52 protein-coding genes and 3 tRNA genes (1 of these 55 only partly in view) are annotated in these 57,018 nt (G+C 60.0%); 49 read left to right on the top strand and 6 right to left on the bottom strand.

What is annotated here, in order from left to right; translation table 11 throughout:
* On the top strand, window positions 1–2,846 hold the 3' portion of the coding sequence (locus tag H8S56_RS21040) for a VWA domain-containing protein (protein WP_187519658.1). It extends 367 nt beyond the left edge of the window; the window shows 2,846 of its 3,213 coding nt (coding positions 368–3,213); its start codon lies beyond the left edge, outside the window; the stop codon is at window positions 2,844–2,846.
* A 139-nt stretch (window positions 2,847–2,985) separates the two neighbouring features.
* On the opposite strand, the gene H8S56_RS21035 is transcribed toward H8S56_RS21040, so the two are convergent.
* Window positions 2,986–3,387, bottom strand: a complete 402-nt coding sequence (locus H8S56_RS21035; RefSeq protein WP_187519657.1) for a YbaN family protein — start codon at window positions 3,385–3,387, stop codon at window positions 2,986–2,988.
* Window positions 3,388–3,397: 10 nt separating this feature from the next.
* On the bottom strand, window positions 3,398–3,985 hold the full coding sequence (locus H8S56_RS21030) for a UPF0149 family protein (RefSeq protein ID WP_024685248.1): 588 nt from the start codon (window positions 3,983–3,985) through the stop codon (window positions 3,398–3,400).
* Window positions 3,986–4,161: 176 nt separating this feature from the next.
* Between H8S56_RS21030 and recQ the strand changes: the two genes are divergently transcribed.
* The 3 genes from recQ (at window position 4,162) to H8S56_RS21015 (ending at window position 9,127) form a co-directional block, all read left to right on the top strand.
* Window positions 4,162–6,291 (top strand): DNA helicase RecQ, encoded by a 2,130-nt coding sequence (recQ, locus tag H8S56_RS21025; RefSeq protein ID WP_024685247.1) that lies wholly within the window; start codon window positions 4,162–4,164, stop codon window positions 6,289–6,291.
* A gap of 92 nt (window positions 6,292–6,383) precedes the next feature.
* Window positions 6,384–6,818 (top strand): MarR family transcriptional regulator, encoded by a 435-nt coding sequence (locus H8S56_RS21020; RefSeq protein WP_187519656.1) that lies wholly within the window; start codon window positions 6,384–6,386, stop codon window positions 6,816–6,818.
* 95 nt (window positions 6,819–6,913) lie between these two features.
* Window positions 6,914–9,127 (top strand): FimV/HubP family polar landmark protein, encoded by a 2,214-nt coding sequence (locus H8S56_RS21015; protein ID WP_187519655.1) that lies wholly within the window; start codon window positions 6,914–6,916, stop codon window positions 9,125–9,127.
* Window positions 9,128–9,280: 153 nt separating this feature from the next.
* Here the strand turns inward: H8S56_RS21015 and H8S56_RS21010 are convergent, their stop codons facing one another.
* The gene (locus H8S56_RS21010) at window positions 9,281–9,691 is read right to left on the bottom strand and encodes a PA2817 family protein (RefSeq protein WP_024685244.1); all 411 of its coding nucleotides are present in this window, start codon (window positions 9,689–9,691) and stop codon (window positions 9,281–9,283) included.
* Window positions 9,692–9,787: 96 nt separating this feature from the next.
* On the bottom strand, window positions 9,788–12,235 hold the full coding sequence (locus tag H8S56_RS21005) for an acyl-CoA dehydrogenase (protein WP_187519654.1): 2,448 nt from the start codon (window positions 12,233–12,235) through the stop codon (window positions 9,788–9,790).
* Between the two features lie 163 nt (window positions 12,236–12,398).
* On the opposite strand from H8S56_RS21005, the gene H8S56_RS21000 reads away from it, so the two are divergent.
* The 10 genes from H8S56_RS21000 (at window position 12,399) to murB (ending at window position 21,479) form a co-directional block, all read left to right on the top strand.
* Window positions 12,399–13,022 (top strand): glutathione S-transferase family protein, encoded by a 624-nt coding sequence (locus H8S56_RS21000; protein ID WP_024694573.1) that lies wholly within the window; start codon window positions 12,399–12,401, stop codon window positions 13,020–13,022.
* 187 nt (window positions 13,023–13,209) lie between these two features.
* Complete coding sequence (locus tag H8S56_RS20995; RefSeq protein ID WP_024685241.1) at window positions 13,210–14,142, top strand: ABC transporter ATP-binding protein; 933 nt, start codon at window positions 13,210–13,212, stop codon at window positions 14,140–14,142.
* Window positions 14,139–14,927 (top strand): ABC transporter permease, encoded by a 789-nt coding sequence (locus H8S56_RS20990; protein ID WP_024685240.1) that lies wholly within the window; start codon window positions 14,139–14,141, stop codon window positions 14,925–14,927. Before H8S56_RS20995 ends, H8S56_RS20990 begins: the two co-directional genes overlap by 4 nt.
* A gap of 135 nt (window positions 14,928–15,062) precedes the next feature.
* Window positions 15,063–17,279 (top strand): DNA internalization-related competence protein ComEC/Rec2, encoded by a 2,217-nt coding sequence (locus tag H8S56_RS20985; RefSeq protein WP_187519653.1) that lies wholly within the window; start codon window positions 15,063–15,065, stop codon window positions 17,277–17,279.
* Window positions 17,280–17,321: 42 nt separating this feature from the next.
* Complete coding sequence (locus H8S56_RS20980) at window positions 17,322–18,038, top strand: MotA/TolQ/ExbB proton channel family protein (protein WP_080265964.1); 717 nt, start codon at window positions 17,322–17,324, stop codon at window positions 18,036–18,038.
* On the top strand, window positions 18,035–18,466 hold the full coding sequence (locus tag H8S56_RS20975) for an ExbD/TolR family protein (RefSeq protein ID WP_187519652.1): 432 nt from the start codon (window positions 18,035–18,037) through the stop codon (window positions 18,464–18,466). Before H8S56_RS20980 ends, H8S56_RS20975 begins: the two co-directional genes overlap by 4 nt.
* A complete protein-coding gene (gene lpxK, locus H8S56_RS20970) occupies window positions 18,466–19,461 on the top strand; it encodes a tetraacyldisaccharide 4'-kinase (RefSeq protein ID WP_187519651.1) in 996 nt (331 codons plus the stop codon). Before H8S56_RS20975 ends, lpxK begins: the two co-directional genes overlap by 1 nt.
* Before the next feature lie 17 nt (window positions 19,462–19,478).
* On the top strand, window positions 19,479–19,664 hold the full coding sequence (locus tag H8S56_RS20965) for a Trm112 family protein (RefSeq protein WP_024685235.1): 186 nt from the start codon (window positions 19,479–19,481) through the stop codon (window positions 19,662–19,664).
* Entirely contained in the window at window positions 19,661–20,425 is a 765-nt protein-coding gene (kdsB, locus tag H8S56_RS20960; RefSeq protein WP_024685234.1) for a 3-deoxy-manno-octulosonate cytidylyltransferase, read from the top strand. The genes H8S56_RS20965 and kdsB overlap by 4 nt, the downstream gene beginning before the upstream one ends.
* Window positions 20,426–20,459: 34 nt before the next feature.
* A complete protein-coding gene (gene murB / locus H8S56_RS20955) occupies window positions 20,460–21,479 on the top strand; it encodes a UDP-N-acetylmuramate dehydrogenase (protein WP_024685233.1) in 1,020 nt (339 codons plus the stop codon).
* A 215-nt stretch (window positions 21,480–21,694) separates the two neighbouring features.
* On the opposite strand, the gene rne is transcribed toward murB, so the two are convergent.
* Window positions 21,695–24,955, bottom strand: a complete 3,261-nt coding sequence (gene rne, locus H8S56_RS20950; RefSeq protein WP_456239165.1) for a ribonuclease E — start codon at window positions 24,953–24,955, stop codon at window positions 21,695–21,697.
* A 716-nt stretch (window positions 24,956–25,671) separates the two neighbouring features.
* Between rne and rluC the strand changes: the two genes are divergently transcribed.
* From rluC to H8S56_RS20935, 3 genes are read left to right on the top strand one after another with little or no spacing between them, the layout of a single operon-like run.
* Window positions 25,672–26,628, top strand: coding sequence for a 23S rRNA pseudouridine(955/2504/2580) synthase RluC (gene rluC / locus H8S56_RS20945; protein WP_024685231.1), 957 nt, complete (start codon window positions 25,672–25,674; stop codon window positions 26,626–26,628).
* Window positions 26,618–27,280 carry an HAD-IA family hydrolase gene (locus H8S56_RS20940; protein WP_024685230.1) on the top strand — a complete coding sequence of 221 codons (663 nt, stop codon included), beginning with the start codon at window positions 26,618–26,620 and terminating at the stop codon, window positions 27,278–27,280. The genes rluC and H8S56_RS20940 overlap by 11 nt, the downstream gene beginning before the upstream one ends.
* 24 nt (window positions 27,281–27,304) lie before the next feature.
* Complete coding sequence (locus H8S56_RS20935) at window positions 27,305–28,303, top strand: S49 family peptidase (RefSeq protein ID WP_024685229.1); 999 nt, start codon at window positions 27,305–27,307, stop codon at window positions 28,301–28,303.
* Between the two features lie 55 nt (window positions 28,304–28,358).
* Here H8S56_RS20935 and H8S56_RS20930 read toward each other — a convergent pair whose 3' ends face one another.
* The gene (locus H8S56_RS20930) at window positions 28,359–28,937 is read right to left on the bottom strand and encodes a Maf family protein (protein ID WP_187519649.1); all 579 of its coding nucleotides are present in this window, start codon (window positions 28,935–28,937) and stop codon (window positions 28,359–28,361) included.
* A gap of 106 nt (window positions 28,938–29,043) precedes the next feature.
* Between H8S56_RS20930 and H8S56_RS20925 the strand changes: the two genes are divergently transcribed.
* From H8S56_RS20925 to H8S56_RS20770, 32 genes are all read left to right on the top strand, one after another.
* Window positions 29,044–29,571, top strand: coding sequence for a YceD family protein (locus H8S56_RS20925; protein ID WP_024685227.1), 528 nt, complete (start codon window positions 29,044–29,046; stop codon window positions 29,569–29,571).
* 13 nt (window positions 29,572–29,584) lie between these two features.
* Complete coding sequence (rpmF, locus tag H8S56_RS20920; RefSeq protein ID WP_003179396.1) at window positions 29,585–29,767, top strand: 50S ribosomal protein L32; 183 nt, start codon at window positions 29,585–29,587, stop codon at window positions 29,765–29,767.
* A gap of 4 nt (window positions 29,768–29,771) precedes the next feature.
* Window positions 29,772–30,794: a phosphate acyltransferase PlsX gene (gene plsX, locus H8S56_RS20915; protein ID WP_187519648.1), complete on the top strand. Its 1,023-nt coding sequence runs from the start codon at window positions 29,772–29,774 to the stop codon at window positions 30,792–30,794.
* 114 nt (window positions 30,795–30,908) lie between these two features.
* Window positions 30,909–31,847: an ACP S-malonyltransferase gene (gene fabD, locus H8S56_RS20910; RefSeq protein ID WP_032610384.1), complete on the top strand. Its 939-nt coding sequence runs from the start codon at window positions 30,909–30,911 to the stop codon at window positions 31,845–31,847.
* Window positions 31,848–31,862: 15 nt separating this feature from the next.
* A complete protein-coding gene (gene fabG / locus H8S56_RS20905; RefSeq protein ID WP_024685224.1) occupies window positions 31,863–32,606 on the top strand; it encodes a 3-oxoacyl-ACP reductase FabG in 744 nt (247 codons plus the stop codon).
* A gap of 192 nt (window positions 32,607–32,798) precedes the next feature.
* Complete coding sequence (gene acpP / locus H8S56_RS20900) at window positions 32,799–33,035, top strand: acyl carrier protein (RefSeq protein ID WP_024685223.1); 237 nt, start codon at window positions 32,799–32,801, stop codon at window positions 33,033–33,035.
* A gap of 113 nt (window positions 33,036–33,148) precedes the next feature.
* Entirely contained in the window at window positions 33,149–34,393 is a 1,245-nt protein-coding gene (fabF, locus tag H8S56_RS20895) for a beta-ketoacyl-ACP synthase II (protein ID WP_024685222.1), read from the top strand.
* Complete coding sequence (gene pabC / locus H8S56_RS20890; RefSeq protein WP_187519647.1) at window positions 34,393–35,208, top strand: aminodeoxychorismate lyase; 816 nt, start codon at window positions 34,393–34,395, stop codon at window positions 35,206–35,208. Before fabF ends, pabC begins: the two co-directional genes overlap by 1 nt.
* A 3-nt stretch (window positions 35,209–35,211) precedes the next feature.
* Window positions 35,212–36,348 carry an endolytic transglycosylase MltG gene (gene mltG, locus H8S56_RS20885; protein WP_187519646.1) on the top strand — a complete coding sequence of 379 codons (1,137 nt, stop codon included), beginning with the start codon at window positions 35,212–35,214 and terminating at the stop codon, window positions 36,346–36,348.
* A gap of 19 nt (window positions 36,349–36,367) precedes the next feature.
* Window positions 36,368–37,000: a dTMP kinase gene (gene tmk, locus H8S56_RS20880; protein WP_024685219.1), complete on the top strand. Its 633-nt coding sequence runs from the start codon at window positions 36,368–36,370 to the stop codon at window positions 36,998–37,000.
* The gene (locus H8S56_RS20875) at window positions 36,993–37,979 is read left to right on the top strand and encodes a DNA polymerase III subunit delta' (RefSeq protein WP_024685218.1); all 987 of its coding nucleotides are present in this window, start codon (window positions 36,993–36,995) and stop codon (window positions 37,977–37,979) included. The genes tmk and H8S56_RS20875 overlap by 8 nt, the downstream gene beginning before the upstream one ends.
* Window positions 37,980–38,010: 31 nt before the next feature.
* Window positions 38,011–38,367, top strand: a complete 357-nt coding sequence (locus tag H8S56_RS20870) for a PilZ domain-containing protein (protein WP_187519645.1) — start codon at window positions 38,011–38,013, stop codon at window positions 38,365–38,367.
* A gap of 14 nt (window positions 38,368–38,381) precedes the next feature.
* Window positions 38,382–39,167: a TatD family hydrolase gene (locus tag H8S56_RS20865; RefSeq protein WP_024685216.1), complete on the top strand. Its 786-nt coding sequence runs from the start codon at window positions 38,382–38,384 to the stop codon at window positions 39,165–39,167.
* A 325-nt stretch (window positions 39,168–39,492) separates the two neighbouring features.
* The gene (locus tag H8S56_RS20860; protein ID WP_187519644.1) at window positions 39,493–40,143 is read left to right on the top strand and encodes a LysE family translocator; all 651 of its coding nucleotides are present in this window, start codon (window positions 39,493–39,495) and stop codon (window positions 40,141–40,143) included.
* Window positions 40,144–40,297: 154 nt separating this feature from the next.
* The gene (locus H8S56_RS20855) at window positions 40,298–40,960 is read left to right on the top strand and encodes a TetR/AcrR family transcriptional regulator (protein WP_024685214.1); all 663 of its coding nucleotides are present in this window, start codon (window positions 40,298–40,300) and stop codon (window positions 40,958–40,960) included.
* Between the two features lie 103 nt (window positions 40,961–41,063).
* Window positions 41,064–41,666, top strand: a complete 603-nt coding sequence (locus H8S56_RS20850) for a DUF4823 domain-containing protein (RefSeq protein ID WP_024694559.1) — start codon at window positions 41,064–41,066, stop codon at window positions 41,664–41,666.
* Between the two features lie 8 nt (window positions 41,667–41,674).
* Complete coding sequence (locus tag H8S56_RS20845; protein WP_187519643.1) at window positions 41,675–42,235, top strand: DUF1285 domain-containing protein; 561 nt, start codon at window positions 41,675–41,677, stop codon at window positions 42,233–42,235.
* An 85-nt stretch (window positions 42,236–42,320) separates the two neighbouring features.
* Window positions 42,321–43,331, top strand: coding sequence for an aspartate-semialdehyde dehydrogenase (locus H8S56_RS20840; protein ID WP_024685211.1), 1,011 nt, complete (start codon window positions 42,321–42,323; stop codon window positions 43,329–43,331).
* Between the two features lie 108 nt (window positions 43,332–43,439).
* Entirely contained in the window at window positions 43,440–46,271 is a 2,832-nt protein-coding gene (locus tag H8S56_RS20835; RefSeq protein WP_187519642.1) for a FimV family protein, read from the top strand.
* A gap of 154 nt (window positions 46,272–46,425) precedes the next feature.
* Window positions 46,426–47,250 carry a tRNA pseudouridine(38-40) synthase TruA gene (truA, locus tag H8S56_RS20830; RefSeq protein ID WP_187519666.1) on the top strand — a complete coding sequence of 275 codons (825 nt, stop codon included), beginning with the start codon at window positions 46,426–46,428 and terminating at the stop codon, window positions 47,248–47,250.
* A gap of 60 nt (window positions 47,251–47,310) precedes the next feature.
* Window positions 47,311–47,931: a phosphoribosylanthranilate isomerase gene (locus H8S56_RS20825; RefSeq protein ID WP_024694555.1), complete on the top strand. Its 621-nt coding sequence runs from the start codon at window positions 47,311–47,313 to the stop codon at window positions 47,929–47,931.
* Window positions 47,932–48,183: 252 nt separating this feature from the next.
* Entirely contained in the window at window positions 48,184–49,104 is a 921-nt protein-coding gene (accD, locus tag H8S56_RS20820; protein ID WP_024685207.1) for an acetyl-CoA carboxylase, carboxyltransferase subunit beta, read from the top strand.
* Entirely contained in the window at window positions 49,101–50,405 is a 1,305-nt protein-coding gene (gene folC, locus H8S56_RS20815; protein ID WP_187519641.1) for a bifunctional tetrahydrofolate synthase/dihydrofolate synthase, read from the top strand. The genes accD and folC overlap by 4 nt, the downstream gene beginning before the upstream one ends.
* Entirely contained in the window at window positions 50,389–51,060 is a 672-nt protein-coding gene (locus H8S56_RS20810; RefSeq protein ID WP_187519640.1) for an SPOR domain-containing protein, read from the top strand. Before folC ends, H8S56_RS20810 begins: the two co-directional genes overlap by 17 nt.
* Before the next feature lie 129 nt (window positions 51,061–51,189).
* Window positions 51,190–51,777 (top strand): CvpA family protein, encoded by a 588-nt coding sequence (locus H8S56_RS20805; protein WP_024685204.1) that lies wholly within the window; start codon window positions 51,190–51,192, stop codon window positions 51,775–51,777.
* Window positions 51,778–51,789: 12 nt separating this feature from the next.
* A complete protein-coding gene (purF, locus tag H8S56_RS20800; protein ID WP_004884541.1) occupies window positions 51,790–53,298 on the top strand; it encodes an amidophosphoribosyltransferase in 1,509 nt (502 codons plus the stop codon).
* A gap of 20 nt (window positions 53,299–53,318) precedes the next feature.
* Entirely contained in the window at window positions 53,319–54,530 is a 1,212-nt protein-coding gene (locus tag H8S56_RS20795; RefSeq protein ID WP_024685203.1) for an O-succinylhomoserine sulfhydrylase, read from the top strand.
* Between the two features lie 50 nt (window positions 54,531–54,580).
* The gene (locus H8S56_RS20790; RefSeq protein WP_050586056.1) at window positions 54,581–55,345 is read left to right on the top strand and encodes an SDR family oxidoreductase; all 765 of its coding nucleotides are present in this window, start codon (window positions 54,581–54,583) and stop codon (window positions 55,343–55,345) included.
* Window positions 55,346–55,484: 139 nt separating this feature from the next.
* Window positions 55,485–55,560: transfer RNA gene (locus H8S56_RS20785), tRNA-Val, on the top strand.
* 65 nt (window positions 55,561–55,625) lie between these two features.
* Window positions 55,626–55,702, top strand: a tRNA-Asp gene (locus H8S56_RS20780).
* A gap of 115 nt (window positions 55,703–55,817) precedes the next feature.
* Window positions 55,818–55,894, top strand: a tRNA-Asp gene (locus H8S56_RS20775).
* Window positions 55,895–56,114: 220 nt separating this feature from the next.
* Entirely contained in the window at window positions 56,115–56,942 is an 828-nt protein-coding gene (locus tag H8S56_RS20770; protein ID WP_187519639.1) for a DUF2242 domain-containing protein, read from the top strand.
* Window positions 56,943–57,018: the final 76 nt, after the last annotated feature.

The following is a 57,018-nucleotide window of genomic DNA, read 5'->3' as shown; positions in this document are numbered from 1 at the left end:
AGGTCCTGCCGGTGATCGGCTTTGCGACTGAAGGGTTGGTCATGACGCCGATCTTTCCTGAAGGCCCCGACGACTTCGCGCGCGGTAGAGACTTTGGGGGCACACCGCCTGAGCAGGTGACCCCGCCGATACCTGAGCGGCCCATCGTTGAGCCGCCTGCCACTGAGCCTGTGGTGATCGAACCGCCGATCACGGAGCCGCCTGTCACCGAGCCGCCTGTGCAGCCGCCGATTGAGCCGCCTGTCGAACCGCCTGTTGAGCCTCCCGTGGATTACTGCGTCGGCGTGTCAGATAGCCAACTGACGCTCAATGAGGCCAACCTGTGTGGCGGTTCCGACCCCGATCCGGCTGCCTTGACCCAGAATGGGAGCTTCATCGTCACGGCCGCTGATGGTCTGCAGAGCCTGGTGGTGGGCGGTATCGAAATCGTCAGGGGCGGCGTGGTGATGGATTTTTCGCAGCCAGTGTCGACGGCGTTGGGTAACAGCCTGAGCATCACCGGCTACGACCCGGTCAGTGGTCAGGTCACTTACAGCTACACCCTGCTCAATCCACTGGCTCACCCGGACGGCGAGGGCGCCAACGCACTGGACGAGCCGATCGAGGTGGTGGCGGTCGATAGCGATGGCGATATCGGAACCGGGCAACTGGCGATCAGCATTGTGGACGACCAGCCGCAGGCGTCGGATATTGAACTGACGATCACGCCTGCGCCGCTCGACTCCAACCTGCTGCTGGTCATCGACAACTCAGAAAGCATGAACGGTGCGTCAGGGGTCGATGGTCTGTCGCGTCTGGACCTGGCCAAACAGGCGATCAATCAACTGCTCGATCAGTACGCAGCCATGGGCGATGTGCGGGTGCAGGTCGTGACCTTCAACAGTCAGGCCGACGTTCTCAGCCCTGTGTGGGTCGATGTGGCGACCGCCCGAGCGATGGTCGATTCGCTGGAGGCGGGTAATGGCACTGACTACGATGCGGCGCTGGCGGGTGCGCAGAGTGCGTTTGTGGGCACGGGCAGCCTGAGCGGTGCGCAGAATCTGGTGTACTTTCTGTCCGACGGTAATCCCACGCTGTCGCCCGAACATTCCGACCCCAACGCACAGCCTGATCCAAGTCAGGGCGACGGTATCGATGTGGCCGAACAAGCGGCGTGGACGGCCTTTCTCGACAGCCATGGCATCAAGTCCTTCGCCATCGGCCTGGGACGCGAGGTCGACCAGACCTACCTGGACCCCATCGCTCATGATGGGCAAACCGGCACCGACACTCGCGCGGTGATCGTTCTGGAACCGCGTGAATTGAGCGCAGTGCTCAGCGGTACGGTTCAAGGCAGCACCGAAGGCAGTCTGCTGAGGGGCGGCACGTTCGGTGCCGACGGTGGCTTCGTCAGGGGATTGATGGTCGACGGGCAGGCCTACACCTATGATCGCAGTGGGCAGGGAAGTGTCAGTGGCGGCCCGGGACAGGCACACTTTGACAGCGCCGCTCGTACCCTGACGGTGACGACCCAGGCGGGTGGCACCCTCGTGGTGAACATGGAGAGTGGCGCGTTCAGTTACACGCCAGGCAGTGCCCAAACGCCAGCGACAGAATCCATTGGCTACCTGCTCAGTGATCATGATGGTGACCTGTCGGCGGCAACGCTCTCTATCAATGTGCAGCCAACGGTGCCCATGCCTGCCCCCGAAGCGTTCGCCGATCACATCATCACCAGCATTCTGGCGCCGAGCATCGAGGTGCCTGCCGCAGCGTTGCTGGCTAATGACCGATCCCCAGGCGGGGAGCCCTTGAGTGCGAGTCCGACGGTTTTTCACACGGGCTGGCGTGACGCAGGCGCGGACTTTTCCGCTTCGCAACTGAACACGATTCAGTTCGGCGGGCAGACAGATGTGCCGGAAAATCGGGTCAAGGACCTGCAGCGTTCCGACTTTCATATCACCCAAGCGGCGACCGCAACCGTACTGCTCGGTGGTTATCTCGGTGCCTGGCAAGGTGACACCTTCAATCATCAGGACCTGTACAGCGTTGAGCTGAAGGCGGGCGAGGTATTGACGGTCGATACCCGGCAGCTCTCCGATCAGGTCGGGCTGGCGTGGCAGATGGACGATGGCGAATTCCACAGTCTGGCGGCGGATGGATCGTTCACTGCCAGCGAAGACAGCGTCTATCGCCTGATTCTGATTCATCAGCCTGATCCGGGCGTCGCCAACGAAGGGCTGGATTATCAGTTGGGTCTGAGCATCGATTATCGTCAGACCAATACCACCCCAGGTTACCAGGGCAGTTACACCGTTGAAGACGCGCATGGGGGGCACGACTCGGCGGCGGTCAGCATCGATTATCAGCACGGCCCCTCATTGATCGGGACGCAGGGCGACGATGTGTTGCTGGCGGCGAATGGCAATGATCGTCTGGTCGGCGGCAACGGCAACGATGTGTTGATCGGTGGGCCGGGTGATGACGTGCTGACGGGCGGCGAAGGGCAGGACAGGTTCATGTGGCTGGCGGGCGACACGGGGCATGACCGTGTGACGGACTTCAGCGTCGGCGTCGATACCCTGGACCTGTCGCAACTCTTGCAGGGCATGGGGGCTCGTGCCGAGGCACTGGAAGATTTTCTGCACGTGCGTGTTAACGGCGTCGGCACGCAGCCGGTCTCGACCATTGAAGTCGGCCTGGATGCCGGGCATCCGAGCCAGAGCATAGCGCTGGCCGGGGTCGATCTGGCCGCGCAGTTCGGCGTCGTGCCTGGTGCCGGTGGCTGGATAGCTGGCGGCCCAGACACCGCAACCATCATCAACGGCATGTTGGGGGATCATTCATTGAAGGCGGATGTGGTGTAGCGGCCCGGTCCAGGCACAGCGCTGTATCGCGGCAAACCCGCGAGTGCGAACGGCGGTATTCAGTCAGTTACGCTGTGTTTCTGCTCACGAAAGTGCGCTCAGTCGGTGGAGGTGTCGAGGTTTACCACGCCCCCACCTCTCAACCCCGACGCAACGTCTTCTGCCTGAGAATGTAAACCGTCACCAGCACCGCACTGAGCAGCATGAAGCCACGTGCCCAGGGCAGGGGAACCAGATAGCAGGACAGGCCGATGCTGGCCCACATGGTGCCAATCGCGTAGACCTTGCCCTTCAAGGGAATGCCGCGACCTTCCAGGTAATCCCGGATCCACGGACCGAGCCGTTTGTGGTTGACCAGCCAGTTGTAGAAACGAGGGGAGCTGCGAGCGAAACACGCGGCAGCCAACAGCAGAAAGGGCGTGGTGGGCAATACCGGCAGCACAATTCCGATGACGCCCAGTGCCACGCTCAGCCAGCCAACGGCCAGCAAAAGATAGCGCACCGACCGATGACGGCTGGTGCGCGATGACGCCTGCGCCATAGGCGCGGACTCAGTGATGGCGGGGCTTGAGGATCGCCGGCTTTTCGTCCGGGGCCTGGCACAGCAGGTACAGGGCGGTCAGGGCTTCCGGGATCTGCACGATCATGTCGTCCATCAGGTTGGCGTCCTGAGCGATGTCGGAGAACTCCGGTTGCTCGTCGAACAGGCCTGAACCGACCATGATCGGCAGCAGCATTTCGCTGACTTCTTCCTCGGCGCTTTCGAACCAGGCGTTTTCACGCAGGAACACGCCTTCCATGAAACCGATGCACCAGCCACGCAGGTCCGAATCGTCCGGGTCATCGCCCAGATCCAGATCGCAAGGCAGTTCGAACTCTTCGTCCGACGCCAGTTGGCGGGAGATATGCGCCTGCAGCGCAACCAGCGTGGCTTCGATTTCAACACGCTGTGCGTCGCTCGCGTAGTGCGGCGGCTCGGAGAACAGGGCGTCGATCCACTCACGCTCCGGCACTTGTTCGGAACAGATCGACAGGGCGGTCAGGTAGCCATGAGCGGCCACGTAGTCCAGTGCTTCTTCGTGCAGTTCATCTGCATCGAGGAAGACTTGCAGGCGGGTTAGTTGCTCAGCGAAGGACATGGACGCACTACCTTGAAAATAAACGATGCTGAATTCTAGGCCCTGAGCGCCTGTGGCGCCAGCGCGAAGGCCCAATGCAGTTAATTTCGACCACTCATGTCCCAGTCATCCTTTGCCTGTGAGTGCTCGGGTATACTCCCCCGTTTTGCAGTGCAGCAGGACAATCTGGGGTTTTTATGCTCGAACAGGCACAACGCGTACTTAAAGACATCTTCGGCTACGACAGCTTCCGTGGTCGCCAGGGTGCCATTATCGAACGTGTAGCCAACGGCGGCGATGCACTGGTGCTGATGCCCACTGGCGGCGGCAAGTCCCTGTGTTTTCAAGTACCCGGCCTGTTGCGCGACGGTCTGTGCGTCGTGGTTTCGCCGCTGATCGCCTTGATGGACGACCAGGTGGCGACCCTTGATGAACTGGGCGTTTCTGCGGCCGCGCTCAACTCCACGCTCAGCGCCGAGCAGCAGCGCGACCTGGCCAACCGGATTCGTCAGGGCGAAGTCAAAATGCTGTATCTGGCCCCGGAGCGTCTCGTCCAGCCACGCATGCTGTCCTTTTTACAGAACCTCGATATCGCGCTGTTCGCCATCGACGAAGCGCACTGCGTTTCCCAGTGGGGCCATGATTTCCGGCCTGAATACCTGCAACTGGGGCAATTGGCCGAGTTGTTCCCGAGCGTGCCGCGCATCGCGCTGACCGCCACCGCCGACAAGCGGACCCGGGAAGAAATCGTCACGCGCCTGCACCTGCAGAATGCCGAGCGGTTCCTGTCCAGCTTCGACCGGCCCAACATCTTTTATCGCATCGTGCCCAAGGAATCGCCACGCAAGCAGTTGCTGGCGTTCCTGTCCGAGCGTCGCAGCGATGCCGGCATTGTCTACTGCCTGTCGCGCAAAAAGGTCGACGAAGTGGCGGTTTTCCTTAGTGAAAACGGCTACCCGGCGTTGCCGTACCACGCAGGCCTGCCTTCGGAAACGCGTGCGGCCAACCAGAAACGCTTCCTTAATGAGGAAGGCTTGATCATGGTCGCGACCATTGCGTTCGGCATGGGTATCGACAAACCCAACGTGCGTTTCGTCGCGCACATGGACCTGCCCAAGTCGCTGGAAGCCTACTATCAGGAAACCGGCCGGGCAGGGCGCGATGGTCTGCCTGCCGATGCCTGGATGGCCTACGGCCTGCAGGACGTGCTGATGCTCAAGCAGATGCTGCAGAACTCCGAAGGCGATGAGCGGCACAAGCGACTGGAACATCACAAGCTCGACGCCATGCTGGCGTTGTGCGAAGAAACCCGCTGCCGTCGCCAGACGCTGCTGGCCTATTTCGACGAAGACATGCCCAATCCGTGCGGCCATTGCGACAACTGCGTCGATGGCGTGCAGACCTGGGACGCCACCGAGCCTGCCCGCCAGGCATTGTCAGCCATTTATCGCACGGGTCAGCGTTACGGCGTCGGGCATCTGGTTGACGTCCTGCTTGGCAAATCCAACGACAAGGTCGAAAGCTTCGGTCATCAACATCTGTCGGTGTTCGGGGTTGGCAAGGCGCGCTCTGAAAGTGAATGGCGCTCATTGTTCCGGCAACTGGTCGCGCGCGGTCTGGCGGATATCGACCTTGAAGGCTACGGCGGTCTGCGTTTGAGCGATACCTGCCGGCCACTGTTGCGCGGTGAGGTGACGCTTGAGTTGCGCCGCGATCTCAAGCCGCAGACCACCGCCAAGAGTCATTCCGGCAGCCCTGCCAGCCAACTGGTGCGTGGCGAGGAGCGCGAGCAGTGGGAAGCCCTGCGCGCACTGCGCCGCAAGCTGGCGGAAGAGCACGCCGTACCGCCGTACGTTATTTTCCCGGATTCGACCTTGCTGGAAATGCTGCGCAGCAAACCGGGGTCGATGGCGGAAATGGCCAGGGTTGGCGGTGTGGGCGCGCGCAAGCTGGAGCGTTATGGCGAGGCCTTTCTGGAGGTGCTCAGCGGCAAGGCCGAAGCGCCCCGCGTGGTGGCCGACATCCGTCACGAACTGATCAGCCTGGCGCACGCTGGCATGACGCCGACGCAGATCGCCGGTCAGTTGCAGTGTTCGGAGAAGAATGTTTACACCTTGCTTGCCGAAGCCATCGGCAAACAGCAGCTGTCCATCGAGCAGGCGCTCGATCTTCCGGAAGACCTGCTGGGCGAGATTCAGGATGCGTTTCTGGACGGAGAGGGTGAATTGCCACCCGTCTCGGCGGTCGCCGAGCAGTTCGTCGGCCGCGTGCCTGAAGGTGTGTTGTACTGCGTACGGGCAGCCCTGCAGTCCGAATTTGAGGTATAAGGGCCTGCGACGAGACGCCACGGTCGGGCGCTTGCCTGTTTGCAAGGAGCATGCTTAGCTCGCTAATAGTTAGTTTTGATCACGAGTTCTTTATGCCAATGACTGATGAACATCGCTTCGGGATGCAACTTGCGCATATTTCCCGAGGCTGGCGAGCCGAGCTGGACCGTCGTCTTGCCGACCTGGGATTGTCCCAGGCCCGATGGTTGGTGTTATTGCACCTTGCCCGTTTCGAAGAACCGCCCACCCAACGCGAGCTGGCGCAAAGCGTCGGTGTGGAAGGGCCGACCCTTGCCAGGCTGCTCGACAGCCTTGAAGGTCAGGGGCTGGTTCAGCGTCAGGCTGTCGTCGAAGACCGTCGAGCGAAGAAAATCCTGCTCTGTGACACCGCCTTGCCGCTGATCGAGCAAATCGAAACCATTGCCAACGTTTTGCGCATCGAACTCTTCGAGGGCGTGAACGAAGAGGACCTGCGCGTGAGCATGCGTGTGCACTCGCTAATTCTGGCCAATCTCGAAAGATCCTGAGACGAGCCTGCGGGTTCTACTCCATACTCTTGCAAGGAATAATCAAGTTCATCGGGATAGGTGAGAAGCCTGCTGTGGTTTCCATAAGGGTTAGCATGCTGAAGAGTTCTCTGGCAGGTATCGGGTGTACCGGCGACACACGCCGCAACGTCGTAGGGCCTCGTTTATGCGCACGCTTCATGGCAGCGTCTGTCGTGGCTTCGACACTGCTTTATTCATCGTTGGCGTCGGCGTTGGGGCTGGGAGAAATCACCCTGCATTCAGCGCTCAACCAGCCATTGAATGCCGAGATCCAGCTGCTTGAAACCGATGGCCTGAGCCCTGAGGACATCGTGGCCAGGCTGGCTTCTCCCGAGGCGTTCGCCAAGGCGGGCGTCGAGAGGGGCTTCTTCCTCAACGACCTGCGTTTTACCCCGGTCCTGCGTGGTGGACGTGGCGTGATCCGGGTGGTTTCAAACAAGCCGGTGACTGAACCCTACCTGAGTTTCCTGGTGCAACTGGCCCGGCCGAACGGCGATCTGCTGCACGAATACACCGTGCTGCTCGACCCTGCCACTTCACCTGAAGGACTGGCCGCGACCCGCAGCCGCAACCCTCAGCGCTCGGCCTCTGCCGCTACGCCTGAATCACGCATGCCCGTCGCGCCACCTCCTGCTGTGCAGGGCAAGCGTTACACCGTGGCCAGCGGCGACACCCTCAACGGCATTGCCAGTCGGTTGCAAGGGCCTGGCAGCAAGGTATCGGCCAGTCAGTTGGCTGACGGTATCCGCCTGCTCAACCCTCAAGTTTTCAGCAAGGGCGCCAGTTCCGGGCTCAGCATTGGTCAGGATTTGCTGCTACCTGATTCGGCCGTATTGCCCGGTTCCGCTGCGCCTGCTGCCAGTTCTGCTGCGCCAGTTCCCGGGTCTGCCGAGCTTGCAAAGTCCGCCGAGCAAGTGAGTGCTGCGACACTTCAGACCCAGCAATTGGCGCAATCTGTCGAGGACCTCAAGAACCAGGCTCAGGCGCTTCAAGAGCAGATCATTGGCAAAGACAAGCAGATTGCAGCCCTGCGCGCGGACCTGCTCCAGTCGCAGTCGAAACCGCAGCCTGTTGCGACCGCACCTGCGCCCGCATCCACGCCTGTAGCGACGCCGGTGCCGGTCGCTTCGCAACCGGCTGCCGCAACGGCTGACGAGCCTTTTGTCAGCGTGCCGGTCCTGCTGGCTGCACTGCTTGTCGTCTTGTTGCTCCTTGCGTTTGCCTACACCAGACGACGTCAGCAACGTGACCAGTCTGTAGCACCTGCTGCTGCGCCGGACGACCCCCTGATCAAGCCAGCGCAGAGCACCATTCTTCCCGTGTACGAAGTGCCGACGGTTGCGCCGCAGCCAGCGGCCACGCCTGCTCCGATCAAAGCAGCGTCGGCGCAGCGAATGGCCGGTACGACCCCTGATGCGCTGGACGGTGTCAGCATCTATATCGCTTACGGGCGATTCAGTGAGGCCATTGGTATCTTGCGCAGCGCATCGCAAAAGCAGCCCGAGCGAGAGGACATTCGCGTCAGGCTCCTTGAGTTGCTGGCTGAACAGAACGATAGCGAAGGTTTCGCACGTGAAGAAGCGTCGGCACTGGAGCACGGCGTATCGCCGCAGACCATTGAGGTGATTCGCGACCGATATCCTCATTTAAAGAGTCATGAAACGGTAGCCGGGTCTGCCGCTGTATCAGCTGTGGTCGCAGCTTCCGCGCTTTCGCTGGGCAAGAGCGACGCCGTGTCAGGCCAGCCTGCCATGCCTGCGCCTGCTGAACAGCAGATCGAGCAACTGGACGAGACCACTGCAGCAGCGCTCAACCCAGAGCCTTCGGACGAGTTCCAGCTGAACCTGGACGAGCTTTCGATGGACGCCGAGTGGGATCTGGTCGACCCGTTCGACGCACCGCCTGTCCGGACCAAGCCTGTGGTGCAGCCTGAAGTTGATCCGGGGTTTTCTTCTGACCTGAATCAACTGCCGGAGGTATTCGAACTGTCCGATGAGCAGTTCCTCAGTGACTTCTCCGAGACCGATGAGATTGATCCGGTCGAGGTGGTCCCGCCATCGGGTGGCGAGGACCTGAGCGACGATTTCCTCGACAGCTTCATGAGCGACGATTCGGACTTTGATTTGCTGGATCTTGAAGAGCCATCGTTGAGTCCGATCAATCAGGCTCAGGTGTTGATTGACGAAGGCGAGATCGAATCTGCCAGGGCAATGTTGCTGCAGGTCATTGCCGAGTCGGACGAAGAGCACAAAGACCTGGCGCGGGAGCTGCTGGCAAGGATTGACTGACACGAGCGCTGTGAGAGACGTCTCAATGCCAGGCAGCAGCGCCAGCCCCTTCGCGAGCAAGCTCGCTCCCACGAAGGCTCTTCTCTTCAGCGTGTCATGTTTGTCTGGCGGGAGCGAACGCTCTCCCGCCAGGCTGTGAGGCGTGCGTGTCGGTCAGTGCTTGCTGCCCTGCGCCGACATGGTCAGGAATTGCTTTTCCTGGTTCCAGTCAAACGGCTCGTCGTTCTCTTGCGCCTCGTAGCGGCGCTCTTCGAGTGCCTGATAGAGAGCGATTTCGTCGTCCGGCATGAAGTGCAGGCAGTCGCCTGCGAAGAACCACAGCAGGTCGCGCGGCACCAGGTGGGCAATCTGCGGGTAGCGCTGGATCACCTGACACAGGATGTCCTGGCCCAAGTACTGGCTTTCGATAGGGTCCTGCGGCAATAGCTCGACCAGCTCGTCGAAGCGCTCCATGAACAGTGCATGGCTTTCCTCGGGAACCTGCTCGGCCTCGCCCAGCGCGACCAGAATACTGCGCAGGTGCGCAAGCAGACCGAGAGTGTGGTCGAGTGTGGCGTCGGCCATGATGTAATCCTCAAATGCAAAAACAGGCGCGAGAGTATAAAGCTCTGCGCGCCTGTTTTGTGGATCAACTGACCTGCTGGGGCCAGCTGCGGCAAATTATCTAATCTTGCCCGGGGTCGCTGTCAGTTCATCCTTGTCGAAGTCATCCACGTCGATCACCTTGCGGCGCGCCGCTTCGGCGGTTTTCAGTGTCTGCGCTTCTTCGGCCTGCAACACACCGACACGTAACGCTGCGTCGATGAGCGGCTCGCCAGCTTCAGGCAGAACCTGCCCGCCTTTGACGGCGGTCTGCAGCTTTTTGTGCAACGGATACGCGGCGCTCAGCAGGTCGCTGGCGTGCTGCAGCGCACCTACTGGATCGTCTGCCGACTGCGGGCGATAGCAACCCGCCAGCAGCTCTTCCAGCGTCGGATCACCCTTGGCACGGCCCAGCACTTGGGCCACTTCGGCATCCAGCCTGTCCGACGGGCCTTTGTGGCGACGGCCGAACGGGAACACGATTACCCGCAATAGACCACCCAGGACACGATTCGGGAAATTGCTGAGGATCTCATCCATCGCACGTTCCGAATGGCCCAGGCTTTCCTCCATCGCCCAGCGGAACAGTGGGCTCATGTGGTCGGGTGAACCAAGGTCGTGGTAGCGCTTGAGCGATGCAGAAGCCAGATACAGATGGCTGAGCACATCACCCAGACGGGCCGACAGACGCTCGCGACGTTTCAGCTCGCCACCCAGCAGCATCATGCTCAGGTCCGCCAACATGGCGAATGCCGCGGCCTGACGGTTCAGCGCTCTGAAATAGCCCTGGCTCAGACGGTCGCCCGGCGCTCGTTCGAAATGCCCGAAGCCCAGGTTCAGGATCAAGGTGCTGGCAGCGTTGCTGACCGCAAAACCGATGTGCTTGAGCAGCAGGGTATCGAACTCGGCCAGCGCGTTGTCGTGATCCGTACGTCCGGCCAGCGCCATTTCCTTGAGTACGAACGGATGGCAACGAATCGCGCCCTGACCGAAGATCATCAGGTTGCGCGAGAGGATGTTGGCACCCTCGACCGTGATAAAGATCGGCGCGCCTTGCCAGTTGCGGCCCAGATAGTTATTCGGGCCCATAATGATGCCCTTGCCGCCGTGAACGTCCATGGCATGGCCGATGCACTCGCGGCCACGCTCGGTCAGGTGGTATTTGAGGATCGCCGACAATACAGAAGGTTTCTCACCCAGATCGACCGCGTTGGCCGTCAACATCCGCGCGCTGTCCATCAGCCAGGCATTGCCGCCGATGCGCGCCAGTGCTTCCTGGATGCCTTCGAACGCCGACAGCGGCACGTTGAACTGCTCGCGTACCTTGGCGTACTGGCCGGTCACCAGGCTGGTGTACTTGGCAGCACCGGTGCCTACCGCTGGCAGCGAGATCGAACGACCCACCGACAGGCAGTTCATCAGCATCATCCAGCCCTTGCCAAGCATGGGTTGGCCGCCGATCAGGTAGCTCAACGGAATGAACACGTCCTTGCCGGAGTTGGGGCCGTTCATGAATGCAGCACCCAGCGGCACATGACGGCGGCCGATCTCCACGCCCGGTGTGTCAGTGGGGATCAGCGCCAGGCTGATGCCCAGGTCTTCTTCCTCGCCCAGCAGATGCTCGGGGTCGTAAGCCTTGAACGCCAGACCCAGCAGGGTCGCAATCGGGCCCAGCGTGATGTAGCGCTTTTCCCAGGTCAGGCGCAGGCCGATGACTTCTTCGCCTTGCCACTGACCCTTGCAGATGATGCCGGTGTCCGGCATCGCGCCTGCGTCGGAGCCCGCCAGCGGACCGGTCAGGGCGAAGCAGGGGATGTCGTCGCCACGGGCCAGACGCGGCAAGTAGTGATTGCGCTGTTCGTCCGTGCCGTAATGCAACAGCAACTCGGCAGGGCCTAGGGAGTTGGGCACCATCACGGTCGAGGCCAGGTCGCCACTGCGCGTTGCCAGCTTCATGGCGACTTGTGAGTGGGCGTAGGCCGAAAAGCCCTTGCCGCCAAATTCTTTCGGGATGATCAGCGCGAAGAAACCGTGCTGCTTGATGTGCGCCCAGGCTTCGGGCGACAGGTCCATGGCCTGACCAATCTCCCAGTCGCTGACCATGGCGCACAACGCTTCTGTCGGGCCGTCAATGAACGCTTGCTCTTCTTCAGTCAGCTGGACTTTTGGATAGGCCAGCAGTTTGTCCCAGTCGGGACGTCCGCTGAACAGTTCGCCATCCCACCAGACCGTACCGGCGTCGATGGCATCGCGCTCGGTTTCGGACATGGGCGGCAAGACTTTCTTGAACCAGCTGAACATCGGCGCTGTGAAGTGTTTGCGGCGCAGGTCAGGCAGTACCATCGGTACGAACACGGCCAGCCACAACACCCAGAAAATCGTCAGCAGCCAGCCCGGTGCGTGACTGAAAATGCCCATCGCCAGCAGGTAGACAGCAACTATACCGAGCGCGGGGAGCGGGTCGGTACGACGGTGAGCCAGCCAGGCAATGCCCACGACCAGCACGACAATCCACAACAGCAGCATACGTATTCCTCCGTGATGAAAGCCGCTCTCGCAGCGATCAAGAACTGGTCGCCAGGCAGTGGTGGGGCGACATCGATAGTGACCCTGCCCTGACGAGGAAGTTGCCACCATATCAGGTAGACTGAGTAGTCAGTTTTTTCACTGCCAATGCGAGGGGAACGCAATGCTCAAGATCTGGGGACGCAAGAATTCCAGCAATGTGCGCAAGGCACTCTGGATTGCCGAAGAAGTCGGCGTGCCGTATGAAACGCAAGACGCGGGTGGCGCCTTCGGGCTGGTCAACGAGGCTGAGTATCGCGCCAAGAACCCCAACGGTCGTATCCCCATGATCGAAGACGGCGATTTCGTACTTTGGGAGTCCAACGCCATCGTGCGTTATCTGGCCGCTCGCCACGCACCGGATTCGGACCTTTATCCCGCCGATCTTCAAGCGCGTGCGCTGGCGGACAAGTGGATGGACTGGACCAGTTCGACCATCGCCGCGCCCTTCAGCCCTGTGTTCTGGGGCGTGGTGCGAACGCCGGCTGACAAGCAAGACTGGAACGCCATCAACGAAGGCATCAAAAACCTGCACAGTCTGCTGCTGGTCGCGGATGAGGCGTTGTCCCGACAGCCCTATCTGTCAGGTCAGACGTTTGGCATGGGCGACATCCCGTTGGGCTGCTTTGCCTACGGCTGGTTCGAAATGCCGATTGAACGTCCGCCGCTGCCTCACCTCCAAGCCTGGTATGAACGCCTCAAGACGCGTCCGGCTTACCGCAAGGCCGTCATGAGTCCGTTGACGTAATCCGTCTGGAAATACCCGGCGGGCGGGGCTCGCCAGGTTTTCATCGAGCTTCGATATTTACTATTAACAAATGTGTCTGTACTTGAGTGGTCCGGCCAAGCACCATTGCCTGATCGGGCTCTGGCCACGCATGCCGCGGCGTACAGCCCACCCATTCTCCCTATTCTGATTTGGTGTTTTTTCCTATATGTCTTCCGCTCTGTCCATACGGCAGCTCACCAAAACCTACGGCAACGGTTTCCAGGCCCTGAGTGGTATCGACCTGGACGTTGCCGAAGGTGATTTCTTCGCCTTGCTGGGCCCTAACGGCGCTGGCAAATCCACGACGATCGGCATCATCTCGACCCTGGTCAACAAGACCAGCGGTACGGTGAACATCTTCGGCCATGACCTGGACCGCGAGCCCGCTGCGCTCAAGCGTTCCATCGGTGTCGTGCCCCAGGAATTCAATTTCAACCAGTTCGAAAAAACGTTCGACATCGTTGTGACCCAGGCCGGTTACTACGGCATTCCTGCGAAAGTGGCCAAGGAACGTGCCGAGCAGTACCTGACCCAACTGGGTTTGTGGGACAAGCGCGACGTGCCTTCACGCTCGCTGTCCGGCGGTATGAAGCGCCGTCTGATGATCGCCCGTGCGCTGATCCACGAGCCGCGTCTGTTGATCCTCGATGAGCCGACTGCCGGTGTGGACATCGAACTGCGCCGCTCGATGTGGACGTTTCTCACCGAGCTGAATCGCCAGGGCATCACGATCATTCTGACCACGCACTATCTGGAAGAGGCCGAGCAACTGTGCCGCAACATCGGCATCATCGACCACGGCACGATTGTTCAGAACACCAGCATGAAGCAGTTGCTCAGCACCCTGACCGTCGAGACGTTCCTGCTCGACCTCAAGGCGACCTGGCAAACCGCGCCTCAACTGCCGGGCTTTTCAAGCCGTCTGCTCGACAGTCACACGCTGGAAGTGCAGGTCGACAAAAACGTGGGCATCACGGCGCTGTTCAGCCAACTGGCCGCACAGAACATCGAAGTGCTGAGCCTGCGCAATAAATCCAATCGCCTTGAGGAGTTGTTTGTGTCCCTGGTGGAAAAAAACCTGGCGAAGGTGGCGCTATGACTGCCGAGACTGGCGAGCTGCGTCCCAATCTGGTCGCCCTTAAAACCATCGTTTTTCGTGAAGTCCATCGTTTCATGCGCATCTGGCCGCAGACCCTGCTGCCGCCTGCGATCACCATGGTTCTGTACTTCGTCATCTTCGGTAACCTGATCGGTCGCCAGATCGGTGACATGGGTGGCTTCACCTACATGCAGTACATCGTGCCGGGACTTATCATGATGTCGGTGATCACCAACTCCTACGGCAACGTGGTCTCGAGCTTTTTCGGTGCCAAGTTCCAGCACTCGATCGAAGAGCTGATGGTGTCGCCTGTATCACCGCACACTATTTTGGTTGGCTACACACTGGGCGGCGTGCTGCGCGGCCTGATGGTCGGCTTCATCGTGACGATGCTGTCGATGTTCTTCACCGACCTGCAAGTGCATCACTTGGGCGTTACCATTGTCGTCGTCGTGCTGACGGCTACTATCTTCTCGCTGCTGGGCTTCATCAACGCCGTTTTCGCGCGCAATTTCGACGATATCTCGATCATCCCGACCTTCGTGTTGACCCCGTTGACCTACCTGGGCGGCGTGTTCTATTCGATCAATCTGCTGCCGCCATTCTGGCAGACCGTGTCGCTGGCCAACCCGGTCCTGCACATGGTCAACGCCTTTCGCTACGGCATTCTCGGTGTTTCCGACATCAAGATCAGCATCGCCCTGGCGTTCATGATCGTGGCCACCTTCGTGCTTTACGTGGGTTGCGCACGCTTGCTGGTGAGTGGGCGGGGCATGCGTCAGTAATCTGTTTAACATCGACCCACCGCAAGGCGGGTCGATGTGTTCACACGCCTGTCTGTTCAGATTCTGAAACACACCTTCCGCACAGGATTCTTCCGTTGCGCCCATCCTTGAAGCTCCCCACTTCGAGGAAGACCCATGCGCACAGGGATGATCGCGCTGGCTTTGGGCCTGTTGGCCTTGCGTTTTCTGCCTGCCTTGCCTGCCACCTGGCTGTTACTGCTGATGCCCGTCGTGGCGTTGATGCTGCTGCCGTTTCGCACCTACCCGTTGGCTTTCTTTCTGTTTGGATTCACCTGGGCTTGTGTCTCGGCGCAGTCGGCGCTGAATGATCGCTTGTTGCCCCGTCTCGACGGACAAACGCTGTGGCTGCAGGGCAAAGTGGTCGGGCTGCCGAGCGCGTCTGAAGGTGTGGTGCGTTTCGAACTGGCAGAAGGCCTGTCACGTCGTGCGAAGCTGCCCAAACTGATGCGCATTGCCTGGTATGGCGGCCCCGAGGTGCGCAGTGGCGAGCGTTGGCGGCTGGCAATAAAACTCAAGCGGCCGGGCGGGCTGGTCAATCCTGATGCGTTCGATTACGAAGCCTGGCTGCTGGCTCAGCGTATCGGGGCGACCGGCACGGTCGTGGACGGTCAGTTGCTGGCGCCGGCTCGTGCCGCCTGGCGTGATGCCATACGCCAGCGCTTGCTGGCCGTTGATGCACAGGGGCGAGAAGGGGGGCTGGCGGCGCTGGTTCTGGGTGACGGCTCCGGGCTGTCAAGCATCGACTGGCAGGTGCTGCAGGATACCGGCACCGTGCACCTGTTGGTGATCTCCGGTCAGCACGTCAGCTTACTGGCCGGGGTGATGTATGCGCTGGTGAGTCTGCTGGTACGTTGGGGGCTGTGGCCGCGCGCGCTGCCCTGGTTGCCGTGGGCCTGTGGTCTGGCATTCGCTTCGGCGCTTGGTTATGGACTGCTGGCCGGCTTCGATGTGCCGGTACGGCGTGCCTGCGTGATGGTGGGTCTGGTGTTGTTGTGGCGCTTGCGCTTTCGGCATTTGGGCCTGCTTTGGCCGCTGTTGCTGTCGCTCAACGCGGTGCTGGTTTTTGAGCCCTTGGTGAGTCTGCGTCCCGGTTTCTGGCTATCGTTTGCGGCAGTGGGGATTCTGATTCTTATCTTCAGTGGTCGCCTTGGCGCCTGGGGCTGGATTCAGAGCTGGACGCGAGCCCAGTGGCTGATTGCCGTGGGCCTGCTTCCAATCCTGATGATGTTGAACCTGCCGATCAGTATCAGCGGTCCGCTCGCCAACCTGGTCGCGGTGCCATGGGTCAGTGTGATCGTTCTGCCTCTGGCACTGATCGGCACCCTGTTGCTGCCTGTTCCATTGCTGGGCGAAAGCCTTTTGTGGGTGGCCGGTGGAGCGCTGGAGTGGCTGTTCGTGTTTTTGGGCTGGATGGCTGATCAGGTGCCTGCGTGGCTGCCCAGCGCAACGCCCGCCTGGGTGCTGGCACTGAGTCTGCTCGGTGCTTTGCTGGTCTTGTTGCCCAAGGGCGTGCCAATCAGGCCGCTGGGCTGGCCGCTTCTCTTGTTATGTGTATTTGCACCGCTCAAGCCGGTGCCCGCCGGGCAGGTCGATGTCCTGCAACTGGATGTCGGTCAGGGTCTGGCAATACTGCTTCGCACGCGTCATCACACCTTGCTTTACGACGCCGGGCCGCGTTTTGGCGAGTTCGATATCGGCCAGCGGGTGGTTTTGCCTGCCATCCGCAAGAGCGGGGTACGGCATCTGGACATGATGCTGCTCAGTCATGCCGACGCGGACCATGCCGGTGGCGCGTTGGCTGTCCACAGGGCATTGTCGGTCGGGCGTGTGCTCGGGGGTGACATTGCCCGGCTTGCGCCTGCACTCGGTGCCAGTCGATGCGAAAACGGTGAACGTTGGGAATGGGATGGTGTGGTCTTTTCAACCTGGATCTGGGAGCAGGCACCCGAAGGCAACGCGGGGTCCTGCATGCTGAGTGTCGACGCCAATGGTGAGCGATTGTTGTTGACCGGCGACGTTGATGCCGAAGCCGAACAGGCGGCTATCAACAGCGGGTTCGATCTGCGCGCGCACTGGTTGCAGGCGCCGCATCATGGCAGCCGAAGCTCGTCTTCCAAGCCGTTTTTGAGAGCTGTCATGCCAACCGGCGTCCTGATCTCGCGCGGCCGCAACAACGCGTTCGGCCACCCGCACCCGCTCGTCATGGCGCGTTATAAATGGTTTGGCAGTGCCAGCTACGACAGCGCCGAGCTGGGCGCAATCCGGCTGCAACTGGGAACATTCGGCTCGCCTGAGGCACAACGTGCGCAGCGGCGCTTCTGGCGTGACTGAATCCACGGATATCGATCTGATCGTTCGGCACCCGGCGACCCTATGGTAGAGTGGCGCCAATTTTTCAAGGGAGTGGTCACTGTGTGGGAACTGGTCAAATCTGGCGGCTGGATGATGTTGCCGATCATTTTGAGTTCCATCGCCGCTGCCGGCATCATCATCGAGCGTCTCTGGACGCTGCGCGCCAGCCGTATCACGCCGCCGCACCTGCTGGGGCAGGTCTGGCAGTGGATTCAGGAACATAAGCTCGATAACGACAAGCTCAAGCAACTGCGCGCCGATTCGCCTTTGGGTGAAATCCTCGCGGCGGGCCTTGCCAACTCCAAGCATGGTCGCGAGATCATGAAAGAGTGCATCGAAGAAGCCGCTGCCCGGGTCATTCATGACCTGGAACGTTACCTGAGCGCGCTGGGTTCGATTGCCGCCATGGCACCGTTGTTGGGGCTGCTGGGCACCGTGCTGGGGATGATCGACATCTTCGGGTCGTTCAACAGTTCGGGTGCGACCGCCAACGCCGGTGTGCTGGCCGGCGGTATTTCCAAGGCGCTGATCTGTACCGCCTCTGGCCTTATCGTTGCGATTCCGGCCATCTTCTTTCACCGTTTTCTGCAAAGCCGTGTCGATGAGCTGGTGGTCGGCATGGAGCAGCAGGCGATTCGTCTGGTCGAGGTGGTGCAGGGTGACCGGGATGTCGATCTGATCGACGCCCGGGTTGACCTCAAATCCCTGGCCAAGGCGGGCGGGAGCAAGAAGAAGTGAAGTTTCGTCGCCGCAGGCCGCGGGAGAACATCGACATCAACCTTGTTTCGTTGATCGACGTGGTGTTCATTCTGCTGCTGTTCTTTATCGTGACCACCACCTTCACCCGGGAAACCCAGCTGCGGGTCGACCTGCCGCAGGCCGTCACCGGCATGCCGGAAGTCGACGCCAGCGCCAAACACCTGGACATTGCCATTAACGCTGACGGGATCTTTTCCCTGAACAATAAGTTATTGCCGAAAAACGATCTGCCCACATTGATCGAGGCGCTGCAGCGTGAGTCAGCGGGCGATACCAGCCTGCCACTGTCCATCAGCGCTGATGGCAAGACGCCGCATCAGTCCGTCATTACGGCGATGGATGCAGCAGGCAAGCTGGGGTTCAGTCATTTGCGCATGACCACGGTCGAGGCCACACAGGCTAACTGATGGCATTCACTGACCGTTTGCTTGACGCCTGGTACAACGGCCATCCTGCGCTGGCGCTGCTGCGTCCGCTCGAAAGCCTTTACCGCCGCGTGGTCGAAGGCAAGCGTGCGCGGTTTGTGGCAGGCGAGGGCGATATCTACCGCGCGCCCGTACCGGTCATCGTGGTCGGAAACATCACTGTGGGCGGCACAGGCAAGACGCCGTTGATTGTGTGGATGATCGAACATTGTCAGCGTCGCGGTCTGCGGGTTGGCGTGGTCAGTCGCGGGTATGGTGCCAAACCGCCAAGCCTGCCCTGGCGGGTCCTGCCCGAACACAGTGCTGGCGAAGCCGGTGATGAGCCGTTGCTGATCGTGCAGCGTTGCGCAGTGCCACTGATGATCGACCCGGATCGCGGTCAGGCCGTGCGCGCACTGTTGGCTGCCGAACCCCTTGACCTGATCCTTTGCGACGACGGATTGCAGCATTACCGGCTGGCCCGTGATCTGGAGCTGGTGCTGATCGATGCGGCGCGTGGCCTGGGCAATCGTCGTTGCCTGCCTGCCGGACCGTTGCGTGAGCCAGCCGAGCGGCTGAACAGCGTCGATGCCGTGCTTTACAACGGTGCCACGGCGGATCGCGACGATGGCTATGCGTTCAGCCTCAAACCAGCGGCGTTGGTCAACCTGCGCAGCGGCGCGCGCCTGCCGGTGGATCATTTTCCTGCCGGGCAGGCGGTGCACGCTGTGGCCGGGATCGGCAACCCGCAGCGTTTCTTCAATACCCTCGAAGGATTACACTGGCGGCCTGTGCAGCACGCATTCGCCGATCATGCGGTCTATAGCGCTCAGGCACTGACCTTCACGCCATCTCTGCCTCTGGTCATGACCGAGAAGGATGCCGTGAAATGCCGGGCCTTTGCGGCTGAGGACTGGTGGTATCTGGCAGTGGATGCGGTGCCTTCCGACGCTTTTGTCAGCTGGTTCGATGAGCAGCTGTCACGTCTTTCTCCTTGATTGCTTCAGGATCTCCCATGGACACCAAACTACTCGATATCCTTGCTTGCCCGATCTGCAAAGGTCCCTTGAAGCTCAGTGCGGACAAGACCGAGCTGATCAGCAAGGGCGCTGGCCTTGCGTACCCGATTCGTGACGGCATCCCGGTGATGCTCGAAACCGAAGCGCGCACGCTGACTGCCGATGAGCGTCTGGATAAATGACCGCCGACTTCACCGTTGTGATTCCGGCGCGTTACGGCTCCAGCCGTTTTCCGGGCAAACCGCTGAAAGTCATCGCGGGCAAACCCATGGTCCAGCACGTCTGGGAGCAGGCCCGCAAGAGCAGCGCTCAGCGTGTCGTGGTTGCCACTGATGACGTACGCATCGTTGAAGCCTGCCAGGCGTTCGGCGCTGAAGTCCTGTTGACCCGCGAGGATCATAATTCCGGTACCGACCGTCTGGCCGAAGTGGCCGCGCAACTGGGGCTGGCGGCCGATGCAATCGTCGTCAACGTGCAGGGCGACGAGCCGATGATCCCGCCTGCGGTGATTGATCAGGTGGCGAGTAATCTCGCGGCTCATCCTGAGGCCGGCATTTCGACGTTGGCCGAGCCCATCGATGATGTGACGGCGCTGTTCAACCCGAACGTAGTGAAGGTATCGTCCGACATCAATGGTCTTGCGCTGACGTTCAGTCGTGCGCCGTTGCCCTGGGCGCGTGATGCCCTGGCGGTGAACCGTGACGTGTTGCCTGCGGGCGTACCCTATCGCCGCCATATCGGCATTTATGCCTACCGGGCCGGTTTTCTGCATGACTTCGTCAGTTGGGGCCCTTGTTGGCTCGAAAACACCGAAAACCTGGAGCAACTGCGTGCGCTCTGGAATGGCGTGCGCATTCATGTTGCCGATGCAGTCGAGGCGCCACCTGCGGGTGTCGATACCCCTGAAGACCTTGAGCGCGTAAAACGCCTGCTGGAGGGTTGATGTCAGTTCTCCAGTCGTTCGGGAAGGCCGTTCAATGAGCTTGCAGGTGCAGTCTGCGGTTTCCCTCAAGCCTTTCAACACCTTCGGTGTGGATGTGCGGGCACAACTGTTTGCCGAGGCGCACAGCGACGATGATGTCCGCGAGGCCCTTGCGTATTCTACCGAGCACGATGTGCCGCTGCTGGTCATCGGCGGTGGCAGCAACCTGTTGCTCAGTGGTGACGTCAACGCATTGGTATTGCGCATGGCCAGCCGTGGCGTTCGTATTGTGCGCGAGGACTGTTCTGAGGCGATTGTCGAGGCCGAAGCGGGTGAGCCCTGGCATCCCTTTGTTCAGGAGTCTCTGCGCATGGGGCTCGCCGGGCTGGAGAATCTCAGCCTTATCCCCGGTACGGTCGGCGCTGCGCCCATGCAGAACATCGGTGCCTATGGGGTCGAGATCAAGGACGTTTTTCACAGCCTGACCGCGCTGGATCGTGAGACAGGCGAACTGCGCGAGTTCTCGCTGGAGGAGTGCGCGTTCGGCTACCGCGACAGCGTGTTCAAGCACGAGGTGGGTCGCTGGCTGATCTTGCGTGTGCGCTTCAGGCTCTGTTGGGAGGCGAAGCTGCATCTGGAATACGGACCTGTCCGTCAGCGGCTGGACGAGCTGGGTATCCAGCATCCGACCCCATTTGATGTCAGTCGGGCGATCTGTGCGATCCGCAGCGAAAAACTGCCGGATCCTGCGGTGTTGGGCAATGCGGGCAGTTTCTTCAAGAACCCCGTGGTTTCTGCCGACGCCTTCGCTGCAATCAAGCATGAACATCCGAATGTGGTTGGTTATCCACAGGCTGATGCCGGAGTAAAGCTGGCGGCCGGCTGGTTGATCGAGCAGGCTGGCTGGAAGGGCTTTCGAGAGGGGGACGCGGGCGTGCACGCGCTTCAATCGCTGGTACTGGTCAACTATGGACAGGCCACTGGCTTGCAACTGTTGAACCTGGCGCATCGCATACAGGCGGACATCGCAAAGCGCTTCAATGTCGAGCTTGAGATGGAGCCGAATCTGTACTGAGTCGTGCTTTTTAAAGCCACTGGCTGATCATGCCCATCGCACTTCGCCACGCATAACCCGGTGGATGAATACAAGGCTTCGTGGAAGCAAGTCTTCCTGCTCTCTTCGGGGCGTGCGTTGTAACACCGGGTACGATCAATCACTGGATCGCTCAAATCGCAGGCACAAAAAAGCCCTGCCTGTTTGCACAGGCAGGGCTTTTTCATGAGCCGGGTTTAGACGAGGGGTTTAGGCTCGGTTTCTTTCTCGGCATGTTGCTGCTCAGCGTTTTCCTCGGTGGTCAGCGAAGGCTGGACCGATTCTGCTTCGGGCGCAGCAGGTGCAGGTTCAGCAACGACCGGCGTAGCGGAGGTGGCCTGTTCGGCTTCCTTCTGACGGCGAGCTTCTTCTTCACGCTTGCGGCGACGAACTTCACGAGGATCGTTCGGCGCACGACCGGTGCTGCTGACTGGCAAGGCAGGGGCTTCAACAGCCACAGGCTCTTGAGCTTCTTGCGCAGCCGGTGCCTCTTCGGCCGCAGGGGCTTGTGGTGCGAAGTAGGGAGCAGGCTCCTCCTTCACGAACACTGGCTCTGCAGCAGGGGCTGGTGTCGGCAGTTCGGCGGATTCAGTGGCTGGCACCTCTTCCTGGGCCTTGGCTTCGACCGGAGCCTGCGGCTCTGGAGTGGGTTCCGGCGTTGGCGTGAACGGTACGACGCGCTCTGCGTGAGGCGCTTCAAACAGTTCGGTCTGCGCAGCGATGGCCGGTGCTTCGGTCACTGTCGGTTGAACTTCAACCTCAGGTGCCGCGTGCACGCTTGGTGCTTCGTCAGCAACAGGCGCTTCGACGGCAGGCAGTTCGACAGTCGGTTCTGCTGCTACTGGCGCTGGTTCGGCCGGTGCTTCAACGACAGGCGACTCAACCGCTGGCGTCTCGACAGCCGGCGTTGGCTCTGCAATATCAGCCACAGGCGCTTCAACGGAGCTGTTGGCGCGTTCAGCCTGCTCGTTGGCCTGAGCCTCGGCAGGAGCGCTGATCACGGTGCTGGCGACAGCTGCGGTAGCGACCAGGCCGGCAGCCACGTCAGTGCCTTGCTCTTCTTCGCTACCGTTCTCTTCGGAGCCTTCGATCACGTTGCCGTTGGCGTCACGCTGACGTTCACGACGGTTGCTGCGACGACGCTGACCACGGGAGCGGCGACGAGGGCGATCGCCGTCGTTGCTGTCCTGGTTGTCTTCGTGCGCCTGCTCTTCGTTGAGCAACACTTCTTCTTCGCTCGCCTCAACAACGGCCTGCTCGGCACGTGGCTGACGCTCTTCACGCGGGGCGCGAGGCTGGCGTTCTTCACGCGGTGCGCGCTCAGGACGCTCTTCGCGAGCCAGGCTCACTGCAGGTGCAGCATCCAGAGGTTCGCGCAGTTCACGGACCGGACGCTCTTCACGACCTTCGCGAGGCTTGCGCTCACGGGAGGTACGAGCCGGACGCTCTTCACGTGGCGTGGTGGTCGTTGCTGCGTCGTCACGTACTTCGCGAGGTGCGCGTTCTTCACGAGGTGCGCGTTCTTCGCGTGGGGCACGTTCTTCACGAGGTGCACGTTCTTCGCGCGGGGCGCGTTCTGCACGCTCTTCACGTGGAGCACGTTCTTCACGAGGCTTGCGCTCTTCGTCGCGACGATTGTTGCGACCGCGGCTCTGCTGGCGACCGTTACGACGCTCCTCGTTGCGGGCCGGGCGCTCGGTGGCAGCTGGTTTTTCGACCACTACCGGTGCAACGGGCTCTTCCTTGGTGGCGAACAGGCTGACCAGCGATTTCACCAGACCCTTAAACAGGCTTGGCTCGGGCATGACCGGCGCTGGCGCTGCTGGGGCGGCTTCCACAGGAACCGGTGCATTGGCGCGGGCCGGGGCTGTCTTGACTGCCGCTTCCTGACGAACCAGGGTGCGGGTCGCAGCAGCCGGCTGTGCGATTTCTTCCACTTCGGCAGCGGCAGCGGCGATTTCGTAGCTGGACTGGTTGTTGTGGGCTTCCGGGCTGTCATCACGCAGACGCTGCACTTCGAAGTGCGGGGTTTCCAGATGATCGTTCGGCAGGATGATGATGCGTGCACGGGTACGCAGTTCGATCTTGGTGATCGAGTTGCGCTTCTCGTTGAGCAGGAACGCAGCGACCGGTATCGGCACCTGAGCGCGTACTTCGGCAGTACGGTCTTTCAGGGCTTCTTCTTCGATCAGGCGCAGGATGGCCAGCGACAGCGACTCAACATCACGGATGATGCCGGTGCCGTTGCAGCGCGGGCAAACGATGCCGCTGCTTTCGCCGAGCGATGGACGCAGACGCTGGCGGGACATTTCCAGCAGGCCGAAGCGCGAGATGCGACCGACCTGAACGCGGGCGCGGTCGGCTTCCAGGCTTTCACGGACTTTTTCTTCCACGGCGCGCTGGTTCTTGGCCGGCGTCATGTCGATGAAGTCGATGACGATCAGGCCGCCGATGTCACGCAGGCGCAATTGGCGGGCGATTTCTTCAGCCGCTTCAAGGTTGGTCTGCAGAGCTGTTTCTTCGATGTCGCTGCCTTTGGTAGCGCGCGCCGAGTTGATGTCGATGGACACCAGGGCTTCGGTTGGATCGATGACGATGGAGCCGCCGGAAGGCAGTTCGACGACGCGCTGGAAGGCGGTCTCGATCTGGCTTTCGATCTGGAAACGGTTGAACAGCGGAACGCTGTCTTCGTAGAGCTTGATCTTGCTGGCGTACTGCGGCATCACCTGGCGGATGAAGGTCAGCGCCTCTTCCTGGGCTTCGACGCTGTCGATCAGGACTTCACCGATGTCCTGGCGCAGGTAATCGCGGATGGCGCGGATGATGACGTTGCTTTCCTGGTAGATCAGGAAAGGTGCGGAGCGATCCAGGGACGCTTCCTTGATGGCGGTCCACAGCTGCAGCAGGTAATCGAGGTCCCATTGCATCTCTTCGCTGCTGCGACCCAGGCCAGCGGTGCGCACGATCAGACCCATATCGGCCGGTGCGATCAGGCCGTTCAGCGCTTCACGCAGTTCGTTGCGCTCTTCACCTTCGATACGGCGCGAAATGCCGCCGGCACGCGGGTTGTTCGGCATCAGGACCAGATAGCGGCCTGCCAGGCTGATGAAGGTGGTCAGGGCTGCGCCCTTGTTGCCACGCTCTTCTTTCTCGACCTGAACGATGACTTCCTGGCCTTCGCTCAGGACGTCCTTGATGTTGACGCGGCCTTCTGGGGCTTTCTTGAAGTACTCGCGGGAGATTTCCTTGAGGGGCAGAAACCCGTGGCGCTCAGAGCCGAAATCGACAAAGGCAGCCTCAAGGCTTGGTTCGATGCGAGTGATGCGGCCTTTATAGATGTTGGCCTTTTTCTGCTCGCGTGCACCTGATTCGATGTCCAGGTCGTAGAGGCGCTGGCCGTCTACCAGTGCAACACGCAACTCTTCGGGTTGAGTTGCGTTAATCAGCATTCTTTTCATGTAGTACCGTCGGTTTCCGGGCTGCCGGAAACGGCGTTCGGCACACACGACTTCTCACGGTCGGTGTCAGGGCACGTCAAGAGTGGTTGGACACTCCAGTGTCTAGCGATTTTCCTGCCCAGAAGGGACAGGGCGTCGCGACGACGTTTCCTGCTTGCTGTGGTGACCTAGGACACCCTTTCAGCAAAAGCTTTGTCAGGAGGAGGAATCGACCATCGGTAGCGGACGAGATGAAGCGTCTAGAACAAGCCTTTTGCTACACAGTCCGATGGTTGTGCGTCTCCACCCTACACGTATCCCTGATAATTCGGGTGCTGCCGCGCGCAGAATCCGCAGCGGGTTGGCATTTACCGCGATCTTCGATAGGGAAGGTCGCGCATCATGGCTTTAGGCGTTGTTCCCGAAACATTCGCTCGTAGCGTCTGGAAGCGACTGCACCTTGTGAACTGGCCGTGAATTATTCGCACTGAAGGCGAGCTGTCTGCTCAGCGATCTGGCGTGTTTCCGGCCTCATGTCACCCGCGCTTGTTACGTTTCCAGCATGCTGCGTTGTCACCGAAAGCCTCGTAGGACGGCCTCACGTCCTCTTGAATTGCGTTGGTCAGGGTCGGTTGTCAACCGTTGGTCCGCTGTCCGGCCGCTTTTGGCGGCGTTCGCGACTATAGCAGCAATCATTAAGTGCTTCAAATCCATAAAAAATTGTTATGATTTGCCGCATGACGAATATTGCCCCTCCAACCCCCGGCGTCCAGCTGGTAGAGGTTGCGCCGGAACTTGCCGGTCAACGCATCGATAATTTTCTGATCACTTATCTCAAGGGTGTGCCCAAGACCTTGATTTACCGTATTTTGCGCAAAGGCGAAGTGCGTGTGAACAAGGGGCGGATTAAGCCTGAGTACAAGTTGCAGGCAGGAGATATCGTACGCATTCCCCCTGTGCGCGTGCCTGAGCGCGACGAGCCTGTGCCGGTTGCGCAGGGTCTTTTGCAGCGCCTGGAAGCGGCCATTGTCTATGAGGACAAGGCGCTGATTGTGCTCAATAAGCCCGCTGGCATTGCTGTGCATGGCGGCAGCGGCCTGAGCTTTGGTGTCATCGAAGCCTTTCGCCAGTTGCGCCCTGATGCCAAGGAGTTGGAGCTTGTGCACCGTCTGGACCGCGACACCTCCGGTCTGCTGATGATTGCCAAGAAGCGCAGCATGTTGCGCCACCTGCATGAAGCCCTGCGCGGCGATGGCGTGGATAAGCGTTATATGGCGCTGGTGCGTGGCAACTGGCCGACTGCTGTCAAGCAGGTCCGCGCGCCGTTGCTCAAGAGTAATCTGCGTTCCGGCGAGCGGATGGTTGAAGTCAACGAAGAAGGCAAGGAGGCGCTGACGATGTTCAAGGTGCTGCGCCGCTTCGGCGATTTCGCCACGATGGTTGAGGCCAAGCCGGTGACCGGTCGTACTCACCAGATTCGCGTGCATACGCTGCATGCCGGGCATGCGATTGCCGGTGACACCAAGTACGGCGATGAGGATTTCAGTCGCGAAATTCGTGACCTTGGCGGCAAGCGCCTGTTTTTGCACGCCTACATGCTTACCGTACCGCTGCAGGATGGCGGCAAGCTGACCTTGCAGGCGCCGGTTGATGAAATGTGGGCCAAGACTGTGGAGCGTTTGAGTGCGCCGTGATTACGATCTGCTGATTTTTGACTGGGATGGCACGCTGGCAGACTCTATCGGACGCATCGTTCAAGCCATGCGGACTGCGGCTATCGGTGGCGATATGCAGGTGCGGGACGACGATGCGATCAAGGGCATTATCGGTCTGGGCCTGCCGGAGGCGATTCGCACGCTTTATCCGCTGATTACCGCTAACGAGCTGATCGACTTTCGGCAACGCTACGCTGACAGCTACATGTCCATGGATGAAGTGCCGTCGCCCTTGTTCGAAGGGGTGCTGGAGTCCATGCAGGCGTTTCGTGATGAGGGGTATCGACTGGCAGTTGCGACCGGCAAGGCGCGTCGCGGGCTGGATCGAGTGCTCAAGGCCAACGCCTGGCATGATTATTTCGACATCACCCGGGCTGCCGATGAAACGGCGAGCAAGCCTGATCCGCTGATGTTGCACGAAATCATGGCGCATTGTGATGTTGCCCCCGAGCGTTCGCTGATGATCGGTGATTCTTCGTTCGATCTGCAGATGGCGCGCAATGCGGGTATGGATTCGATTGCAGTGGGATACGGCGCGCAATCGCTGGATTCGCTGCGTGAATACCAGCCTCGTCTGGCCATCGAACACTTTTCGGAGCTGCGTACCTGGTTGAACCGGTGCGGCGTTTAATTATCGGGTTGGAGCGAGTTGAGCATGTCTGACGAATGGAAAGCGCCTGCCTCCCAGAGGGTGGATGAGGCCGTTGACAGCAAGGAAGAGGCGAAAAGCTGGAAGTTGCTGGAGAAGACGCTGCTGGCCAGTGTTCAGGAGCAGCGTCGCGCTCGTCGTTGGGGGATCTTCTTCAAGCTCCTGACGTTTGCAGTGCTGTTCACGGTGCTCATCGTCCCGATGCTGGATCTAAGTGGTGGTGCCTCGCGCCGGGCCAGCCACACCGCCGTGGTCGATGTGCAGGGCATGATCGCCGACAAGGAGCCTGCCAGCGCCGACAACATCATCACCGGGCTACGCGCTGCGTTCGAAGACGCCAAGACCAAGGGCGTGATCCTGAATATCAACAGCCCGGGCGGCAGTCCTGTGCAGTCGGGTTACGTTTACGACGAGATTCGTCGTCTGCGTGCGCAGAAGCCTGACATCAAGGTCTACGCGGTGATCAGTGATCTGGGTGCGTCCGGTGCTTATTACATAGCCAGTGCGGCGGATCAGATCTATGCCGACAAGGCGAGTCTGGTGGGCTCCATCGGTGTTACAGCGGCCGGTTTTGGTTTTGTCGGTGCGATGGAGAAGCTGGGCGTCGATCGCCGAACCTACACCTCCGGTGAGCACAAGGCTTTTCTTGATCCGTTCCAGCCACAGAAAGCCGATGAGACGCAGTTCTGGCAAGGCGTGCTGGACACCACGCATCGTCAGTTCATTGCCAGCGTCAAGCAGGGTCGTGGCGAGCGTCTGAAAGACAAGGATCACCCGGAGCTGTTTTCCGGTCTGGTCTGGACTGGCGAGCAGGCGGTCGGGTTGGGTCTGGTGGATGGTCTGGGCAGCGCTGCCTACGTGGCGCGTGAGGTGATTGGCGAGAAGGACATGGTCGACTATACGGTTGAAGAGTCGCCTTTTGATCGCTTCTCCAAGAAGCTCGGGACCAGCATTGCCGAGCGGTTGGCCATTCTGGCAGGCTTCAATGGTCCGACACTGCGCTGATCGCAGGCGCGGCCTTTAAAAAAACCCGACGCGTGTCGGGTTTTTTCTTGCTGGGTCAGGGAAGGGTGATTCCTTCCTTTATTAGCATGTCCACCAGCCGGATCAGTGGCAGGCCTATCAGGCTGGTGGCGTCACTGCCTTCGGTGGCGCGAAACAGGCTCACACCCAGGCCCTCTGCCTTGAAGCTGCCTGCGCAGTCAAAAGGCTGCTCTGCGTGCAGGTAGCGCTCGATGCTGGCGCTGTCGAGTTTGCGCATGTGGACGGTGAAAGGAACGCAGTCCACCTGGCAGACGCCGGTTTTGCTGTTAAGCAGGGCCAGGCCGGTCAGAAACGTCACACTGTTGCCGCTGGCGGCGGACAGTTGCTCCAGCGCACGCTCGAAGGTATGGGGTTTGCCGAGTATCTGGTTGCCAAGCACCGCCACCTGATCCGAGCCAATGATCAAATGGTCGTCATGCTCGCCCGCAAGGGCCTGTGCCTTCTTCTGTGCAAGGCGCTTCACCAGTTCCAGGGCGGGCTCACCAGGTCGTCTGCTTTCATCGACATCAGGCGATTTGCAGGTGAACGGCAGGCGCAGGCGGGTGAGCAGATCGCGGCGATAAATCGAGCTGGAAGCTAGAAGCAGGGAAGGCATGCGATTCTCCATGGGCTGAGCGCAGATTCTAATGATCCATCGGAGTTGCGAACAGGCCTGAATTTCCTTTGACATGCCAAGGGGGCATCCCTAGAATGCTGCGCCTATGTTGAATGACCCGATTCCACCTCACGTTGACCCGCGCAAATTGGCTGATCGCGGCACTACCCTTCAGGGTGAAGTGCTGCTGGCCGATTTGGAGAGACTCTGCGACCCGCTTTCCGACAATGTCGGTACGGTGCAGGCCAAATTCATTTTCGAGCGTGACGAACGCCGTTCGGTGGTTATCCACAGTGCGATAGACGTCTCGGTCAAGATGGTTTGCCAGCGTTGTCTTGAGCTGGTCACCCTGCCGATCCACAGCGAATGCAGTTACGCTGTGGTGAAGGAGGGTGCGAATACCCAGTCGTTACCGAAAGGTTATGACGTGCTGGAACTGGGCGAAGATCCATTGGATCTGCTGGCACTGATCGAGGAGGAGCTTTTGCTCGCCTTGCCCATCGTGCCTGCTCATCATCCGGAAGAATGCCAGCAACCGGCGGGTCTCGATGAGCCCGAACCGAGCGTGGACGAGGTGACACGGTCCAACCCGTTCAGTGTATTGGCGCAGTTAAAGCGTGACCCAAACGTTTAGGAGTTAATCAATTATGGCTGTTCAGCAGAACAAAAAATCCCGCTCTGCCCGTGACATGCGTCGTTCGCACGACGCTCTTGAGGCAAGCACTCTGTCGGTAGAAAAGACCACTGGTGAAGTTCACCTGCGTCACCACGTATCGCCAGAAGGCGTATACCGTGGTCGTAAAGTGATCGACAAGGGCGCTGACGAGTAATTTCTTGTCCGCTCCGATCATTGCGATCGACGCAATGGGCGGGGACTTCGGTCCCCGCAACATTGTTCAGGCAAGCCTCGCGTGCCTGACTGCTACACCCTCGCTTCATCTGGCCCTTGTCGGCCAAGCCTCCCTGATTGAAGAACTGATCGCCCGCCAGCCTGGTGTGGATCGCTCGCGCCTGCAGATTATCAATGCTGGCGAAGTCATCACCATGGATGACCCTCCTGCCCAGGCGTTGCGTGGCAAGCCCGACTCTTCGATGCGTGTTGCGCTGCAGCTGGTTGCCAGTGGTCAGGCGCAAGCCTGCGTCAGTGCGGGCAATACAGGTGCCTTGATGGCGCTGTCGCGGTTTGTGCTCAAGACGTTGCCGGGCATCGATCGTCCGGCTATGGTTGCCGCCATTCCAACACGTGCGGGCTATTGTCAGTTGCTGGATCTGGGGGCCAATGTCGATTGCAGCGCCGAAACCCTGTATCAGTTTGCGGTCATGGGCTCGGTGATGGCTGAAACCTTGGGTATTACCCGGCCCAAAGTGGCCTTGCTCAACGTCGGTACCGAAGACATCAAGGGCAATCAGCAGGTCAAGCGTGCGGCCAGTCTGTTGCAGGCAGCGTCTGGGCTCAATTACATCGGCTATGTCGAGGGTGATGGCGTTTACCGTGGCGAGGCTGACGTGGTGGTATGCGACGGCTTTGTTGGCAATGTGCTGCTCAAGTCCAGCGAAGGTCTCGCTTCCATGATCGCTGCCCGGATCGAGATGCTGTTCAGTCGCAATCTGTTGACCAAGGCTGTAGGTGTATTGGCGCTGCCGTTGTTGAAGCGTCTGCAGGCCGATCTGGCACCTGCCCGTCATAATGGCGCGAGCTTGTTGGGCTTGCAGGGTATTGTCGTGAAGAGCCATGGCTCCGCGAGCGTCCAGGGGTTTCAGAGTGCGATCAATCGTGCGTTGATCGAAACCCGCGAAAACCAGCCTCAGCGGCTGCGCGGACAGCTCGAAGTCTTGCTCCAGAACGACCGGATCTGAAAATGTGACCCATTAGACTGCCCGGTCATCCAACCGAGCAGTCATGTAATTTTGAATACCGTGTTTGGCCATGCCGAACGCATTTTTTGTGACAACCATTCAGGGGCTTGTTAAATGTCTGCATCCCTCGCATTCGTATTTCCGGGTCAAGGATCGCAATCGCTGGGCATGCTTGCCGGGCAGGCCGAGCAGCATCCTTTGATCCTCGATACTTTTGAACAGGCGTCCGATGCGCTGGGCTATGACCTCTGGGCGTTGACTCAGCAAGGTCCTGCCGAACTGCTGAATCAGACCGACAAGACTCAGCCTGCCATTTTGACTGCCTCCGTCGCGTTGTGGCACGTCTGGCTGGCGGAAGGCGGCGCGATTCCTGCCTTTGTCGCGGGGCATAGTCTGGGTGAGTACAGCGCGCTGGTTGCAGCGCAGAGCCTGAGCCTGGCCGACGCGGTCAAGCTCGTCGAGCGTCGTGGTCAGTTGATGCAGGAAGCGGTTCCTGCCGGCCAGGGCGGGATGGCTGCCATCCTGGGTCTGGACGATGCCGATGTCATTGCAGCCTGCGCCGAAGCAGCTCAGGGCGAGGTGGTCAGTGCGGTGAATTTCAACTCGCCGGGCCAGGTCGTGATCGCAGGATCCGCTGAAGCGGTGAAGCGGGCCATGGAATTGTGCAAGGCGCGGGGCGCCAAGCGTGCCTTGCCGTTGCCAGTAAGCGTTCCCTCGCATTGCGAGTTGATGCGTCCGGCCGCCGAGCGCTTTGCTCAGTCCATCGAGGCCATCGAATGGCAGGCCCCCGAGATTGCTCTGGTGCAGAACGTCAGCGCCAGTGCGGTAAGTGATCTGGAGACGCTCAAGCGTGATTTGCTGGAGCAGTTGTACAAGCCGGTTCGCTGGGTGGAATCCATCCAGTGCCTGGCAAGCCGTGGTGCAACCCAGTTGGTGGAGTGTGGGCCGGGCAAGGTGCTTGCCGGTCTGAATAAGCGTTGCGCCGAGGGCGTGACTACTTACAACCTGGATACCCCAGATGCCTTTGCCGCCGCGCGTGCGGCACTGGCCTGATTAGGAGAAGCCTGCATGAGCCTGCAAGGTAAAGTTGCACTGGTGACTGGTGCCAGCCGTGGTATTGGTCAAGCCATTGCCCTGGAGTTGGGGCGCAATGGTGCTGTGGTCGTGGGGACTGCGACTTCCGAGTCCGGTGCCGAGCGCATCAGCGCGGCGTTCAAGGAGGCCGGTATCGAAGGTTTCGGCCTGATGCTGGATGTGTGCAGCGCCGAGTCGGTTGACTCGGTTCTGTCGACCATTCAGGAGCGTGTCGGTGCGCCGCTGATTCTGGTCAATAACGCAGGTATCACCCGCGATAACCTGATGATGCGCATGAAAGACGACGAATGGTATGACGTGGTCAACACCAATCTCAACAGTCTGTTCCGCCTTTCCAAGGGTGTACTGCGTGGTATGACCAAGGCTCGCTGGGGTCGTATCATCAGCATTGGTTCCGTAGTGGGTGCCATGGGCAATGCCGGTCAAGTAAACTATGCTTCCGCGAAGGCCGGGCTGGAAGGTTTCAGCCGTGCTCTTGCCCGTGAAGTGGGTTCGCGTGCCGTGACCGTGAACTCGGTAGCGCCAGGTTTCATTGACACAGATATGACGCGTGAGCTGCCGGAAGCACAGCGCCAGTCCTTGATCACCCAGATCCCTCTGGGCCGTTTGGGGCAGGCACAGGAAATCGCCAACGTGGTTTCCTTCCTTGCGTCCGAAGGAGCAGGTTACGTGACCGGGGCGACGATCCCGGTCAACGGCGGCATGTACATGAGCTGAATGTGACGATCTGTTTCAAAAAAATGTCATACGATCTGTCTAAAATCCGTTATAAAGCTGCAATCTATAAATGGGTAAAAGGGCGGTTGGGCAAGGGTGGAGAGCGTTATGCTTGAAAAACGTAAAACCTCTTCTATACACTTACCTTCTGGCCAGATGCCTGAATATTTCCACTAGGAGTTAAAACTAGGTATGAGCACCATCGAAGAGCGCGTCAAGAAAATCGTTGCCGAGCAACTTGGCGTCAAGGAAGAAGAGGTTGTCAACACTGCTTCTTTCGTTGAAGACCTGGGCGCTGACTCCCTGGACACCGTTGAGCTGGTTATGGCTCTGGAAGAGGAATTCGAGACCGAGATTCCTGACGAAGAAGCGGAAAAGATCACTACCGTTCAAGCTGCTATCGATTACGTTAACGGCCACCAGGCTTAATATTCGTAATCGCTGCTTGCTGTCACGGGAAAACCGCACTGCTTTAATCGGCGTGCGGTTTTTTCTTTAAAAAACGTTGTGATGTTCCGTTAACGAGAGAAAAGGAGAGTCCTGTGTCGCGTAGACGCGTCGTGGTCACCGGGATGGGCATGCTGTCGCCACTGGGTAATGATGTGCCCAGCAGTTGGCAAGGCATTCTGGCGGGCCGCAGTGGCATTGGCCTTATCGAGCACACGGATCTGTCTGCCTTCACCACCCGCTTCGGTGGCTCGGTCAAGGGATTCAACGTGGAAGAGTACCTGGCGCCCAAAGAAGCGCGTCGGCTCGATCTTTTCATTCAATACGGACTTGCTGCCAGCTTTCAGGCTGTGCGCAATGCGGGTCTGGAAGTCACCGACGCAAACCGTGAGCGCATTGGCGTTGCCATGGGGTCGGGTATCGGTGGTCTGACCAACATCGAAAACAGCAGCCGTTTGCTGCACGAGCAGGGGCCAGGGCGGATCTCTCCGTTCTTCGTACCAGGCTCGATCATCAACATGATTTCAGGTTTCCTGTCCATCCATCTGGGCGCACAGGGACCCAATTACGCCATCGCGACGGCCTGTACCACGGCCACTCATTGCATCGGCATGGCGGCACGCAATATCGCCTACGACGAAGCCGACGTCATGATCGCCGGCGGCGCTGAAATGGCGGCCTGCGGTCTGGGGCTGGGCGGTTTTGGCGCGGCGCGCGCGCTGTCGACCCGCAATGATGATCCGACACGTGCCAGCCGTCCCTGGGACAAGGGTCGTGACGGTTTCGTCCTGGCCGACGGTGCCGGCGCGATGGTTCTGGAAGAACTGGAGCACGCAAAAGCCCGTGGTGCGACCATCTACGCCGAGCTTGTTGGTTTCGGAATGAGCGGCGATGCTTATCACATGACTTCGCCGCCGGATGACGGCGCGGGTGCAGCGCGGTGTATCGTCAACGCTCTGCGCGATGCCAAGGTCAATCCTGATCAGGTGCAGTACATCAACGCACACGGCACTTCCACGCCTGCTGGCGATCTGGCGGAAGCGTCTGCGATCAAGAGTGTCTTTGGTGATCACGCCTACAAGCTGGCGGTCAGCTCCACCAAATCGATGACTGGCCACCTGCTCGGTGCAGCGGGCGCAGTCGAGGCTATCTTCAGTGTCCTGGCGCTGGTTGATCAGGTCGCTCCGCCGACCATCAACCTGGACGAGCCAAGCGAGGGTTGCGATCTGGACTTCGTGCCTCACGAAGCCCGCCGCATGCCGATTGACGTCGTACTCTCGAACTCCTTCGGGTTCGGTGGCACCAATGGCTCGCTGGTGTTTCGCCGGTTAGCCGACTAATGCTCGGCTGGATCGACGGTTGCCCGGCCGATTCCGTGTCCTTGAAGGACAGAGGTCTGGCCTACGGCGATGGTGTGTTCGAGACCGTTGCCGTCAAATCAGGGCAGCCGTTGATGTTCGAGCGACATCTGCAACGCCTTGAGACTGCCTGTCAGCGCCTGACGATTCCGGTCGATAAGGCGCTGGTGCGTACTGAAATGACCCGTTTCGCCGCCCAGCTCGGTGAGGGTGTCATGAAGCTGATCCTGACCCGAGGCGACAGCCAGCGCGGTTACGCACCGGCCCCCGATACTCAGTCGCGGCGAATCCTGCAGGGTGGTCCGGCGCCGATGTACCCGGCTGCGAATGCCGATGCAGGTGTTCGCTTGTTTCCTTGCAAGACACGCCTGGCCGAGCAGCCGCTGCTGGCAGGCCTCAAGCACCTGAACCGTCTCGAGCAAGTGTTGGCGCGTTCGGAATGGCAGGACACCGAGCATGCCGAAGGACTGGTCTGTGATACGTCAGGCCGTCTTATTGAAGGCGTCTACAGCAATCTGTTTCTGGTGTCGGAGGGGCGATTACTGACCGCTGACCTGAGTCGATGTGGCGTCGCTGGCGTAATGCGCGCCGAATTGCTGGATCAGGCACGAACCCTGGGCGTCGCTGTCGATATCCGTGATCTGTACGCGTATGACCTCGCGCAGGCTGACGAAGTGTTCCTGTGCAACAGCGTTTATGGCATCTGGCCGGTGTGCGGCTTCGAACACCTCGGCTGGCCCGTTGGCCCGCTGACCCGTAAACTGCAAGGCATTGCTCGCGCCCTTCTGGATATCTGATTCGTGATCCGAAAATTATTCGTATTGCTGGAAACCGCTGTCGTCCTGGCAGGCCTGGCGCTGGGTTTTGCGTTCTGGCAACAGTACCAAGCGTTGCATCAGCCGCTTGAGGTCGCTCAGGAACGATTGCTGGATGTGCCAGCCGGCTCGACCCCGACCGGTGTTCTCAACCGACTGCAGGCCGACGGTGTCATCAAGGATGCCTTCTGGTTGCGCCTGTACTGGCGCTTCAATCTGTCCGGCCAGCCGCTTCACAGCGGCGAATACCGTATGGTTCCGGGCATGGACGTGAACGCCTTGTTCGGCGTCTGGAAGCGTAAGGAAGTCGTGCAATACAGCCTCACACTGGTCGAAGGCTGGAACTTTCGTCAGGTTCGCGCGGCGCTGTCCAGACAGGTCAAGCTCGATCAGACGCTGGCAGGCCTGAGCGATGCCGAACTGATGAAAAAAATCGGCTACCCTGACGTATTTCCCGAGGGCCGTTTCTTTCCGGACACTTATCGCTACGTACGCGGCATGACTGATGCCGAGCTGCTCAAGCAAGCTTACAGTCGTCTGGAGGAGGTGCTTGACGAAGAGTGGGCTGCTCGAGCTGCGGACGTGCCGTATGCCGATCCCTATCAGGCGCTGATCATGGCGTCTCTGGTCGAAAAGGAAACCGGTGTACCGCAGGAGCGCGGGCAGATTGCCGGTGTGTTCGTGCGACGCCTCAAGCTGGGCATGCAGTTGCAGACCGATCCGACCGTGATCTATGGCATGGGCGAGCGCTATAACGGTAAGCTCACCCGAGCCAACCTGAAAGAGGCGACGCCTTACAACACCTACGTGATTGCCGGGATGCCGCCGACGCCCATCTCGTTGGTCGGACGCGAAGCGATTCACGCCGCGCTCAATCCGGTGGCGGGTGAAAGCCTGTACTTTGTCGCCAAAGGTGACGGCAGTCATGTCTTCTCTGCGGATCTGGACGCTCATAACGCTGCTGTCCGCGAATACCAGATCAAACGACGTGCCGACTATCGATCCAGCCCGGCACCGATTCCGGCTCCCGCACCGACCGCTGTGCCTGAGCCCGATCCGGCCTCCTCAGAGCCCTCGACTGCTGCGCCAGATTCCTCGCAACGGGAGTCCGGCTCGCAATGAATATGACTAAGGATTATCTGTGACTGGCCTGTTCATTACCCTTGAAGGCCCGGAAGGGGCTGGAAAAAGCACTAACCGCGAGTACCTGGCAGCGCAGTTGCGCGCTCAGGGTGTCGACGTTTTGCTGACCCGCGAGCCAGGCGGTACGCCGCTGGCTGAACGCATTCGCGAGCTACTGCTGGCACCCAGTGACGAAGCCATGTGTGCTGATACCGAACTGCTGTTGGTGTTCGCTGCGCGTGCCCAGCATCTGGCCGAGGTCATTCGCCCGGCGCTGGCAAAAGGCCAAGTGGTCCTGTGTGACCGCTTCACGGATGCCACCTACGCCTACCAGGGTGGCGGGCGTGGCCTGTCTCATGAACGCATCGCCGTGCTGGAACAGTTCGTTCAGGCAGACCTGCGTCCGGACATGACGCTGGTGTTCGATCTGCCGGTAGAGGTCGGCCTTTCACGTGCCGCTGCGCGCGGCAGGCTGGATCGTTTCGAGCAGGAAGGCCGGGCATTTTTCGATGCGGTGCGCAGCACCTATCTGGCACGCGCTGCTGCGCAGCCGTCGCGTTATCAATTGGTGGATGCGGCGCAGAGCCTGCCACAAGTCCAGCTTGCGCTAGACGCCTTGCTGCCGAAACTGCTGGAATTGCGACGTGGCTGAGGCCTATCCCTGGCAACAGGCGCTTTGGCAGCAGATGGCCGGACGAGATCAGCATGCGCATGCGTACCTGCTGCATGGTCCGGCCGGTATCGGCAAGCGGGCACTGGCCGAGCGGCTGATGGCCAGCCTGCTGTGTCAGCGGCTCGAAGGGCTGGATGCGTGTGGAAGTTGCAAATCCTGCCTGCTGCTGGCCGCTGGTAGTCATCCTGATAATTACGTACTTGAACCGGAAGAGGCCGACAAGCCGATCAAGGTCGATCAGGTGCGTGATCTGGTCAGTTTCGTTGTGCAGACTTCGCAGATGGGCGGGCGCAAGGTGGTGCTCATCGAACCGGTCGAGGCGATGAACATCAATGCGGCCAACGCTTTGCTCAAAAGTCTTGAAGAGCCGTCGGGCAATACCGTGCTGTTACTGGTCAGTCATCAGCCCAGCCGCCTGTTGCCGACCGTCAAAAGCCGCTGTGTACAGCAAGCCTGTCCGTTGCCTGATGAGCGGATGAGTCTTCAATGGCTGAATTCCGCGCTGCCGGATTGCTCTGAGCAGGAGCGCCTGGAATTGCTCACCCTGGCAGCCGGTTCGCCTCTTGCTGCCGTTTCGCTGCACGCGCAAGGTGTCCGGGAGCAACGTGCCCTGGTGGTGGATGGCGTCAAGAAGCTGCTCAAGCAGCAGCAATCGCCCACCCAGTTGGCGGAAGGCTGGAAGGACATTCCGTTGTTGTTGCTTTTCGACTGGTTCTGCGACTGGTCGCACCTGATTCTGCGTTATCAGCTGACCGAAGACGAAGAGGGCCTCGGCCTGAGTGACATGCGCAAGGTGGTGCAATATCTGGCGCAAAAGTCTTCGCGTGGCAAAGTGCTGGATATTCAGGATTGGGTATTGGCTCAACGCCAGAAAGTCATGTCCAAGGCCAATCTCAATCGCGTGCTGTTGCTTGAAGCCCTGCTAGTTCAGTGGGCAGGGCTGCCTGGACAGGCGTAGACTGCCGGTCATCAACCGTTGAGGTGTTGTCATGAGCTCGCCGCTTAATGCAGGTCCGCGTAACGGCATTCTGTCCCTGACCATCAAGGACAAGTCTGTGTTGTACGCGGCGTACATGCCGTTTATCAGGAACGGCGGACTGTTCATTCCCACCAGCAAAAGTTACACGCTGGGCGATGAAGTGTTCATGCTGCTCAACCTGATGGATGAGGCCGAAAAGGTCCCGGTCACTGGTCGCGTGACCTGGATCACCCCCAAAGGCGCGCAGGGCAACCGCGCGGCGGGTGTCGGCGTGCAATTCATTGATGGCGACAATACGGCTCGCAACCTGATCGAAACCTATCTGGTCGGCGCTTTGAAGTCCGACCGTCCTACCCACACGATGTAGTTGTTCTTTTGCCCATGCTTGTAGATTCCCATTGTCACCTTGATCGTCTTGACCTCACCCAGCACGATGGCTCTCTGGAGGCTGCCCTTGAGGCCGCGCGAGGCCGCGGCGTCGGGCATTTTCTGTGCATCGGTGTCAGCGCTGACAATGCGGGGGCTGTGAAGGCGCTGGCAGAGCGCTTTGACGATGTCGATTGCTCGGTCGGTATCCACCCACTCGACCTCAAACCTGGCGAAGCGCCGGCACTGGACTGGCTGCTGACCGAACTCGACCACCCGCGGGTGGTGGCCATTGGCGAAACCGGTCTGGATTATCACTACGAACCGGAAGCTGCCGAGTTGCAGCAGGCGTCATTCCGCCTGCATCTCCAGGCCGCTGCGACGACAGGCAAGCCGGTTATCGTGCACACCCGGGGCGCACGCGCCGACACTTTGAATCTTCTGCGCGAAGCGGCGCTGCCGCAGGCTGGCGTCCTGCATTGCTTCACCGAAGACTGGGATATGGCCAGGGCCGCGCTGGACCTGGGCTTCTACATCTCGCTATCCGGGATCGTGACGTTCCGCAATGCCGACGCGCTGCGGGACGTCGCACGCCAGGTGCCCGCCGACCGGTTGCTGGTCGAGACCGACTCCCCGTACCTCGCGCCGATCCCTTACCGAGGCAAGCCGAACCTGCCGCAGTATGTGCGTGAAGTCGCCGAGTTTCTGGCCATGCTTCGCGGTGAGTCCTATGAACGCTTTGCCGAGCAGACGACCGAAAACTTCGCTCGCCTGTTCCCGCTGGCGCATTTGCGCCGCTGAGCGGGTGGTCAAATCGCAGGCAAAAAAAACCCGGATTCTGGGGGGGTGAAGCCGGGTTAAGACCATTAGGAGTAAAACAAAGGCACGCTGTCCTTTGGCGCCTTTACTGGCGAACCACTTGGGGGAATGGCGCGCCAACGATCTTATTATTGACCAGTATCGAGGGGCGTCCAGGGATAGTTGTTCATTTTTTAAACAATTTTGGAATACTAAACCGGTTCTTGAGCACTGAATAAGCGTCCGCGCATGAGTTTAGGCCGATATTCATGTTGTTCGTTGTGTGTGGCAGGGCTTGGCCTCCAAATGGCCTGTTCGAGGGTGTGGCGTGGGTTTTTCCAACGGTTTTTTATTGAGTCTGTCGTTGTGCCTGGACATTGGCCTGGCGAACATCGCGATGATTACGCTTTCCATGCAGCGCGGCTTCTCCAGAGGGCTATGGCTGGGGTTGGGCACCTGTGTGGGCGATCTGGCCTATGCGGTACTGGCCATGTTGGGCATGGCCGTGCTGCTTCAGTACGAGGCGGTTCGCTACGTTCTATGGCTGGGCGGTACGGCGGTGCTGGCCTGGTTCTGTTTCAGAATGGTCATGAGCGCCGTCACGGTCAGCGCGGGTGTTGAAAGCCAGAACGTGCAATGGGGCAAGACCAGTGGCGCGCTGTTCTTTCGCGGCATTTTTTTGGCCATGTCGTCGCCCAGCGCCATCCTCTGGTTTGCGGCGGTGGGTGGTGCACTCATTGCGCGGCAAGGTTCGGACCTGGCCAGTGCTTCGGTTTTTCTCGCAGGCTTCTTGGCGGCAGGCGTGGTCTGGTCAATCACGCTTTGCGCGCTGGCGCATCAGGGCGGACGCCTGATGGGCGAACGCATGCTGCGAATGTCTTATATTGCGTCGGCGCTGATATTTGCCTATTTCACGCTCTATGTCGTGATTACCGGCTACCTGGAGTTTGTCGGTCCCGTGCCCGGCATCAGCCAGTAAACACCCGAGGCGCGGGCACAGCGTCGGCAGGGTGCGCTTTGCTTGCAGCGCCTTGTATTGTTCATTTCCCTCTATATGGTCGGATGATCCGTGCAATTTAGCGCCAATTGGGCATAATACGCGGCTTCGATTTCGATTCCTGACAGACCTTTTTATGCAAAAAGAACCTCGTAAGGTCCGTGAGTTTCGCCGCCGTGAGCAGGAAATTCTCGACACCGCGCTAAAACTGTTCCTTGAGCAGGGCGAAGACAGCGTCACGGTCGAAATGATCGCGGATGCCGTTGGTATCGGCAAAGGCACGATCTATAAGCACTTCAAGTCCAAGGCGGAGATCTATCTGCGCCTGATGCTCGATTACGAGCGGGATCTGAACGAGCTGCTGCACTCGGCCGATGTCGACAAGGACAAGGAGGCGCTGTCACGTGCCTACTTTGAGTTCCGCATGCGCGATCCTCAGCGTTATCGCCTTTTTGATCGCCTCGAAGAAAAGGTGGTCAAGGGCAATCAGGTGCCTGAGCTGGTCGAAGAGCTGCACAAGATCCGCGCCTCGAACTTCGAGCACCTGACGCTGCTGATCAAGGGCCGCATTACTGAAGGCAAGCTGGAAGACGTCCCGCCTTACTACCACTACTGCGCAGCCTGGGCGCTGGTGCATGGCGCTGTCGCGCTGTATCACTCGCCGTTCTGGAGCAATGTGCTGGAAGATCAGGAAGGCTTCTTCCACTTCCTCATGGACATCGGCGTGCGCATGGGCAACAAGCGCAAGCGCGACGGGGATGCGCCTCACGAACCCAGGCCTGATCCGGTTGAATCCTGACCCCGCAGAACAAGGCTCGCCGCGCACCTGAGCAGAGATGGCGCGGAAGCTGCATCCGACGACCATTCGCCGGTTTTCCGTCACCGGCACTTGGGAGGGGATGATGCGTAGCCTGTTTCTGCTGCTGACGTTTTTGGCGTTGAGCGGTTGCATGAAAGTCAGCGACATGGGAGAGGGCGTTCGCGAGCAGTTCAGCGATGCTGGCCTGCTCGATCACAGTGAAACCCGTCGCATTGCCAACTGGCGCGTGCAGCCCGACTCCTTCATCTATATTGCTCAGGGTGCCTTCGTGCCGCCCGGCAACGCTTATCCGCGACCCAATGTCGTGGCTGAAGAGGCGTTCAAGGGCTTTATCGAATACTTTCCCATGGTTCGTCGCGCGCCTGCGCCGCTAGGCCTTGACGAAGCGATGATCGAGGCCCGAAGTGCCGGCGCGCACTACCTGCTGTACACCCGCTTTGCCAAGGCCGATGACCGTATCGGTAATGGCGATCAGTGGTCGGATCAGGAAGCAGTGGACCGCCTGGGCATAGACTCGGGCGTCATTCAGCTCATGCTGATCGAGACCAGCACCCGCTATCTGATTGACAGCGCGCGTATTCGCAGTCGTGGCGGATTGCTGACGCTTTACGACACTAGCCCCGAAGATTTGCTAGGTCCGCCCCTTGAAGACTACGCTCGTACCTTGTTGGGTGTTGAGCGCTAGGAGTAAGCATGACCGATTCAGGCAAGGCCAACGACCTGTTTGCGCAGATCCCCAAGAGCAAAGGCTTGCCGCCTGTTCATCTCTGGAATCCCGATTTCTGCGGCGATATCGACATGCGTATCGCCCGCGACGGCACCTGGTACTACCAGGGCACCCCGATCGGGCGCAAGCCGATGGTGCGGCTGTTCTCGACTATCCTGCGCCGTGACGGCGACGACTATTTCCTCATTACGCCGGTCGAAAAGGTCGGCATCAAGGTCGATGACGCGCCTTTTGTCGCTGTGGCGCTTGATGTGACGGGCGAGGGCGAGACGCAGGTCCTGCGCTTTGTGACCAATGTCGAGGATGAAACCCAGGCGGGTGTCGATCACCCGTTGCGTGTCCTCATTGATCCAGAGACTCAGGAGCCTGCCCCTTACATTCATGTACGCAGCAACCTTGACGCGCTGATTCATCGCAATGTGTTCTATCAGTTGGTGGAGCTGGCGGTCACCCGTGAAATCGACGGGCAGCGCTGGTTGGGTGTCTGGAGTGATGGCGTGTTTTTCCCGATTGGGCTGGAGCCCTGAACCGGTTGCGTATCCGATGGGGTCAATTGCCTGTCGGCAGTTCGGCGGTTAAAGTGCCGCTCCCTGATTTTCCTGAGGTTTTTGCATGAGCCAGTCCTTTGATATCGCCGTCGTCGGCGCAACCGGTACTGTCGGCGAAACCATTGTTCAGATACTGGAAGAACGAGATTTTCCGGTAGGCGACCTGCACCTGTTGGCCAGTATCGAATCGGCAGGCCATTCGGTGCCGTTTCGCGGCAAAAACGTGCGCGTACGCGAGGTTGATGCGTTCGACTTCGGCAAGGTCAGGCTCGCTTTCTTTGCAGCCGGTCCTGCCATCAGTCGTAGCCATGTCGAAAAAGCGGTGGCGGCTGGCTGCCTGGTCATCGACCTGTCTGGCGCGCTGCCTGCTTCGCAGGCACCCAACGTGGTGCCTGAAATCAATGCGGCGCTGCTGACGTCGGTCGGATCGTCGCGTCTGGTCTCCAGCCCCAGTGCATCGGCCACAGCCGTAGCCCTGGTTGTGGCACCGCTGCGCGAATTGCTCGACATGCGCAATATTTCGGTCACCGCGTGCCTGGCGGTTTCGGCCCAGGGGCGTGAAGGGGTTAGCGAGCTGGCCCGTCAGACCACCGAGCTGCTTAATGTACGTCCGCTGGAAACACGCTTCTTTGACCGTCAGATGGCGTTCAACCTGTTGGCGCAGGTGGGTACGCCCGATGATTCAGGGCATGTACCGCTGGAGAAGCGTCTGGTTGAAGAGTTGCGCGAACTGCTGGCTCTGCCATCGCTCAAAGTGTCTGCTACTTGCATTCAAGTGCCGGTATTTTTCGGTGACAGCTTCACCGTATCGATACAAACGGCCGCGCCGGTCGATCTGGCTGCGGTGAATGCAGCACTCGAATCAGCGGCAGGCATCGAGCTTGTCGATGCCGGTGATTATCCGACGCCGGTGGGCGATGCAGTCGGGCAGGACGTGGTTTATGTAGGGCGTGTTCGGGCCGGTATAAACGATAGTGAGCAACTTAATCTGTGGATTACTTCGGATAATGTTCGCAAAGGCGCAGCGCTCAACGCTGTGCAGGTTGGCGAATTGTTGATAAAAGATGATGTGTAAAAGATACTTGGCAACAATTTGAATAATTGTTCCAGCGGCGACACGCCTTACACCCAACGCAGGACTACCTCTCCAGACAATGGAGAATCTTTAAACAAGGGATGGGCTATGGTTCAGGTTCGTAAACTGGTATTAGCGATCGCTGCGGCTTCGGCGCTGTCATCAGGGATGGCGCAGGCGTTGGGGCTCGGGGAATTGTCTGTCAAGTCGACCCTGAACCAGCCGTTGGTAGCCGAGATCGAGTTGACCGATGCACAAGGGGTCAACGCTGCGCAGGTGGTGCCAAGCCTCGCGACGACGGCTGACTTCGCTCAGGCGGGCATCACTCGCCAGGCGTTTCTCAACGATCTGAGTTTCACCCCGGTCATCAATGCCAGTGGCAAGAGCGTGCTGCGCATTACGTCCACCAAGCCGGTGCGTGAGCCTTACGTCAAGTTTCTGATCCAGGTGCTCTGGCCCAACGGACGCCTGTTGCGCGAATACAGCCTGTTGCTGGATCCGCCGAAGTTTTCCCCGGAAGCGGCTGCTGCTGCCGCTGCGCCTGCTCCCGCTGCACCGGCCGCTGGCGCTCCAGCGCAGTTGGCAACCGTTGCGCCGGCAGCAGAAGCCCCGACGCCTGCCACGCCTGCCCAGCCACCTGCGTCGCCGGACGCGGCCTTGCCGCCACCCGCTGCCGACAAGCAGGCCCAGTACGTGACCGCCAACAACGACACGCTGTGGGAAATCGCGGCCAAGGTTCGTACCGGCGGTACGGTGCAGCAGACCATGCTGGCCATTCAGGCGCTCAATCCTGAAGCCTTCATCGGCGGCAACATCAATCGCTTGAAAAAAGGTCAGGTGCTGCGCCTGCCCACGCCTCAGCAGACCACCGCCCTGCCGCAGCCGCAGGCCGTTGCCGAGGTTTCCAGGCAGTACAGCGCCTGGCGGGAAGGTCGTCGCTTGCCGACCGGCACTCGCCAGGTCGATGCCACGCGTCGTGATCGTGCCGGCGCTGCGCCTTCCAAAGTAGATACACCGGATAACCTCAGCCTGGTCTCGGCCAGCGGTAAGCCCGCCGCCAAAGGTGCCGCAGGCGACAGCGACGTGAGCAACAAGCTGGCTGTTGCCCAAGAGGCACTGGATACCTCGCGTCGCGACAATGCCGAGCTGAAAAGCCGCATGAATGATTTGCAGAGCCAGTTGGACAAGCTGCAGCGTCTGATCGAACTCAAGAATGGTCAGTTGGCCAAGATGCAGGCGGCCGGCGCCGCTGTTCCACCTGCGGCTACGCCTGATGCCACACCGCCAGGTGCGACCACGCCTGTCAATGCAGCGGTTCCCGCTTCACTGGTTGACGCCAATGGTGCACCTGTAAAACCTGCCGGTGAAATTGCGCCTGAAGACGCATTGCCAGCCGGTGCTGCGCAGGTCGCGACACCGGCAGCCGATCAGCCTCTGGCGGTAGAGCCGGTTGCTGTTCCAGAAGATGAAGACGCGTTGCAGAAGGTTCTCAACAACCCTGTGCTGCTGGGGCTCATCGGTGGTGCTGTGCTGCTGATCCTCGCGCTGTTGCTGTTGTTCCTGGCGCGACGTCGTGCCGCGAAGGCCGAGGCCGAGAAGCATCGCCGTATGGCGCGTGCACTGGCGGAAGAGTCCGAGTTCGTCTCCGACATGGACATGAATGCTCCTCCTGCCAGCTTCGATGGACTGGATGTTCCACCGCCTAACGTGCGGATGGGGGCAGCGACTGCTGCAGGTGCTGTTGCCGCTGCGGCGCAGGAGCGACCGGCCGATCCGCTGGTGCAGGCTGAAATCCATATCGCTTACGGGCGCATGAATCAGGCTGTCGAGCTGCTCGAAGAGTCGGTCAAGGATGATCCAAGGCGCGATGACATTCGTCTCAAGCTGATGGAAATCTACGCCGAGCAGGGCAATAACAAGGCGTATGCCGCTCACGAACGTAAACTGGTGGCAGCGGGAAAGCGTGAAGCTGAGGGCGAGCAGCTAGAAGATGCACACTCGACCCGTAACACTGTGGCGCCTGTTGTGGCACCCGCAGTGGTTGAAACTGCGCCTGCGGTAGCACCGGTTGCAGCCGTCGCGGCAGCGGCCAGTGCCGCAGCGCTGGCTGCTGAACTCGATGCCAAATATCTGGAAGAGCTGCTGGCTGACGATGCGGGTCCATCGGAAGTCGAGCCTGAGCCTGAGCCGGTTGCTGTCCCCGAGGTCAGCGAGCCCGCGCCTCTGGTTGCCGGGTCGGACGCCGCTGAAGAGGACTTCGATCATGACTTCGATCTGAGCCTGGATGAGTTCGAGGAGCCATCAGCGGCGGCAGTGCCGACGGTGACCGACCCGGATGATCTGTTGCTGGATGAGCCTTTGGTTGCGGCAACACCTGATGACGATGAGCTGAGTTTCGAGTCCATCATGCAGGAACAGGAGGCCGCTCGTGCGGCATCTACACCTGATGATCTGGCCGATTTCGATCTGGACCTGACTGAAGAGGATCCGGCACTCAAGAACGAGGACGACTTCCTGCTCGGTCTTGGCGATAGCCCTGTCGAGCCGGTTGCTGCTGCGCCCGTCAGTGATGACCTTGAGTTGCCGGAGGACTTTGACCTGTCGCTGGCTGACGAAATCGAATCGGATCAGGCCAGCCAGGCATTTGCCTCTGAAATCGATGATGTGAACGCTGAGCTGGACCGTCTTTCGCAGAACCTTGAGCATCCGCCGCTGGATGAGCCAAGGTTCACGGCAGAAGACGCGATGGCGCTGGACGACGAGCCGGACTTCGATTTCATGGCGGGCACTGATGAAGCGGCCACCAAGCTGGATCTGGCACGTGCTTACATTGATATGGGTGATGCCGATGGAGCGCGAGACATTCTGGATGAGGTCGTCAGCGAAGGCGATGATGGGCAGAAGAGCGAAGCGCGCGACATGCTCTCGCGTCTTGCCTGACTCGAACGATGCCTGACCACAGACGGCCGCTGATGCGGCCGTCTGCATTTGGCGCCCGGTGTGGCGTCTTTTTTTTGCGGCCGTATAATGGCCGACTTTTCGCAAACCGACAGGCTGTAACACCTTGGCGAATATAGATAACCCGGTCGCAGAGATGGCTGCCGAGGGCTTTTCCCGAATCGCGCTGGGCGTAGAGTACAAGGGGTCGCGCTATTGTGGCTGGCAGCGTCAGGCCTCCGGCGTGCTGACCGTGCAGGAAACCCTGGAAAATGCCCTCTCCAAAGTAGCCGACTCGCCCGTTTCGCTGATGTGCGCGGGGCGTACGGATGCCGGTGTTCACGCATGCGGGCAGGTGGTGCATTTCGATACGATGGCTGAGCGCTCGATGAAGGCGTGGGTCATGGGCGCCAACATCAACCTGCCTCACGATATCAGCGTGACCTGGGCGCGTGTGATGCCTGCCGATTTTCATGCCCGTTTCAAAGCCATCGCTCGCCGTTATCGGTATGTGATCTATAACGATCAAATCCGTCCGGCGCATCTGGGGCAGGAAATCACCTGGAATCATCGCCCGCTGGACGTGAGTCGTATGGCCCAGGCCGCTCAGCACCTGGTGGGTACCCACGATTTCAGTGCGTTCCGTGCCGGACAGTGTCAGGCCAAATCACCGATCAAGCAGTTGCATCACCTTCGCGTGACCCAGCACGGCAAGATGATTGTCATTGATGTGCGCGCCAATGCCTTTCTGCATCACATGGTGCGCAATATTGCCGGCGTGCTGATGACCATCGGGGCAGGCGAGCGTCCGGTCGAATGGGCGCGTGACGTGCTGGAAAGCAAAGCGCGTCGTACCGGCGGTGTCACAGCCCATCCGTATGGGCTTTATCTGGTGCAGGTCGAGTACCGGGAGCAGTTTCCCTTGCCCGAGCGATACATCGGTCCGCACTTTCTCACCGGGTTCGCCGAACTTGAAGGCTGACGACCTGACGCGCTTTTGCTAACATCCGGGACTTTCCGAAAGGTCTGAGGTTTTCACCATATGTCAGCCGTTCGCAGCAAGATCTGCGGGATTACCCGCATAGAAGATGCCCTCGCTGCAGTCGAGGCGGGTGCTGACGCCATCGGGCTGGTGTTTTATGCCAAAAGTCCGCGGGCCGTGAATGTGCAGCAGGCGCGCGCGATCATTGCCGCACTGCCGCCCTTTGTGACAACGGTCGGGCTGTTCGTCAACGCCAGCCCCTGTGAGCTCAATGAAACGCTGGATGCTGTTGCGCTGGATCTGCTGCAGTTTCACGGCGACGAAACACCGCAAGAGTGCGACGGCTATCATCGTCCCTATATCAAGGCGTTGCGCGTGAAGGCGGGTGACGATATCGAACAGGCCTGCCGCGCCTATCGCAATGCGCGTGGCATTCTTCTCGATACATACGTCGAGGGCGTGCCGGGCGGTACGGGGGAGGCGTTCGACTGGGCCTTGATTCCGAGTGAGTTGAGCAAGCCGATCATTCTGGCGGGCGGGCTGACGTCGGCCAACGTGGCGCAGGCCATTGCCCAGGTCAAGCCCTACGCGGTTGATGTCAGCGGTGGTGTCGAAAAAAGCAAAGGCATCAAGGATCGCGAAAAGATTCTCGCATTCATGAATGCAGTCCACAGTGCCTGATGTGACGGTTGCGGTTCGGCCGCCGTCCATAAGCCTGTTCCCGCCGCAAGTCTTGCGGGTCGAATTGAGTGGAGGAGGGTGTCTGTGCGCACCCTCCTTGTTGCAAAAAAACCGTGGTAGAGGGTGTGCAGGTCAGGCCAGCGGTCGACCGTTCTCCCTTCTCATCGCCAAATAAACACATTTAGCTAAGGGCATGCGTCTGGCGTGTAAGCGCCATGCGTTCGAGCCACACCGGTACTGGAGAGATAAAGCATGAGCAACTGGTTGGTAGATAAACTGATCCCATCGATCATGCGTTCCGAGGTTAAGAAGAGTTCGGTTCCTGAAGGGCTGTGGCACAAGTGCCCGTCCTGCGAAGCAGTGCTCTATCGGCCTGAGCTGGAAAAGACCCTGGATGTCTGCCCCAAGTGCAATCACCACATGCGCATCGGTGCGCGCGCCCGCCTGGACATTTTTCTCGATGCCGAAGGCCGTGCTGAGCTGGGTGCCGATCTGGAGCCGGTTGACCGTCTGAAATTCCGAGACGGCAAGAAGTACAAGGATCGCCTGACCGCTGCGCAAAAGCAGACCGGCGAGAAAGACGCGCTGATCTCCATGAGCGGCACGCTGCTGGGTATGCCTGTCGTCGCTTCGGCGTTCGAGTTCTCCTTCATGGGTGGCTCGATGGGCGCCATCGTCGGTGAGCGCTTTGTGCGCGCCGCTGATTACGCGTTGGAAAACCGCTGCCCGATGATCTGCTTCGCCGCCTCCGGTGGTGCGCGGATGCAGGAAGCGCTGATTTCCCTGATGCAGATGGCCAAGACATCGGCCGTTCTGGCGCGTCTGCGTGAAGAGGGCCTGCCGTTTATCTCCGTGCTGACGGACCCGGTCTACGGTGGCGTTTCTGCCAGTCTGGCGATGCTGGGCGATGTCATCGTTGCCGAGCCCAAGGCGCTGATCGGGTTTGCCGGCCCACGCGTCATCGAACAGACCGTTCGCGAAAAACTGCCTGAAGGCTTCCAGCGCAGCGAGTTTCTGCTGAATCACGGCGCAATCGATATGATCATCGCACGCAGTGAGCTGCGTCCGCGCCTGGGCAACCTGCTCGCGCAGATGATGAACCTGCCGACGCCCAAGTTTGTGGCACCGGTGCTTGAGCCTATCGTTGTACCTCCGGCTCCGGCCTCGCTATGACCCCGTCGACCCTTGGCGACTGGCTCGCCTACCTTGAGCAACTGCATCCGTCTGCCATCGACATGGGGCTGGATCGATCGAGAAAGGTAGCGCAGCAACTGGGGCTCACGCGCCCCGCGCCTCGGGTCATCACGGTAACGGGCACCAATGGCAAGGGTTCAACCTGCGCCTTTGTCGCAGCCCTGTTGCAGGCTCAGGGTCTCAAAGTCGGGGTCTATAGCTCGCCGCACCTGCTGCGTTACAACGAGCGGGTGAAAGTGCAGGGCGTCGAGGCGACCGATCAGGAGCTGTGCGACGCCTTCGTGGCCGTTGAAGCCGCGCGTGGCGATGTCACGTTGACCTACTTCGAGATGGGCACACTCGCAGCGTTCTGGCTGTTCGAGCAGGCCCGTCTGGATGCGGTCGTGCTGGAAGTCGGCCTGGGCGGTCGTCTGGATGCGGTGAATCTGATCGATGCAGACATCTCGCTGGTCACCAGTATCGGCATCGACCATGCCGACTGGTTGGGCGATACGCGCGAGTCGGTTGCCTTTGAGAAGGCCGGTATCTTTCGTGCCGGTCGCCCGGCGATCTGTGGTGATCTCGACCCGCCGGAGCCCTTGCTGGCCAAGGCGCGTGAGCTGGAGTCTCCGTTACTGTTGCGCGGTCGCGACTTCGACCTCTGCGTGAATCAGCAGGGCTGGGACTGGCGCGGCTTTGCTCATGGCGAAGTGATCGAACTGCACGGCCTGCCGCTGCTCGACCTGCCGATGCAGAACGCGGCGCTGGCGCTTCAGGCTTATGCGCTACTGGGTTATCCCTTGCAGCATGAGGTTATCAGCGAGGCCCTGGCCTCGACCCGGCTTGCCGGTCGTCTGGATCGGCGCACCGTCCATTGGCATGGCAGATCGATCAACCTGCTTCTGGACGTCGGTCACAATCCCCATGCGGCACAGTTTCTGGCGCAGCGCATGGCGCAACGGCCGATCGTCGGCAGACGCCTGGCGGTGTTCGGTCTGCTGTCTGACAAGGATCTTCAAGGTGTAGTCTGTGAGCTGGCTTCCAGCATTCAGGACTGGGCGGTTGCGCCACTGCCCACGTCCCGTAGTCGGCCTGCCGCTGAATTGCATGCGGCTCTGGAGAACCTTGGGGTTCGCGTGAAGTCTTACCCAAGCATTGCCCTGGCACTGGAAGCTCAGTGCGCGCATGCCACGCCCGATGACGAAATTCTGCTGTTCGGATCTTTTTACTGTGTAGCCGAGGCCTTGGAATGGCTGGCCCGGCACACCGACGAGGAAGCTGCAAATGGCTTTGCTGGATAACGTATTCAAGCAGCGGATGGTGGGCGCGCTGGTGCTGATCGCCGTGGCAGTGATCTTCCTCCCGATGTTGTTCACGCGTGAGGACGAAACCCGTACCGTGCAGGTCCAGGCACCCGCTGCGCCGCAGGCTCCGGCCAGCACGCAGATACAGGTCGATCCCGTTTCCGTTCCCGAGCCCCAGGCATTGCCTCAGGAACCGGTACCTGGCGATGTCGACATGGCCGCCAACAATCAACCGCCTTCGATGCCGATTGCTCCCGCTCCGGTTACGCAGACAGCCCCGGCGGCCACGCCTCCGGCCGCCAAACCTGCAGCAAAACCCGCACCGACACCCGCGCCGACGCCTGCACCCACACCTGCACCTGCTGCTCCAGCGGTCGCCAAGGCTGCACCCAGTGGCGTCGATGCCAACGGGCTGTCGGTCAGTTGGTCGGTACAGCTGGCCAGCATGTCGAACCGTGCGAACGCCGACAACCTGCAGAAGACGCTGCGCACTCAGGGTTATAACGCCTACATCCGCACTGCCGATGGTGTGAATCGTGTATTCGTGGGGCCTCTGATCGAGCGTGCCGAGGCTGATCGCCTGCGTGATCAACTGGACAAGCAACAGAAACTCAAGGGTATCGTGGTGCGCTTCCAGCCCGAAAAGGGCTGATCGGCCCGGCCTGTTCCAACGCTCTGCAACACTGTTTCTATGGAAAATGCTGCCTGCCGATAATCGCTGCTTACCGGCAGGCAGGCGCTCTGCTAAAATGCGCCGCCTTATCTGTCTGCAGGCTGCAACGTGCCATTTACTCCGGTTGACTGGGCAATTCTGGGAATTGTCGCCATCTCCGCCCTGATCAGTCTGAAACGCGGCTTCGTAAAAGAAGCACTGTCGTTGACGACGTGGATCATTGCAGGTGTTGTGGCCTGGATGTTCGGTGCGGGGCTGTCGCAGTACCTGGTCAATTACATAGAAACACCCTCGGCCCGCGTGATCGCGAGCTGCACCATTCTATTTGTCGCCACCTTGCTGGTCGGCGCCATGGTCAACTTTCTGATAGGCGAACTGATTCGCGTCACCGGGCTTTCCGGGACTGATCGTTTTCTGGGTATGGTCTTCGGCGCGGCGCGTGGAGGCCTGCTTGTCGTTGTAGCGGTCGGACTGTTGAGTCTCGGGCCGGTGCAACAGGATCAATGGTGGCAGCAGTCAAGGCTGGTGCCGCAATTTCTCATGGTCGCTGACTGGTCGAAAAACCTGATTCTCGGGATGTCCAGCAAGTGGCTCGCCAGCGGCATCAGCGTACCTGCTGATCTGCCGTTCAAGGAGCAGATCCTGCCGTCTACACTGCCGCAGGATGTGCTCGGTAAATCCAGTTCCACTAAGTAGGGGTTGTGTCGCATGTGTGGCATCGTCGGTATCGTCGGTAAGTCGAACGTCAATCAGGCGCTGTATGACGCGCTCACCGTCCTCCAGCACCGCGGCCAGGATGCTGCCGGTATTGTGACCAGCCACGACGGCCGGTTATTCCTGCGCAAGGACAACGGACTGGTGCGTGATGTGTTCCACCAGCGCCACATGCAGCGTTTGGTCGGGCATATGGGCATTGGTCATGTGCGTTACCCGACAGCGGGCAGCTCGACCTCGGCCGAGGCCCAGCCGTTCTACGTCAACTCGCCTTACGGCATCACGTTGGCGCACAACGGTAACCTCACCAACGTCGAGCAACTGGCCAAGGAGATCTACGAATCTGACCTGCGCCACGTCAACACCAATTCCGACTCGGAAGTGTTGCTCAACGTGTTCGCCCATGAACTGGCTGTTCGCGGCAAGCTGCAGCCGACCGAAGAAGACATCTTCGCGGCCGTGACTGACGTACACAATCGTTGCCGTGGCGGTTACGCGGTGGTGGCGATGATCACCGGTTATGGCATTGTCGGCTTCCGCGACCCGGACGCCATTCGTCCTATCGTATTCGGCCAGCGTCATACCGACGAAGGCGTCGAGTACATGATCGCCTCCGAAAGCGTTTCGCTCGACGTGCTCGGCTTTACGCTGATCCGCGACCTGGCACCCGGCGAAGCGGTCTACATCACTGAAGACGGCAAGCTGCACACCCGTCAGTGCGCCGCCAATCCAAAGTATGCACCGTGCATCTTCGAGCACGTGTATCTGGCGCGTCCGGATTCCATCATCGACGGCATCTCGGTCTACAAGGCGCGTCTGCGCATGGGCGAGAAGCTGGCTGACAAGATCCTGCGCGAGCGCCCGGATCATGACATCGACGTGGTCATCCCGATTCCAGACACCAGCCGCACGGCTGCCCTGGAGCTGGCCAACCATCTGGGCGTGAAGTTTCGCGAAGGCTTCGTCAAGAACCGTTATATCGGTCGTACGTTCATCATGCCGGGTCAGGCTGCACGCAAGAAATCCGTGCGCCAGAAGCTCAATGCCATCGAACTGGAGTTCCGCGGCAAGAACGTGATGCTGGTGGACGACTCGATCGTTCGCGGCACGACCTGCAAGCAGATCATTCAGATGGCCCGTGAAGCCGGTGCCAAGAATGTCTATTTCTGTTCGGCCGCCCCGGCGGTGCGTTACCCCAACGTCTACGGCATCGACATGCCGAGTGCTCACGAGCTGATCGCTCACAACCGTTCCACCCAGGACGTTGCCGACCTCATCGGTGCCGACTGGCTGGTCTATCAGGACTTGAATGACCTGATCGAAGCGGTCAGTGGCAGCAAGAAGATCAAGATCGATAACTTCGATTGCTCGGTCTTCGACGGCAAGTACGTGACCGGTGACATCGACGAGCATTATCTGAACAAGATCGAGCAGGCGCGTAACGACGCCTCCAAGGTCAAGACCCAGGCAGTGAGCGCGATCATCGATCTGTACAACAATTAATTGTTTTCAGGAGGAGCGGCATGACTCAGGAATGGGATGCAGGTCGGCTCGACAGCGACCTTGAAGGCGTGGGCTTCGATACCCTCGCCGTACGTGCCGGGCAACACCGCACGCCGGAAGGCGAGCATGGCGACCCGATGTTCTTCACGTCCAGCTACGTGTTCCGCACGGCCGCCGACGCGGCCGCGCGTTTTGCCGGCGAAGTGCCAGGCAACGTTTACTCGCGTTACACCAACCCGACCGTGCGTTCCTTCGAGGAGCGCATGGCGGCGCTGGAAGGCGCAGAGCAGGCCGTCGCCACCGCAACCGGTATGGCGGCGACCCTGGCGGTTGTCATGAGTCTGTGTAGTGCCGGCGATCACGTTCTGGTGTCACGCAGCGTGTTTGGTTCGACCATCAGCCTGTTCGACAAGTACTTCAAGCGTTTCGGGATCGAGGTGGACTATGTGCCGCTGGCGGACCTGAGCGGTTGGGATGCGGCGATCAAGGCCAACACCAAAATGCTGTTCGTCGAGTCGCCGTCCAACCCGTTGGCTGAACTGGTGGACATCGCCGCGTTGGCAGAAGTCGCCCATGCCAAGGGTGCGATGCTGATCGTCGATAACTGCTTCTGCACGCCAGCGTTGCAACAGCCGCTGGCGCTGGGTGCTGACATCGTCGTGCATTCGGCGACCAAGTTCATCGACGGCCAGGGTCGTTGCATGGGCGGTGTGGTTGCCGGGCGCAGTGAGCAAATGAAAGAAGTGGTCGGGTTCCTGCGTACGGCCGGGCCGACCCTGAGCCCGTTCAACGCCTGGATCTTCCTCAAGGGCCTCGAAACCCTGAACCTGCGCATGCGCGCTCATTGCGCCAATGCTCAGGCGCTGGCCGAGTGGCTGGAGCAGCAGGAGGGCATCGAGAAGGTCCACTACGCCGGTCTCAAGAGTCACCCGCAGCATGAGCTGGCCCAGCGTCAGCAGAAGGGTTTCGGCGCGGTCGTGAGCTTTGAGGTCAAGGGCGGCAAGGATGGCGCGTGGCGCTTCATTGATGCGACGCGACTGATCTCCATCACCGCCAACCTGGGTGATACCAAAACCACCATCACTCATCCGAGTACCACGTCTCATGGTCGTCTGGCGCCGCACGAGCGCGAAGCGGCCGGGATACGTGACAGCCTGATCCGCGTGGCAGTAGGGCTGGAAGATGTCGCAGACCTGCAGGCCGATCTGGCGCTGGGGCTGGCGGCCTTGTGACGGATGATGTGAGCCGTGCGGCGAGTGAAGGCGTGAGCGACGACTGGGCGATGAAATTCTCCAGCACTCACAACGGTCGTGTTGCGCTGGTCACTGGCGCTGCACGGGGTATCGGCCTGGGGATCGCCGCCTGGTTGATTGCCGAAGGCTGGCAGGTGGTGCTGACTGATCTGGACCGCATCCGTGGTTCGAAAGTGGCCGATGTGCTGGGCGAAAATGCTTTGTTCATCGCCATGGATGTCGCCAGCGAAGAACAGGTTGCAGCAGGTGTGGCCGAGGTGCTCAGGCGCTTCGGTCGGCTGGATGCGCTGGTGTGCAATGCGGCGATTGCCGATCCGCACAACACCACACTGGAAAGCCTTGAGCTGTCGCACTGGAATCGCGTGCTCGGCGTCAACCTTGGCGGGCCTATGCTGCTGGCCAAGCACTGTGCCCCTTATCTGCGCGCTCACTGCGGCAGCATCGTAAACCTGACCTCGACCCGCGCCAGGCAGTCTGAGCCCGATACGGAGGCTTATGCGGCCAGCAAGGGAGGCTTGGTGTCTCTGACTCACGCGCTGGCCATCAGTCTGGGCCCGGAGATTCGTGTCAACGCGGTCAGCCCTGGCTGGATCGACGCGCGCGATCCGTCGTTGCGACGCGCTGAACCGCTGTCAGAGGCTGATCACGCGCAACACCCTGCGGGCAGGGTGGGTACGGTGGAAGATGTTGCGGCGATGGTCGCGTGGTTGCTTTCCCGTAATGCCGGGTTTGTCACCGGACAGGAATTCGTGGTCGATGGCGGCATGACCCGAAAGATGGTGTACGCCGAGTAGTTCCACGTTCGGGTCGGTGGGCGGTTGTGTTTGGCGGTTGATGCGTGGAGTGCGATTGAAGCGTTTTTAAAAAAACTTCAATCAGGCTATTGACTTAGGTTCGTTAGGTGCGTAAATTTCGCGGCCTCAACGAAGCAAAGGGTGATTAGCTCAGCTGGGAGAGCAGCTGCCTTACAAGCAGCGGGTCGGCGGTTCGATCCCGTCATCACCCACCATCGTTGAGTTTGAAAGCTGATGTACGAGGGCTTTCAAAGTTGAATCGGACGCAAGTCCACACTGCGCAGCGGTAGTTCAGTCGGTTAGAATACCGGCCTGTCACGCCGGGGGTCGCGGGTTCGAGTCCCGTCCGCTGCGCCATATTTGTACAGATTCGGTTCGCCGGGTCTGAGGATTGAACGGCTCAAGTCGTTTACTCCGATGTACAGGAAACAAACTACCGAAGGTTTGTTTCAAACAGGTTTACAAGCGATACGCAGCGGTAGTTCAGTCGGTTAGAATACCGGCCTGTCACGCCGGGGGTCGCGGGTTCGAGTCCCGTCCGCTGCGCCATACAAAGCTTCAAGGCCCTTGAACTCCTTGAAGCAACAGAAAAGCGACCTTAGGGTCGCTTTTTTGTTGCCTGCAATTTACTGCGTCCAGTGAGTGTGACGCGCCTTGTATCGAATCCTTTCGAACTGCGCGTTGATCCTGCGTCAGCCTTGTTGCAGACTTGTCGCCATTTTCCAGTTTGCAGTCTTGCTGGCAGTCATTTCCTTACTCAGGACTATCGATGCTTAAGTTACTGAACGTTCGTACCGCCTGCGGTGTGTCAATGCTGCTCCTGGCTGCCGGCTGTTCATCGCCCAAGCAGGCGGTCTATGACCATGAGCACTTCGACGATGCCGGGACGTTCTCTCGCAGTTATCCGGCAACCGACCTGTCGTCCTGTGAGGCTGGCCGTCGAGCCTTGTTGAGTCAGGGCTACATCATCACCAGCAGCGACCCGAAGATGATCAGCGGGCGCAAGAGCTTCCAGCAAACGGGCGAAACGCACATCGAGATCAGCTTTAACCTGGTCTGTGCGGCAGACGTGACGGCGGGCAGCTCGACCATGTTCGCCAACGCCCTGCAAGACCGCTACGCACTGAAGAAAACCAATAACTCTGCAAGCCTTGGGGTCGGGGTACTGGGTTCTGTGTCGATGCCCATTGGCTCCACCGATGATTCGATGGTCAAGGTTGCCAGCGAGACGGTTGCCTCGGCCAAGTTCTACGAGCGTTTTTTTGGGCTGGTGGAAAACTTCCTCCCACCGGAAGTCAAGCAGGCGGCGCATATCGTCGAGAAGCCAAAGGCTGATCTGGGTGTGCCTGAAGCGGTGCCAGCTGCTGCGACCCCAAAAGCTGAGGAGCCGGCACCGCTGGCGCCGAAGCCGGTTGAAACGGCCCCCAAGGCTGAGCCAGTGGCCGAACCGGCCGCCGCCACGCCTGCTGCCAGTGAACCGGTGCCAGCCCCTAACGAGCCAGCCTCGTTCAAAGCTGAAACGGTGACTCCGCCCGAGGCTCAACCGGTCGAGACGAACACGCCAGCTCCGGTTGAGACTCAGCCAGCAGCGCAGTAGCTGCTTCACTTGCATGGGATGCCGCCTGGGACGCTTCGCGTCCCGGCTCAAGCCCCCGTAAGACCTGCGTGTTCAT

The organism is Pseudomonas triticifolii (assembly GCF_014358015.1).
Taxonomy (GTDB): domain Bacteria; phylum Pseudomonadota; class Gammaproteobacteria; order Pseudomonadales; family Pseudomonadaceae; genus Aquipseudomonas; species Aquipseudomonas triticifolii.
Note: the sequence above shows the minus strand (reverse complement) of the source record. Positions and strands in the feature narration are given on the sequence as shown.

What these genes read in the sequence shown, in the direction of transcription:
- H8S56_RS20770 (WP_187519639.1), top strand. Translation starts at nt 56,115, where the DNA reads ATGCTTAAGTTACTGAACGTTCGTACCGCCTGCGGTGTGTCAATGCTG.
- recQ (WP_024685247.1), top strand. Translation starts at nt 4,162, where the DNA reads ATGCTCGAACAGGCACAACGCGTACTTAAAGACATCTTCGGCTACGAC.
- H8S56_RS21015 (WP_187519655.1), top strand. Translation starts at nt 6,914, where the DNA reads ATGCTGAAGAGTTCTCTGGCAGGTATCGGGTGTACCGGCGACACACGC.
- fabD (WP_032610384.1), top strand. Translation starts at nt 30,909, where the DNA reads ATGTCTGCATCCCTCGCATTCGTATTTCCGGGTCAAGGATCGCAATCG.
- folC (WP_187519641.1), top strand. Translation starts at nt 49,101, where the DNA reads ATGACCCCGTCGACCCTTGGCGACTGGCTCGCCTACCTTGAGCAACTG.
- murB (WP_024685233.1), top strand. Translation starts at nt 20,460, where the DNA reads ATGAGCTTGCAGGTGCAGTCTGCGGTTTCCCTCAAGCCTTTCAACACC.
- H8S56_RS20965 (WP_024685235.1), top strand. Translation starts at nt 19,479, where the DNA reads ATGGACACCAAACTACTCGATATCCTTGCTTGCCCGATCTGCAAAGGT.
- lpxK (WP_187519651.1), top strand. Translation starts at nt 18,466, where the DNA reads ATGGCATTCACTGACCGTTTGCTTGACGCCTGGTACAACGGCCATCCT.
- H8S56_RS20790 (WP_050586056.1), top strand. Translation starts at nt 54,581, where the DNA reads ATGAAATTCTCCAGCACTCACAACGGTCGTGTTGCGCTGGTCACTGGC.
- pabC (WP_187519647.1), top strand. Translation starts at nt 34,393, where the DNA reads ATGCTCGGCTGGATCGACGGTTGCCCGGCCGATTCCGTGTCCTTGAAG.
- H8S56_RS20870 (WP_187519645.1), top strand. Translation starts at nt 38,011, where the DNA reads ATGAGCTCGCCGCTTAATGCAGGTCCGCGTAACGGCATTCTGTCCCTG.
- H8S56_RS20850 (WP_024694559.1), top strand. Translation starts at nt 41,064, where the DNA reads ATGCGTAGCCTGTTTCTGCTGCTGACGTTTTTGGCGTTGAGCGGTTGC.
- H8S56_RS20835 (WP_187519642.1), top strand. Translation starts at nt 43,440, where the DNA reads ATGGTTCAGGTTCGTAAACTGGTATTAGCGATCGCTGCGGCTTCGGCG.
- H8S56_RS20925 (WP_024685227.1), top strand. Translation starts at nt 29,044, where the DNA reads ATGTTGAATGACCCGATTCCACCTCACGTTGACCCGCGCAAATTGGCT.
- H8S56_RS20795 (WP_024685203.1), top strand. Translation starts at nt 53,319, where the DNA reads ATGACTCAGGAATGGGATGCAGGTCGGCTCGACAGCGACCTTGAAGGC.
- purF (WP_004884541.1), top strand. Translation starts at nt 51,790, where the DNA reads ATGTGTGGCATCGTCGGTATCGTCGGTAAGTCGAACGTCAATCAGGCG.
- H8S56_RS20980 (WP_080265964.1), top strand. Translation starts at nt 17,322, where the DNA reads ATGGTAGAGTGGCGCCAATTTTTCAAGGGAGTGGTCACTGTGTGGGAA.
- H8S56_RS21010 (WP_024685244.1), bottom strand. Translation starts at nt 9,691, where the DNA reads ATGGCCGACGCCACACTCGACCACACTCTCGGTCTGCTTGCGCACCTG.
- accD (WP_024685207.1), top strand. Translation starts at nt 48,184, where the DNA reads ATGAGCAACTGGTTGGTAGATAAACTGATCCCATCGATCATGCGTTCC.
- H8S56_RS20935 (WP_024685229.1), top strand. Translation starts at nt 27,305, where the DNA reads ATGTCTGACGAATGGAAAGCGCCTGCCTCCCAGAGGGTGGATGAGGCC.
- H8S56_RS20865 (WP_024685216.1), top strand. Translation starts at nt 38,382, where the DNA reads ATGCTTGTAGATTCCCATTGTCACCTTGATCGTCTTGACCTCACCCAG.
- H8S56_RS20855 (WP_024685214.1), top strand. Translation starts at nt 40,298, where the DNA reads ATGCAAAAAGAACCTCGTAAGGTCCGTGAGTTTCGCCGCCGTGAGCAG.
- rpmF (WP_003179396.1), top strand. Translation starts at nt 29,585, where the DNA reads ATGGCTGTTCAGCAGAACAAAAAATCCCGCTCTGCCCGTGACATGCGT.
- rluC (WP_024685231.1), top strand. Translation starts at nt 25,672, where the DNA reads ATGACGAATATTGCCCCTCCAACCCCCGGCGTCCAGCTGGTAGAGGTT.
- acpP (WP_024685223.1), top strand. Translation starts at nt 32,799, where the DNA reads ATGAGCACCATCGAAGAGCGCGTCAAGAAAATCGTTGCCGAGCAACTT.
- H8S56_RS21030 (WP_024685248.1), bottom strand. Translation starts at nt 3,985, where the DNA reads ATGTCCTTCGCTGAGCAACTAACCCGCCTGCAAGTCTTCCTCGATGCA.
- H8S56_RS20840 (WP_024685211.1), top strand. Translation starts at nt 42,321, where the DNA reads ATGAGCCAGTCCTTTGATATCGCCGTCGTCGGCGCAACCGGTACTGTC.
- H8S56_RS21020 (WP_187519656.1), top strand. Translation starts at nt 6,384, where the DNA reads ATGCCAATGACTGATGAACATCGCTTCGGGATGCAACTTGCGCATATT.
- H8S56_RS21000 (WP_024694573.1), top strand. Translation starts at nt 12,399, where the DNA reads ATGCTCAAGATCTGGGGACGCAAGAATTCCAGCAATGTGCGCAAGGCA.
- H8S56_RS20825 (WP_024694555.1), top strand. Translation starts at nt 47,311, where the DNA reads ATGTCAGCCGTTCGCAGCAAGATCTGCGGGATTACCCGCATAGAAGAT.
- H8S56_RS21005 (WP_187519654.1), bottom strand. Translation starts at nt 12,235, where the DNA reads ATGCTGCTGTTGTGGATTGTCGTGCTGGTCGTGGGCATTGCCTGGCTG.
- H8S56_RS21035 (WP_187519657.1), bottom strand. Translation starts at nt 3,387, where the DNA reads ATGGCGCAGGCGTCATCGCGCACCAGCCGTCATCGGTCGGTGCGCTAT.
- rne (WP_456239165.1), bottom strand. Translation starts at nt 24,955, where the DNA reads ATGAAAAGAATGCTGATTAACGCAACTCAACCCGAAGAGTTGCGTGTT.
- H8S56_RS20995 (WP_024685241.1), top strand. Translation starts at nt 13,210, where the DNA reads ATGTCTTCCGCTCTGTCCATACGGCAGCTCACCAAAACCTACGGCAAC.
- H8S56_RS20845 (WP_187519643.1), top strand. Translation starts at nt 41,675, where the DNA reads ATGACCGATTCAGGCAAGGCCAACGACCTGTTTGCGCAGATCCCCAAG.
- truA (WP_187519666.1), top strand. Translation starts at nt 46,426, where the DNA reads ATGGCTGCCGAGGGCTTTTCCCGAATCGCGCTGGGCGTAGAGTACAAG.
- H8S56_RS20810 (WP_187519640.1), top strand. Translation starts at nt 50,389, where the DNA reads ATGGCTTTGCTGGATAACGTATTCAAGCAGCGGATGGTGGGCGCGCTG.
- H8S56_RS20930 (WP_187519649.1), bottom strand. Translation starts at nt 28,937, where the DNA reads ATGCCTTCCCTGCTTCTAGCTTCCAGCTCGATTTATCGCCGCGATCTG.
- H8S56_RS20990 (WP_024685240.1), top strand. Translation starts at nt 14,139, where the DNA reads ATGACTGCCGAGACTGGCGAGCTGCGTCCCAATCTGGTCGCCCTTAAA.
- kdsB (WP_024685234.1), top strand. Translation starts at nt 19,661, where the DNA reads ATGACCGCCGACTTCACCGTTGTGATTCCGGCGCGTTACGGCTCCAGC.
- fabG (WP_024685224.1), top strand. Translation starts at nt 31,863, where the DNA reads ATGAGCCTGCAAGGTAAAGTTGCACTGGTGACTGGTGCCAGCCGTGGT.
- H8S56_RS20985 (WP_187519653.1), top strand. Translation starts at nt 15,063, where the DNA reads ATGCGCACAGGGATGATCGCGCTGGCTTTGGGCCTGTTGGCCTTGCGT.